This is a genomic window from Streptomyces sp. NPDC037421 (assembly GCF_055602105.1).
The window spans coordinates 13,296-70,318 of sequence record NZ_JBVJWV010000020.1 but is presented as its reverse complement, the minus strand read 5'-3'; the positions used below and the strand labels follow the sequence as shown (position 1 = coordinate 70,318).

General features: G+C 72.8%; 44 protein-coding genes (1 of these 44 only partly in view). 21 read left to right on the top strand and 23 right to left on the bottom strand.

Features of this window, described 5'->3' with window-relative positions:
- Nucleotides 1-696, bottom strand: the 5' portion of a protein-coding gene (gene panB / locus ACZ7IF_RS25650) for a 3-methyl-2-oxobutanoate hydroxymethyltransferase (protein ID WP_470975530.1). It extends 165 nt beyond the left edge of the window; 696 of the gene's 861 nt are visible here — the first part of the coding sequence; the start codon lies at nt 694-696; its stop codon lies beyond the left edge, outside the window.
- 306 nt (nt 697-1,002) lie between these two features.
- On the opposite strand from panB, the gene ACZ7IF_RS25645 reads away from it, so the two are divergent.
- Nucleotides 1,003-2,031 carry an endonuclease/exonuclease/phosphatase family protein gene (locus ACZ7IF_RS25645; RefSeq protein WP_470975527.1) on the top strand — a complete coding sequence of 343 codons (1,029 nt, stop codon included), beginning with the start codon at nt 1,003-1,005 and terminating at the stop codon, nt 2,029-2,031.
- 48 nt (nt 2,032-2,079) lie between these two features.
- On the opposite strand, the gene ACZ7IF_RS25640 is transcribed toward ACZ7IF_RS25645, so the two are convergent.
- Nucleotides 2,080-3,834, bottom strand: a complete 1,755-nt coding sequence (locus ACZ7IF_RS25640) for an NAD+ synthase (RefSeq protein WP_470975524.1) — start codon at nt 3,832-3,834, stop codon at nt 2,080-2,082.
- Between the two features lie 70 nt (nt 3,835-3,904).
- Nucleotides 3,905-5,203, bottom strand: a complete 1,299-nt coding sequence (locus ACZ7IF_RS25635; RefSeq protein ID WP_470975521.1) for a DUF4352 domain-containing protein — start codon at nt 5,201-5,203, stop codon at nt 3,905-3,907.
- A 320-nt stretch (nt 5,204-5,523) separates the two neighbouring features.
- Here ACZ7IF_RS25635 and ACZ7IF_RS25630 point away from each other — a divergent pair, with 320 nt between their 5' ends.
- Nucleotides 5,524-6,252 (top strand): DUF998 domain-containing protein, encoded by a 729-nt coding sequence (locus ACZ7IF_RS25630; RefSeq protein WP_470975518.1) that lies wholly within the window; start codon nt 5,524-5,526, stop codon nt 6,250-6,252.
- Entirely contained in the window at nt 6,252-7,151 is a 900-nt protein-coding gene (locus tag ACZ7IF_RS25625) for an alpha/beta fold hydrolase (protein ID WP_470975692.1), read from the top strand. Before ACZ7IF_RS25630 ends, ACZ7IF_RS25625 begins: the two co-directional genes overlap by 1 nt.
- Before the next feature lie 6 nt (nt 7,152-7,157).
- Here ACZ7IF_RS25625 and ACZ7IF_RS25620 read toward each other — a convergent pair whose 3' ends face one another.
- From ACZ7IF_RS25620 to ACZ7IF_RS25610, 3 genes are all read right to left on the bottom strand, one after another.
- Entirely contained in the window at nt 7,158-7,820 is a 663-nt protein-coding gene (locus tag ACZ7IF_RS25620; protein ID WP_470975516.1) for a DUF305 domain-containing protein, read from the bottom strand.
- Nucleotides 7,817-8,467, bottom strand: coding sequence for a DUF3105 domain-containing protein (locus tag ACZ7IF_RS25615; RefSeq protein WP_470975513.1), 651 nt, complete (start codon nt 8,465-8,467; stop codon nt 7,817-7,819). The genes ACZ7IF_RS25620 and ACZ7IF_RS25615 overlap by 4 nt, the downstream gene beginning before the upstream one ends.
- Nucleotides 8,468-8,538: 71 nt before the next feature.
- The gene (locus ACZ7IF_RS25610) at nt 8,539-8,913 is read right to left on the bottom strand and encodes a hypothetical protein (RefSeq protein ID WP_470975510.1); all 375 of its coding nucleotides are present in this window, start codon (nt 8,911-8,913) and stop codon (nt 8,539-8,541) included.
- Between the two features lie 175 nt (nt 8,914-9,088).
- Here ACZ7IF_RS25610 and ACZ7IF_RS25605 point away from each other — a divergent pair, with 175 nt between their 5' ends.
- Nucleotides 9,089-10,450 carry a glutamine synthetase family protein gene (locus ACZ7IF_RS25605; protein ID WP_344153501.1) on the top strand — a complete coding sequence of 454 codons (1,362 nt, stop codon included), beginning with the start codon at nt 9,089-9,091 and terminating at the stop codon, nt 10,448-10,450.
- A 58-nt stretch (nt 10,451-10,508) separates the two neighbouring features.
- Here ACZ7IF_RS25605 and ACZ7IF_RS25600 read toward each other — a convergent pair whose 3' ends face one another.
- From ACZ7IF_RS25600 to ACZ7IF_RS25590, 3 genes are all read right to left on the bottom strand, one after another.
- Entirely contained in the window at nt 10,509-11,195 is a 687-nt protein-coding gene (locus ACZ7IF_RS25600; protein ID WP_470975507.1) for a hypothetical protein, read from the bottom strand.
- Nucleotides 11,196-11,299: 104 nt separating this feature from the next.
- Nucleotides 11,300-13,378: a PIG-L family deacetylase gene (locus tag ACZ7IF_RS25595; RefSeq protein ID WP_470975504.1), complete on the bottom strand. Its 2,079-nt coding sequence runs from the start codon at nt 13,376-13,378 to the stop codon at nt 11,300-11,302.
- Between the two features lie 188 nt (nt 13,379-13,566).
- Nucleotides 13,567-16,116, bottom strand: a complete 2,550-nt coding sequence (locus ACZ7IF_RS25590) for a PIG-L family deacetylase (protein ID WP_470975501.1) — start codon at nt 16,114-16,116, stop codon at nt 13,567-13,569.
- Between the two features lie 359 nt (nt 16,117-16,475).
- Here ACZ7IF_RS25590 and ACZ7IF_RS25585 point away from each other — a divergent pair, with 359 nt between their 5' ends.
- Nucleotides 16,476-19,463 (top strand): bifunctional [glutamine synthetase] adenylyltransferase/[glutamine synthetase]-adenylyl-L-tyrosine phosphorylase, encoded by a 2,988-nt coding sequence (locus ACZ7IF_RS25585; RefSeq protein ID WP_470975499.1) that lies wholly within the window; start codon nt 16,476-16,478, stop codon nt 19,461-19,463.
- 37 nt (nt 19,464-19,500) lie between these two features.
- Here the strand turns inward: ACZ7IF_RS25585 and ACZ7IF_RS25580 are convergent, their stop codons facing one another.
- Nucleotides 19,501-20,097 (bottom strand): dihydrofolate reductase family protein, encoded by a 597-nt coding sequence (locus ACZ7IF_RS25580; protein ID WP_470975496.1) that lies wholly within the window; start codon nt 20,095-20,097, stop codon nt 19,501-19,503.
- A 260-nt stretch (nt 20,098-20,357) separates the two neighbouring features.
- Between ACZ7IF_RS25580 and ACZ7IF_RS25575 the strand changes: the two genes are divergently transcribed.
- A complete protein-coding gene (locus tag ACZ7IF_RS25575; protein ID WP_470975493.1) occupies nt 20,358-21,938 on the top strand; it encodes an amidohydrolase in 1,581 nt (526 codons plus the stop codon).
- Between the two features lie 2 nt (nt 21,939-21,940).
- On the opposite strand, the gene ACZ7IF_RS25570 is transcribed toward ACZ7IF_RS25575, so the two are convergent.
- From ACZ7IF_RS25570 to ACZ7IF_RS25560, 3 genes are all read right to left on the bottom strand, one after another.
- Nucleotides 21,941-22,837 (bottom strand): phosphatase PAP2 family protein, encoded by an 897-nt coding sequence (locus ACZ7IF_RS25570; RefSeq protein ID WP_470975490.1) that lies wholly within the window; start codon nt 22,835-22,837, stop codon nt 21,941-21,943.
- Nucleotides 22,838-22,932: 95 nt separating this feature from the next.
- Nucleotides 22,933-23,964, bottom strand: a complete 1,032-nt coding sequence (locus ACZ7IF_RS25565; protein ID WP_401243305.1) for a LacI family DNA-binding transcriptional regulator — start codon at nt 23,962-23,964, stop codon at nt 22,933-22,935.
- Nucleotides 23,965-23,990: 26 nt separating this feature from the next.
- Nucleotides 23,991-25,793 carry a glycoside hydrolase family 13 protein gene (locus ACZ7IF_RS25560; RefSeq protein WP_470975487.1) on the bottom strand — a complete coding sequence of 601 codons (1,803 nt, stop codon included), beginning with the start codon at nt 25,791-25,793 and terminating at the stop codon, nt 23,991-23,993.
- Nucleotides 25,794-26,015: 222 nt separating this feature from the next.
- On the opposite strand from ACZ7IF_RS25560, the gene ACZ7IF_RS25555 reads away from it, so the two are divergent.
- Genes ACZ7IF_RS25555 through ACZ7IF_RS25535 form a run of 5 tightly spaced genes read left to right on the top strand, consistent with a single transcriptional unit; the run spans nt 26,016 to nt 31,890 of the window.
- The gene (locus ACZ7IF_RS25555) at nt 26,016-27,290 is read left to right on the top strand and encodes an extracellular solute-binding protein (protein ID WP_470975484.1); all 1,275 of its coding nucleotides are present in this window, start codon (nt 26,016-26,018) and stop codon (nt 27,288-27,290) included.
- An 8-nt stretch (nt 27,291-27,298) separates the two neighbouring features.
- Nucleotides 27,299-28,357, top strand: a complete 1,059-nt coding sequence (locus tag ACZ7IF_RS25550) for a carbohydrate ABC transporter permease (RefSeq protein ID WP_470975481.1) — start codon at nt 27,299-27,301, stop codon at nt 28,355-28,357.
- Nucleotides 28,354-29,232, top strand: a complete 879-nt coding sequence (locus tag ACZ7IF_RS25545; protein ID WP_470975478.1) for a sugar ABC transporter permease — start codon at nt 28,354-28,356, stop codon at nt 29,230-29,232. The genes ACZ7IF_RS25550 and ACZ7IF_RS25545 overlap by 4 nt, the downstream gene beginning before the upstream one ends.
- A gap of 55 nt (nt 29,233-29,287) precedes the next feature.
- Nucleotides 29,288-30,889, top strand: a complete 1,602-nt coding sequence (locus ACZ7IF_RS25540) for a glycoside hydrolase family 13 protein (protein WP_470975475.1) — start codon at nt 29,288-29,290, stop codon at nt 30,887-30,889.
- A complete protein-coding gene (locus ACZ7IF_RS25535) occupies nt 30,877-31,890 on the top strand; it encodes a LacI family DNA-binding transcriptional regulator (protein ID WP_470975473.1) in 1,014 nt (337 codons plus the stop codon). The genes ACZ7IF_RS25540 and ACZ7IF_RS25535 overlap by 13 nt, the downstream gene beginning before the upstream one ends.
- 506 nt (nt 31,891-32,396) lie before the next feature.
- Here ACZ7IF_RS25535 and ACZ7IF_RS25530 read toward each other — a convergent pair.
- Together ACZ7IF_RS25530 and ACZ7IF_RS25525 are read right to left on the bottom strand one after the other, a co-directional pair.
- Complete coding sequence (locus ACZ7IF_RS25530; RefSeq protein WP_470975470.1) at nt 32,397-33,263, bottom strand: glycosyltransferase family 2 protein; 867 nt, start codon at nt 33,261-33,263, stop codon at nt 32,397-32,399.
- Nucleotides 33,260-34,621 (bottom strand): tetratricopeptide repeat protein, encoded by a 1,362-nt coding sequence (locus ACZ7IF_RS25525; protein ID WP_470975689.1) that lies wholly within the window; start codon nt 34,619-34,621, stop codon nt 33,260-33,262. Before ACZ7IF_RS25525 ends, ACZ7IF_RS25530 begins: the two co-directional genes overlap by 4 nt.
- A 145-nt stretch (nt 34,622-34,766) precedes the next feature.
- Between ACZ7IF_RS25525 and ACZ7IF_RS25520 the strand changes: the two genes are divergently transcribed.
- The 3 genes from ACZ7IF_RS25520 to ACZ7IF_RS25510 are packed head-to-tail and all read left to right on the top strand — an operon-like array spanning nt 34,767 to nt 35,422.
- A complete protein-coding gene (locus ACZ7IF_RS25520) occupies nt 34,767-34,925 on the top strand; it encodes a hypothetical protein (RefSeq protein WP_470975467.1) in 159 nt (52 codons plus the stop codon).
- A complete protein-coding gene (locus ACZ7IF_RS25515; RefSeq protein WP_470975464.1) occupies nt 34,918-35,124 on the top strand; it encodes a hypothetical protein in 207 nt (68 codons plus the stop codon). Before ACZ7IF_RS25520 ends, ACZ7IF_RS25515 begins: the two co-directional genes overlap by 8 nt.
- A 46-nt stretch (nt 35,125-35,170) precedes the next feature.
- Nucleotides 35,171-35,422: a hypothetical protein gene (locus ACZ7IF_RS25510; RefSeq protein WP_470975461.1), complete on the top strand. Its 252-nt coding sequence runs from the start codon at nt 35,171-35,173 to the stop codon at nt 35,420-35,422.
- A 63-nt stretch (nt 35,423-35,485) separates the two neighbouring features.
- Here the strand turns inward: ACZ7IF_RS25510 and ACZ7IF_RS25505 are convergent, their stop codons facing one another.
- Nucleotides 35,486-35,740, bottom strand: a complete 255-nt coding sequence (locus tag ACZ7IF_RS25505; protein ID WP_469113360.1) for a hypothetical protein — start codon at nt 35,738-35,740, stop codon at nt 35,486-35,488.
- A 167-nt stretch (nt 35,741-35,907) separates the two neighbouring features.
- Between ACZ7IF_RS25505 and ACZ7IF_RS25500 the strand changes: the two genes are divergently transcribed.
- From ACZ7IF_RS25500 to pulA, 3 genes are all read left to right on the top strand, one after another.
- Complete coding sequence (locus ACZ7IF_RS25500; protein ID WP_470975458.1) at nt 35,908-36,693, top strand: alpha/beta fold hydrolase; 786 nt, start codon at nt 35,908-35,910, stop codon at nt 36,691-36,693.
- Between the two features lie 557 nt (nt 36,694-37,250).
- Entirely contained in the window at nt 37,251-38,966 is a 1,716-nt protein-coding gene (locus ACZ7IF_RS25495) for a carbohydrate-binding module family 20 domain-containing protein (RefSeq protein ID WP_470975455.1), read from the top strand.
- A 40-nt stretch (nt 38,967-39,006) separates the two neighbouring features.
- Nucleotides 39,007-44,406 (top strand): pullulanase-type alpha-1,6-glucosidase, encoded by a 5,400-nt coding sequence (pulA, locus tag ACZ7IF_RS25490; protein WP_470975452.1) that lies wholly within the window; start codon nt 39,007-39,009, stop codon nt 44,404-44,406.
- Between the two features lie 63 nt (nt 44,407-44,469).
- Here the strand turns inward: pulA and ACZ7IF_RS25485 are convergent, their stop codons facing one another.
- The 4 genes from ACZ7IF_RS25485 to ACZ7IF_RS25470 are packed head-to-tail and all read right to left on the bottom strand — an operon-like array spanning nt 44,470 to nt 47,721.
- Nucleotides 44,470-44,994 carry a GNAT family N-acetyltransferase gene (locus ACZ7IF_RS25485; protein WP_470975449.1) on the bottom strand — a complete coding sequence of 175 codons (525 nt, stop codon included), beginning with the start codon at nt 44,992-44,994 and terminating at the stop codon, nt 44,470-44,472.
- 29 nt (nt 44,995-45,023) lie between these two features.
- Nucleotides 45,024-45,731: a TetR/AcrR family transcriptional regulator gene (locus tag ACZ7IF_RS25480; protein ID WP_470975446.1), complete on the bottom strand. Its 708-nt coding sequence runs from the start codon at nt 45,729-45,731 to the stop codon at nt 45,024-45,026.
- A gap of 53 nt (nt 45,732-45,784) precedes the next feature.
- Nucleotides 45,785-46,828 carry a PDR/VanB family oxidoreductase gene (locus tag ACZ7IF_RS25475; protein ID WP_470975444.1) on the bottom strand — a complete coding sequence of 348 codons (1,044 nt, stop codon included), beginning with the start codon at nt 46,826-46,828 and terminating at the stop codon, nt 45,785-45,787.
- On the bottom strand, nt 46,825-47,721 hold the full coding sequence (locus tag ACZ7IF_RS25470) for a metal-dependent hydrolase (protein ID WP_470975441.1): 897 nt from the start codon (nt 47,719-47,721) through the stop codon (nt 46,825-46,827). The genes ACZ7IF_RS25475 and ACZ7IF_RS25470 overlap by 4 nt, the downstream gene beginning before the upstream one ends.
- 332 nt (nt 47,722-48,053) lie before the next feature.
- Between ACZ7IF_RS25470 and ACZ7IF_RS25465 the strand changes: the two genes are divergently transcribed.
- On the top strand, nt 48,054-49,592 hold the full coding sequence (locus tag ACZ7IF_RS25465) for a hypothetical protein (protein ID WP_470975438.1): 1,539 nt from the start codon (nt 48,054-48,056) through the stop codon (nt 49,590-49,592).
- Between the two features lie 34 nt (nt 49,593-49,626).
- Nucleotides 49,627-50,757 carry a hypothetical protein gene (locus ACZ7IF_RS25460; protein ID WP_470975435.1) on the top strand — a complete coding sequence of 377 codons (1,131 nt, stop codon included), beginning with the start codon at nt 49,627-49,629 and terminating at the stop codon, nt 50,755-50,757.
- Nucleotides 50,758-50,806: 49 nt separating this feature from the next.
- On the opposite strand, the gene ACZ7IF_RS25455 is transcribed toward ACZ7IF_RS25460, so the two are convergent.
- From ACZ7IF_RS25455 to ACZ7IF_RS25445, 3 genes are all read right to left on the bottom strand, one after another.
- Complete coding sequence (locus tag ACZ7IF_RS25455; RefSeq protein WP_470975432.1) at nt 50,807-52,729, bottom strand: hypothetical protein; 1,923 nt, start codon at nt 52,727-52,729, stop codon at nt 50,807-50,809.
- A gap of 130 nt (nt 52,730-52,859) precedes the next feature.
- Nucleotides 52,860-53,654, bottom strand: coding sequence for a tyrosine-protein phosphatase (locus tag ACZ7IF_RS25450; RefSeq protein WP_470975429.1), 795 nt, complete (start codon nt 53,652-53,654; stop codon nt 52,860-52,862).
- A 96-nt stretch (nt 53,655-53,750) separates the two neighbouring features.
- Nucleotides 53,751-54,335, bottom strand: coding sequence for a rhomboid-like protein (locus ACZ7IF_RS25445; RefSeq protein WP_470975426.1), 585 nt, complete (start codon nt 54,333-54,335; stop codon nt 53,751-53,753).
- Between the two features lie 197 nt (nt 54,336-54,532).
- Here ACZ7IF_RS25445 and ACZ7IF_RS25440 point away from each other — a divergent pair, with 197 nt between their 5' ends.
- Complete coding sequence (locus tag ACZ7IF_RS25440; protein WP_470975423.1) at nt 54,533-55,336, top strand: hypothetical protein; 804 nt, start codon at nt 54,533-54,535, stop codon at nt 55,334-55,336.
- Between the two features lie 76 nt (nt 55,337-55,412).
- Complete coding sequence (locus tag ACZ7IF_RS25435; RefSeq protein WP_470975420.1) at nt 55,413-56,879, top strand: PepSY-associated TM helix domain-containing protein; 1,467 nt, start codon at nt 55,413-55,415, stop codon at nt 56,877-56,879.
- Nucleotides 56,880-57,023: the final 144 nt, after the last annotated feature.

The following is a 57,023-nucleotide window of genomic DNA, read 5'->3' as shown; positions in this document are numbered from 1 at the left end:
GGCGTCGCACTCCGAACCGGCACCGATACCGACGGTCGGGATGTGCAGGGACCGGGTGACCTCGGCGGCCAGCTCGGCCGGGACCAGCTCCAGGACCACCGCGAAGGCACCCGCGTCCTGCGCCGCCTTCGCGTCGCGCAGCAGCTGGTGCGCGGCCTCGTCGGTGCGGCCCTGCACCCGGTAGCCCATGGCGTTCACGGACTGCGGGGTCAGGCCCAGGTGGGACATGACCGGGATGCCGGACTGCACGATCAGCTCGGTCTGGTGCAGCGAGCGCTCGCCGCCCTCCAGCTTGACCGCCCCGACGCCGGCCTCCTTCACCAGCCGGGTCGCGCTGCGCAGCGCCTGCACGGCGCCTTCCTGGTAGGAGCCGAACGGCAGGTCGCCGACGACCAGGGCACGGCTGGTGCCCCGTACGACGGCCGCCGACAGCAGGGTCATCTCGTCCATCGTCACGGGGACGGTGGTGTCGTAGCCGAGGTGACAGTTGCCCATCGAGTCACCGACGAGGATCACCGGAATGCCGGCCTCGTCGAACACGGACGCCGTCATGGCGTCGTAGGCGGTGAGCATGGGCCACTTCTCGCCGCGCTCCTTGGCGAGCATGAGGTCGCGGACGGTGATCCGCCGGGTGCCAGTGCCTCCGTACAGGGTGGGGGAGGCGGCTTCGCGGGCAGGCGAAACGGCATGCGTCATTGCAACTGCTCCTTGTGTCATCTCGAGGCGCCCTCACGGCGTCCCCGGACTCACCCACCATGGTGGCACTCGTCCGGCCGTCGGCGGAAGTGGCCGGGCCGCGACGCGCTGACCCGTCCGTCACACTCCTGGCCCGCCTCCGGGCGCGCCGGAGCCAATGTGCGCGTTTCGTGACAACCGGAACCCTTGCCGCACGGCCGTTCGTCCTCCCGGTTGTACGGCCGCGAGGTCGGCACGGAAGGCTCCCGACATCGCCTAGGGTCAAGGGGCGGGGACGGAGCGCGAGCACGGCAGCGAGGATGTGGCATGGCACAGGCGTACATGACGGAGACGGGGAACGGCGGCTCCGAGCCCGGACCCTCCGGATCCGGACTGAAGCGCCGACTGGCCGAACTGCGCCGCGACCGGGGCATCTGGAAGCGGGGGATCGTCACCGCCGGCATCGCCGCGCTGATCTCGCTGGTCATGATCTTCCACGCCGAGCTGTCCAACGACGTCGGCAACCTCGGCAGCCTCACCGAGACCTTCCTGCCCTGGCTGGGCCTGGGCGTCCCGGTGCTGCTGGCCATCGCCGTGGTCCGCAAGTCCGCGACGGCCCTGATCGCGATACTGCTGACGGCCGCGGTCTGGGTGAACCTCTTCGGCGGCCTGGTCACCGACAAGTCGGGCTCCGGAGGCAACCTGATGGTCGCCACCCACAACGTGGACGCCGACAACCCGGACCCGCGCGGCACCGCCGAGGCGGTCGCCAAGTCGAAGGCCGACGTACTGGCCCTGACCGAGCTCAAGGCGAGCGCCGTCCCCGTCTACGAGAAGGCCCTCGAAGGCGTCTACAAGTACCACGCGGTCGAGGGCACGGTCGGCGTGTGGAGCAAGTACCCGCTGACCTCCAGCAAGCCCGTGGACATCCGGCTCGGCTGGACCCGCGCCATGCGCACCACCGTCGCGAGCCCCTTCGGCGAGATCGGCGTCTACGTCGCCCACCTGCCCTCGGTCCGCGTCAAGCTCAACGCCGGCTTCACCGCCAACCAGCGCGACAACAGCGCCGACGCGCTCGGCGCGGCCCTCGCCGCCGAACCGCTGAAGAACGTCATCCTGCTCGGCGACCTCAACGGGACCATGAACGACCGCGCCCTGTCCGAGGTCACCTCGCAGATGCGCTCCACGCAGGGCGCGGCCGGCGACGGCTTCGGCTTCAGCTGGCCCGCGCAGTTCCCGATGGCCCGGATCGACCAGATCATGGTCCGCGGGGCCAAGCCGGAGGCCTCCTGGACCCTGCCGCGCACGGGCAGCGACCACCTTCCGGTCGCCGCCCGGCTGACCGTGCGGAAGTAGCGGAAGCAGCGGGCGGTGCCGGCCGCCCGAGGGGCGGCCGGCCACGGCCTACGGCTGCTCGCGCCAGCCGTTGGTGATGGGCAGCCGGCGGTCCTTGCCGAAGCCCTTCGCGGAGATCTTGGTGCCCGGCGGGTACTGGCGGCGCTTGTACTCCGCCGTGTCCACCATCCGCAGGGTCTTCACGACGAGCTCCCGGTCGAAGCCGGCCGCGACGATCTCCTCCAGGCCCTGGTCCCGGTCCACGTACCGGTCGAGGATCGCGTCGAGCACCGGGTAGTCCGGCAGCGAGTCGGTGTCCACCTGCCCCGGGCGCAGCTCGGCGCTCGGCGGCTTCACGATCGAGTTCTCCGGGATGGGCGGGGTCTCGCCCCGCTCGACGGCGGCCCGGTTGCGGTAGCGGGCGAGCCGGAAGACGTCGCTCTTGTACACGTCCTTGATCGGCCCGTAGGCGCCGACGGAATCCCCGTAGAGGGTGGAGTAGCCGACGGCCAGCTCGGACTTGTTGCCCGGTGCCAGCACGATGTGGCCCTCCTGGTTGGAGACCGCCATCAGCATGGTGCCGCGCAGCCGGGACTGGAGGTTCTCCTCGGCCAGGCCGGTCAGGCCCAGCGAGCCCATGTAGGCGTCGAACATCGGCTCGATAGGGACGGTGCGGAAGTTCAGCCCGGTGCGCGCCGCCAGGTCGGCGGCGTCGCCCATGGAGTGCTCCGAGGAGTACTTCGAGGGCATGGCGATGCCGTACACGTTCTGCGCGCCGATCGCGTCGCAGGCGATGGCCGCGACGAGCGCCGAGTCGATGCCCCCGGAGAGCCCGATCAGGACGGAGCGGAAGCCGTTCTTGCGCACGTACGCGCGCAGGCCCACCACCAGCGCGTCGTAGACCTCCTCGTCGTCGTCCAGCCGTTCGGCGTAGCCGCCCGTCACGACCGGCTCGTAGGCCTCCACCGGTTCCTCGGAGAGGATCACGCGGTCGATGCGCAGGCCGTCGTCGACGATGCCCGTGGGGGCGTCGGCCCGTGCGGCGGGGAGGTCCAGGTCGACCAGGACGCAGCCCTCGGAGAACTGCGGGGCGCGGACGACGACCTCGCCGGAGGCGTCCACGACGATCGAGTCGCCGTCGAAGACCAGCTCGTCCTGGCCGCCGATCATCGCCAGGTAGGCGAGGGTGCAGCCGGCCTCCTGGGCGCGCTTGCGGACCAGTTCGAGGCGTACGTCGTCCTTGTTGCGCTCGTACGGGGACGCGTTGACCGAGATCAGCAGCCCGGCCCCGGCGGAGCGGGTGGCCGGGACGCGGCCGCCCTCCTGCCACAGGTCCTCGCAGATGGCGAGGGCCACGTCGACGCCGTGGACCCGGACGACGGGCTGGGTGTCGCCGGGCACGAAGTACCGGAACTCGTCGAACACCCCGTAGTTGGGCAGGTGGTGCTTGGCGAACCGCAGCACGACCTCGCCGCCGTACAGGACGGCGGCGGCGTTCTCCGGGGAGCCGGCGGGGCGGCCGAGCCGGGGGGCGGCCCGGTCGCTGCGGTCGAGGTAGCCGACGACGACGGGGAGCCCGCCGAGCCCCTCGTCCGCCAGCCGCCGGGCCAGCGCGGTCAGGGCGGCGCGGGACGCGTCGACGAAGGACGACCGCAGGGCCAGGTCCTCGACGGGGTATCCCGTCAGCGTCATCTCCGGGAACGCCACCAGGTGGGCGCCCTGCTCGGCGGAGTGCCGCGTCCAGTGCACGACCGAGTCGGCGTTGGCGGCGATGTTGCCGACCTGCGAGTCGATCTGATTCAGAGCGAGGCGAAGTTGAGGCACGGGGCCCAGTCTAATCGTCTTTCTGACGCGATGTCCTGGGTCCCGGCCTCACGGGCGGTTCGGCGGGGGTTCAGCGGACGGGGCCGGTGAACTTCGCCGGGGGCAGCAGGACGCCGGGGGAGAGCTCCGCGCTGATGCTCCTGGTCCCCTCGGGCACCTCGAAGGCGGCACTGCCGGAGGCCGTCTGGCCGGGGTCGAGGACGGTGTCGACGCGCTTGGGCATCCGGCCGTCGAAGACGAGCCTGCCGGCCAGGCCCTTGTCGTCGCGGACCTCGGGGATCGCGTGGACGACGCGCTGGGGCTCGGCGGAGGTGTTGGTGATGGTGAAGCGCACCTCGACCGCGTTGCCCACCTCGATCCACTTGCTGCTGGTCGTGTACTTCCGGGGCGCTTCGACGGTCACCTTGACGCCGTTGGGGTACGTGTACGTACGGCCGAAGTCGAGCGGGGTGGTCATGCCGGGGCCCGGCGGCGGCGTGGGGGCCGGGGCGTCCTCCCAGTCCTCGTCCCAGTCCTCCTCCCAGTCCTCGTCCGGGTCGACCGCGACGTGGCGGGAGGCGCGGTCGACGGCCCTGTCGACGAAGGCGACGGTGAAGAACCAGCCGCCGACGCACGCGCCGAGGCCGAGGACGCCGAGGGCCACGCCGACGAGGGACATCACCTTGCGCGGGGCGCCGGCCCGGGCGCGCACGAAGGCGGCGATGCCGAGGCCGAGGGCGGTCAGGCCGAGGAGTGCGCCGACCCAGAACACGAACGGCACGAGGGCGACCGGGACGGCCGCCAGACCCAGCACCAGCGCGGCGACGGCCATCCCGTTGGAGGGCGCGGCGGGCACGGGCTGGAAGGCGGGGTAGGCGGAGTAGGCGGGGTAGCCGGAGTACGCGGCGTAGGGCGCCGCGGGCGGCTGGCCGGGCTGGCCCCAGGCCCCGGTGGGCGGCACGGACGGCGGCGGGGCGGCTCCGGGGGCGGGCGTCGCCCAGGGGTTGTACTCCCCGGCCGGCGGGGCCTGCGCGGGCGGCTCCTGCGCGGGCGGCGGGGTCTGTGCCCGGGACGCCTCCGGCTGCGGGGTCCCGGCCCGCGGGGCCCCGTCCGGCGCGGGGGTCTTGGTCAGCGACGGGCCCGCCTGCTCCGGGGCGGGGGTCTCCGCCGGCGCGGCACCGGCCTGCGGGGTCTTCGTCAGCGACGGCTTCGCCGTCTCCGGGGCCGGGGCCTCGGACGCGGGGGCCTCGGGCGCCGGGGCCTGCGTCGGCGGGGCGTCCGTCGGCGGTGTCTTCTCCAGTGACGGCTTCGCCGTCCCGGGTATGGGCGGGACCGCGGGCTCGGACGGCGGACCGGACGGGGTCCCGGGCGGGTTCGGGGGCGTGCTCATACCTGTCGGCGTCCTTGGAGTGTGCGGCGTACGGGGCGGGAAACGCGGTGTACGGACGATGCGGGCAGACTGCCATGCCCCCCGGCCCCCTCCAAGCCGTTTCGGCCCCTCCCCCGCGCGGGGGAGCGGAATCGGCCGATGTGCCGGAATCAGGACTTCCGCCGAGGGGAGGGCGAGGGAACGCGGCGGCCGGCGCGCACGTTCTCCCCGTGTGGGACTCGGCCGGACGGCCCAGGGCGCGCATCCGGGCGATCCCCGGCGGCGGCGCCGCCCGGGGGTGCCGCACGCCGACGCCGGATCTGCTGAGGATCATTCACACCATGCGCACAGAACGCCCGAACCGTCCGCACCGCCCCGAAGGAGACCCACCCCCCACGACGTGGCCCGTCGCCCTCCTCGTCGGTCTGGGCGCGGCCGCCTACACCGCCTGGGTGCTCGAAGTCGTCCTCTCCACCGGCCTCAACCCCATCGAGACCTACGTCAGCGAGCTCGCCGCCCAGGACCAGCCCCTCGGCGGCCTCTTCCGGGCCACCGACTTCACCGCCGGCCTGCTCGTGTTCCTCGGCGGGCTGCTCGCCCTGGCCCGCCTGGTCCGCCACCCCGAGTCCCGGGGCCCCTGGGCCGTCGCGGGCTGGGCCGGGGTCACCCTCTTCGGCGCGGCCACCGCAGCCGACGCCTGGCTGCCGCTCAGCTGCCAGCCGACCGCCGACCCGGAGTGCGCCGCCCGCGAGACCGCCGGCCTCGTCCCGGCCACCCACCAGGCCCACGCCGTCAGCAGCAGCCTCGCCATGACCGGCGCCCTCATCGGGATAGTGGCCCTCACCGTCGCCGCCCGCCGGTACGGACGGCTCGCACCCCTCGCCCGCTACGGCCCCGCCCTCGTCGTCCTGGAGCTGCTCGCCACCGCCTGGACGCTGACCGCCATCACCCTGTTCACCGCCGGGCACGGGACCTGGGCGCTCGGGGCGGGGCAGCGGCTCCAGGTGCTGCTGGTCGCGCTCTGGCTGGGGCTGCTGGCCCACTCCGTCCACAAGGAGCGCCGCACGTGATTCCCCCGGCCCCGAACCCCCGCTTCGTCCGCGTGGACGGGGTCCCGCTGCACGTGGTCGTCGAGGGCGCCGGGCCCGCGGTGGTGCTGAGCGCCGGGCTCGCCATGGCCTGGTTCGACTGGGACCCGGTCGCGGCCCTGCTCGCGGCCCGGGGCCGCACCGTGATCCGCTTCGACCGCCCGGGGCACGGGCTGAGCGCCCCGGCCACCGAGCCGCCCGGCGCCGCCGCCGAGGCCCGCCGGATCGCCGGGCTGCTGGACGCGCTGGGACTGGACGCGCCGGGGCTGGGCGCGCCGGGGCTGGGCGCCGCCCCCGTCACCGTCGTCGGGCACTCCATCGCCGGGTTCCACGCCGAGGCCTTCGCCCGCCTGTACCCGGAGCGCACCGCCGCCCTGGTGCTGGTCGACTCCAGCGTCGAGGAGGCCCCCCGCACGCTGCTCCCCGCCGCGCTGCGCACCGGCGCCGCCCGCGCCCTCGGCCGGGCCGTCACCGCCGCCGGGCTCCCCGCCGCGCTGGGGCCCGCGCTGCGGGGAGCGGCCGTACGGGCCTCCCGGGCCGGCCGGGCCGCGGACCCGGCCGCGCGGGACCTCGTACGCCGCTGCTACCGCACGGGCCGGGTCTGGCGCGGGGCCCTCCTGGAGAACTCCCGCTACCCGGACACCGCCGCCGAGCTGCTCGCCCTGCGCGCGGAGCACCCGCTGAAGGCCCCCGCCACCGTGCTGGCCGGCCACGACGGCCCGCCCGGCGACGCCGCCCCGCGCTGGCTCGGCCGCCAGGCGGCACTGGCCGACCGGCTCGGCGCCCGCTTCGAGGTCGCGGAGCCGGCCGGGCACCTGGTCATGCTGGACCGCCCGCACCAGGTGGCACGGGCGGTCCTGGACGCCGCCGCTCCCGCGTAGCCGGCCTCAGCGCGGAGCCGCCCCGCGCTGGCGGAGCATGTCCGCCATCAGCTTCAGCTCCGACTGCTGCGCCTCGGCCATGCCCTGCGCCAGCGCCCGCTCCGCCGGGGTGCCGCACTGGCGGGCACAGCCCTCGGCCATGGACACGCCGCCCTTGTGGTGGTCGGTCATCAGCTGGAGGTACAGCACCTCGGCGTCCCGGCCGTTCGCCGCGCCGAGCCGCTCCAGCTCCTCCTTGGTGGCCATGCCGGGCATCAGCGCCCCGGGCTTGGCGCCCGCGTGTCCCGCGTGGCCGCCGTGCCCCTCACCGGACTGCATCCAGGACATCGGCGGCTCGTCGGCCACCACCTTCGGCAGCCCCCACAGGTCCAGCCAGCCCAGCAGCATGCCGCGCTGGTTGGCCTGCGTGTTCGCGATGTCGTACGCGAGCCCGCGCACGGGCTCGTCCTGGGTGCGGTCGCGGACGATGAAGGACATCTCCACCGCCTGCTGGTGGTGCACCGCCATGTCCCGGGCGAAGCCCGCGTCCGGCGAGTACAGGGCCGGCGCGGCGGACGCGGGGCGGTCGCCGCCGCCGTCCGGGCCGTTCGCGGTGGCGACCGTGGCCCCCACCGCGAACAGCACGGCCAGCACGACCGCCGCGCCCGCCGCCCAGTACGTACGGGTCACTTCTCGCCCAGCCCGTTGGTGCAGGCCGCGCCCGGCTCGGGGGTCTGCGGGCCCTGCACGTACTTGGTGAAGAACTGCGCCACGCGGGGGTCGTCCGACTTGTCGACCGTCAGCTGCTTGCCCCAGGCGCTGAGCATGATCGCGCCGGCCTGCTCCTTGACGGGGCTCAGCAGCGTGTAGGGGGTCTTGCCGACCTTCTCCGCGAGCTTGTCGACCTCGGCCTTGTCGGCCTTGTCGTTGTACGTCACCCAGACCGCGCCGTGCTCCAGCGAGTGGACGGCGTTCACCTCGGGGACCGGGTTCTTGTAGACGTCGCCGTTGCAGTTCATCCAGCGGGGGTGGTGGTCGCCGCCGACGGGCGGGTTCATCTCGTACTTGACCTGGGTCTCGACGTGGTTGCGGCCGAGCTTCTTCGCGTCCCAGGTCTGCTCGCCCGAGACCGGGGCCTTGCGGGCCGCCGCCGCGTCCTTCTCCTTCTGCTTCTGGTCGATCAGCACCCAGGACCCGAACCCGACGAGTCCGGCGACGATCGCCGTGGAGATGCCGATCGCGAGGAACTTGTTGCGCCGCTCGCGCGACTGCTCGGCGCGGCGCATCTCGGCTATGCGCTGCTGGCGGGAGTTCTGCTGTGACGTCCTGCTGGCCATGTGCCCTGGATTCCTTCTGCTGAGGGGGTGTGGGGGTGGTGCCGTCAATGCCGTCCGGTGCGCCGGGGAGCTCAGGTCCGCAGCACTTGCAGGACGTGCAGGCCGGGGGCGCGCGCGAGGGTGCCGGGCGGCCGCACCGGCCCCGCGGCCGCGCCCGGGCGGGCGGCGGGCGCAGGTCCGCTCCGGGGCAGGGCCGCTACGGGCGGCGGGGCGGGCAGCACGGCCGGGGTCACATGGGAGAGGGGGGAGCAGCCCGGAAGGTCGTACGGGGACACGCAGGTGGCGTGCGTTCCGTGCCCGGCGTGCACCCGTCCGGGTTCCGCCGCGGGCCGCACGCACAGGAAGGCCATGCCGGCCGCCACCCCGGCCGCGACCAGCAGCACGAGGACGGCACGCCGGAGGGGACGCCCGTGGCGCCCGCTCCGCGTGTGCTCCCAGCCCCCCATGGGCGCTGATGGTAATGCTCATGACGGGCCCTGGGTCAGAGCGGGGGTGCCATCGGCCTTGGGGGGTGCGTAATGTGGCGGAAACCACCGCTGGCGATACTGGACGGGCCCGACTGCGCCCCCCGTCCTTTTGGGGTGGTGGTGCACAGATCGTCTGAACTGCGAGGATGAAGGCATGGACAAGCAGCAGGAATTCGTCCTCCGGACGCTCGAGGAGCGCGACATCCGCTTCGTGCGCCTGTGGTTCACCGATGTGCTGGGCTTCCTGAAGTCCGTCGCGGTCGCCCCCGCCGAGCTGGAGCAGGCCTTCGACGAGGGCATCGGCTTCGACGGCTCCGCGATCGAGGGCTTCGCCCGGGTCTACGAGTCCGACATGATCGCCAAGCCGGACCCGGGGACCTTCCAGATACTGCCGTGGCGCGCCGAGGCCCCGGGGACGGCCCGGATGTTCTGCGACATCTTGATGCCGGACGGCTCCCCGTCCTTCGCGGACCCGCGCTACGTCCTCAAGCGCATCCTGGCCAAGACCTCCGACCTGGGCTTCACCTTCTACACCCACCCGGAGATCGAGTTCTTCCTGCTGAAGGACAAGCCGCTCGACGGCACCCGCCCGGTGCCGGCCGACAACTCCGGCTACTTCGACCACACTCCGCAGAACGTGGGCATGGACTTCCGCCGCCAGGCGATCACCATGCTCGAATCCATGGGCATCTCCGTGGAGTTCAGCCACCACGAGGGCGCCCCGGGCCAGCAGGAGATCGACCTCCGCTACGCCGACGCCCTCTCGACGGCCGACAACATCATGACGTTCCGCCTGGTCATGAAGCAGGTCGCGCTGGAGCAGGGTGTCCAGGCGACCTTCATGCCGAAGCCCTTCTCCGAGTACCCGGGCTCCGGCATGCACACCCACCTGTCCCTCTTCGAGGGCGACCGCAACGCCTTCTACGAGTCGGGCGCCGAGTACCAGCTCTCGAAGGTCGGCCGCTCCTTCATCGCGGGCCTGCTGAAGCACGCCGCGGAGACGGCCGCGGTCACCAACCAGTGGGTCAACTCCTACAAGCGCATCTGGGGCGGCTCCTCCCGCACCGCCGGCTCCGGCGGCGAGGCCCCCTCGTACATCTGCTGGGGCCACAACAACCGCTCGGCCCTGATCCGGGTCCCGATGTACAAGCCGGGCAAGACCGGTTCCTCCCGGGTGGAGGTCCGCTCGATCGACTCGGGCGCCAACCCGTACCTCACCTACGCCGTCCTCCTGGCGGCGGGCCTCAAGGGCATCGAGGAGGGCTACGAACTCCCGGCGGGCGCCGACGACGACGTGTGGGCCCTCTCCGACGCCGAACGCCGCGCGATGGGCATCGAACCCCTCCCGCAGAACCTCGGCGAGGCCATCTCCCTGATGGAGCGCAGCGAACTGGTCGCCGAAACCCTCGGCGAGCACGTCTTCGACTTCTTCCTGCGCAACAAGAAGCAGGAGTGGGAGGAATACCGCTCGGAGGTCACCGCCTTCGAACTCCGCAAGAACCTGCCGGTGCTTTAGACGTCTGGTGCGCCACTCCTCCGGGCCCGCGGTCGGTGACCGGGGGCCCGGAGCCGTTTCAGGGCTTGGCGCAGGTGAGGGTCACCTGGTCGCTGCGGGCGCTCAGGTTCGCGGACGGGACGTGGAGGGTCATGAACACGCTCGGGGAGATGCCGTTGACGGTCGCCGGGAGTTCGACCACCTTGAGGAGCGAGACGCTCTGTATGCCGGGGTCGAAGTGGGCCTTGCCCTTGGCGAAGGGTTCGGAGCTGGAGGCGTAGGTCCAGTAGTAGTCGACGTCACCCTTGCCCGTGCCGGTGATCCGGCCGTCGAACTCGGCCCTGTTCGGCTTGGAGCAGTCGACCACGGTGCCCGGTTTGGTGAGGGTGACGATCTCGACCTTGGTGACCTGGACCTTCCCCTGCTTGCCGCCGTCCTGCTGGCCCCGGGGCGGCGTGGTGCAGCTGATGCGGTCGCCCTTGGAGCTGACGCTGTACTTGCCGTAGCGGACGTCGTGCTTGTCGAGTGCGCCATGGTCGTCCACCCGGGCGCGCTGGTTCGTGCGCGGGCCGTTGATCGTGACCGACTGGCCCGGCTCGAATCCCTCCAGGACGAGGTCGTACGAGGTGTCCGTGCCCTCGCTGCTCGCGACCAGCTCGCAGGAGGCGGCCGGCAGGGCCGCCGGTGCGGCGAGAGCCGGGGTGAGGGCGGCCGCGGAGAAGAGGAGCGGGGCCGCGAGGAGCGTGAGGTGGCGGTGCCGGTTCATCGTGCTGCCCTCCGTGACGGGAAAGCCCCCGATGCCGCTCCCAGGATATCGGCGCGGTGGGGGCGGGGCAGGCCGGGCGGCCCGGCCCCGCCCCGCCCCGCGGGTCAGGCGGGGGGCGGGAAGACGGCCGGGTGCCAGGTGGGGGTGGGGGCGGTGGGGCGGCTGGTGGTGGTGTGGAGCAGGCCGTCCAGGCCCAGGACCGCCGTGGTCGTGGTGCCGGACGGGTCGAGGACGGCCGAGGGCGCGCCCGCGTAGAGCATCCGGGACTCCGTCCAGGCGGGCGGCCCGCCCAGGGTGGTCGCGGCGACGGTGCCGGTGTCCGCGCGGCCCGTCACCGTGCGGCCCGCGACGCCGACCGCGCCGTAGCCCGCCCGGCCGCCGGACTCGGAGACGCTGGAGACCTGCGGGGCGCCCGGGCCCGCGGTGACGAGCGCGCTGCGCACCACCCCGGAGTCGGGGCGGCGGAAGTAGAGCCGGATGCCCGCGCCGTCCCGGGCCGCCGAGAGGGGGACCGTGGTGGCGGGGAGCCCGGTCGGGTACGGGCCCGCGACCGGGGCGCCGGGGCCGGGCTGCGTCCAGGCCAGGACGGATTTCGTGGTGGTGGCGTAGACGTGGCGCCGGCCGGCGGAGTCGACGACGGCTACCGGGTCGCTCTGGAGGTCCTCGCCGCCCAGCTGCTGCCAGTCGGTGAAGGACCCCGACGGCTGCTGCACGCGGGCGCGCAGGGTGCGGCGGGTGTCGCGGAGGTGGACGGTGAGGCGGCCCTCGGCGTCGACGGCGGCGGAGGGGGTGCTGATGGCCGAGGTGCCGGGCTCGTCGTCCGGCTCGGGGGTGCCGAGCGACTGCCACGCCCCGAACGGGCCGTCGGGCGCGGTCTGGGCGGCGTACACCACCTCGCGCCGGTAGTCGGCCGGCCGGGGCCCGAGGGTGGTGCGGGTGGCGAGGACCGCGACGCGGCCGTCGGGGAGGCGGGCGGTGGTGGCGCCCGGGTCGATGCCGGTGCCGGGGAGCAGGGCGGGCCCGTGCCAGGTCCCGGCCGGGTCTCGGTTCCAGACGGCCATCCGGCCGTCCAGCGCGGCGAAGGCCCAGAGCCGGCCGGGGGTGCCCTCGGTGAGCCAGGAGGAGGTGTCGGCGCGGGCGTAGCGCAGCGACTGGGCCCAGTGCCGGCCGGTGGGGCTGCCCGCCACCTTGCGGTCGCCGCAGCCGGAGGGGGAGCCGCCGCAGTAGTCGGCCCGGTCCTGCCAGGCGTACGTCTTCAGGAAGCCGATCTTCGTCTCGGCGGTCTGCGGGTCGAGCGCGTGGGGGAGGGTGCCGTTGTGGTACCCGAGGTAGTTCTGGACCGAGAACCGCGGCCGTTCGGTGACCCGCTCGGCGTACAGGGCGGTGGCGGCCTGCACGAAGCGGGCGCCGTACATGTGGTCCTGGTGGTCGGTGTACTTGCCGGTGTCCGCGTACCGGTTGGGCGTCGGGTCCTGCATCCGTATCGTCGTCGGCCGGTACCGCTCCAGGATCCCGGCTATCGACCGGACCACCTGGTCCTTGGTGTACGAGAACTGCTGCTTGACCGGGGTGCCCGTGGTGAGCTGCGCATCCAGCGCCGGTATCCGCCCGTTCCACAGGCCGCGCAGGCTGTCCGGGTTGTCCGCGGCCGGGTTGCGGGCCTCGCGCAGCTGGAACCAGACCAGGTTGACCTGCGGGCGGGCGACGAGGACGTCGAGCTCGGCCTGTCCGCCGCCGGCCGTGGGTATGACCGTGCGCTTCCACGCGCTCGTGCGGTCCCCGGTGGCCATCTGGGCGTAGGCGGAGCGTATGCCGTTCTGCCGGGCCTCCGCGTACCGGGCGCGGTCGGCGGGCTGTTCCGGGTCCTTGGCCTCGCCGCCGCGCGCCTCGTTGCGGCCGTCGGCCTCGCCGGAGGTGAGGTAGGCGGTGGTGACGGGGATCCCGGCCAGCAGGGAGCGGCTGAGGTCGGGGTTCATGAAGAAGAGGTCGTCGTCGGGGTGCGCGACGATCTGGACGACCGTGCCGGAGGTGGTGCTGGCGGGCAGGGCGGCGGCCGGGTTCTTCCCCTCGCCGGTCTCGGCCGAGGTCTGCTGGCCGGAGGCGATGGAGAGGACACCGGAGGCGCCCACGGTCAGCATGGGCAGCACGGCCGCGAGGAGGAAGCGGCGGCGGGAAAGGGGCATGGTCACGGCCTCTTGAGGTCGCTTCGGGCAGGAAGAACCGCTGTGCAGTCAGTGAGAGGCCAAATCGGGGGAGTTGGTTCACCGATTTCGCCGATGACGCACGCTTTTCCGAAAACGACCGGATGTGATTGTGCCCTGCCGGTGCCGTGCGGGGGCCGAACCGCCCGGATCGTGGACGCGGTTGCGGCTCAGGGGGCGGTGTTGCGCGGTCCCACCGGCTGCCAGGGCGCGAGGTGCGCGTCGGAGCCGTCCGTCGAGGAGGTGACGTACAGCCTCGCGTCCAGGCCGACCACGGCCAGGCTGACCAGGTTCTTCCCGGTCATCGTGCTGGACGGGGCCCCGACGAACATCAGCGGCGAGCGCTGCCACGCGCCGCCCGGGCCGACGTCCGAGCCCAGCTGCCCGCCCGCCGAACGGCCCGCCAGTACGTGCCCGCTCGCCGTCACCGGGCCGTATCCCTGGAGCCCGCCCAGGTCGGTGAGGCCGTCCGCCTTGAGCCCGCCGTCGGCCGTCACCAGCGCGGAGCGCACATTGCCCGATCCCGGCTTGCGGAACAGCAGCCGCACCCCGCCCTCGCGCCCCTGCGCCGTCAGCGGGAGCGTGGTGTCCGGCAGCCCGGTGGGGGTGGCCGGACCCAGCGGGGCGCCGGGTTCCGGCTGCGCCCAGGCCGTCACCGTCTTCGTGGTGGCGGCGAAGACCATCCGCCGCCCGGCCCCGTCGGTCGCGGTGGCCGGGGTGCCGTGCAGGTCGGAGCCGCCGAGGGACTCCCACGGGCCCCACTCCCCGTCGGGGCGCTGGACGCGGCCGCGCAGGGTGGAGGCGCCGTCGCGCACGTACACGGCGAGCGCCCCGGTGCCGTCGACCGACACGGCGGGCGCGCTGATGTCGGAGGTCCAGGCGTCGTCGGCGCCTTCCGGGGTGCCGAGCGACTGCCAGGGGCCGAACTCCCCGGAGCCGGGGGCCTGCTGGACCGCGTAGACGACCTCGCGGAGGTAATCGGCCGGCTTGTCGCCGAAGGAGGTGCGGGTGCCGAAGGCGGCGATCCGGCCGTCCTTGAGGGTGACGGTGGATATGCCCTGGTCCATCCCGGTTCCGGGGAGCAGGCGGGGTCCGGTCCAGCTGCCGATCAGGCCGCTGCGGTGCCAGACGGCGACCTGGCCGTCGAGGACCTTGAAGGCCCACAGGCCGTGCTCGGCGTCGGAGGCCAGCCAGGAGGTGCTGGTGCCGCGCGCGTAGTTGATGGACTGCGTCCAGCGGTTGCCGGAGGGGCGGTCGGCGACCTTGAGGTCGCCGCAGCCCGCCTCGCTGCCGCAGTGGTTCTCCTTATCGAGCCAGGCGTAGGTGTCCAGGATGTCCAGCTTCTCCTTGGCCTCGCCGGGGTCGAGGGCGCTGGGGAGCGAGCCGTTGAAGTAGCCGATGTAGTTCTGCACCGCGAAGTGCGGGCGGTCCTTGACCTCCTGCGCGTAGGCGGCGGTGGCCATCTGCGTGAACCGGGCGCCGTAGAAGTGGTCCTGGTGGTCGGTGTACCGCTTGGTGTCCTGGAACCGGCCGGGGGTCGGGTCCTGGGCGCGGATGGTGGTGGGCCGGTAGCGCTCCAGGATGCCCTCGATGGTCCGGACGACCTGGTCCTTGGTGTACGTGAACCCCTGCCTGACCGGGGAGCCGGAGGCGAGCACCGACTCCAGGTGCGGGACCCGGCCGTCCCACAGTCCGTGGAGGCTGTCGGGGACGTCCCCGTAGACGTTGCCGGCCTCGCGCAGCTGGAGCCAGACGAGGTTGATCCCGGGCTTCGCGACGAGGACGTCCACCTCGGCCTGCCCGCCGCCCTTGGTCGGGATCACGGTGCGCTTCCAGGCGCTGCTGCGGTCGCCGGTGGCCATCTTGGCGTAGGCGGCGCGGATGCCGTTCTGGCGGGCCTCGGCGTAGGCGGGCTTGTCGGCCCGGGTGGAGGCCTGCTTGGCGGCGCCCGCGTTGATGCCGTCGGCTTCGCCGGAGGTGAGGTAGACGGAGGTGACGGGGTGACCCGCGGCTATGGAGTACCGCAGGTCCGGGTTCATGAAGTACAGGTCGTCGTCGGGGTGGGCGACGATCTGGAGCACCCGGCCGGGGTCGGGGGCGTCCGCGGCGGTGGCGGTGGTGGCCCTGGAATCGGCGGCGGTGGGCGCGCCGAGGGCGGCGAAGGCCTCGTTGCCCCGGAGCACGAGCATGCTGCCGGCGGCGGTGGCGGCGACGAGGCCGACGGCCTTGACGATCTTCCGGGCGACCGGATGCCGGGCGGCTGCGCCGGGGCCCTGCCCGGGGGCGGGCGTGCGGTCGGCGGCTCCGGCCGTGGGGTCCGCCGCCCGGGGAGCCGGTACGCGGGGCCCGGCGCCGGGCTCCGGACGGGACTCGCCCGGGGTTCCCGCGCCCCCGGCCGTCCCGGAGTCCGGGCCGGTCGCGCGCGCGGCGGCTGCGGGGCTTTCCGCCGGGGCTGGAACGGACGCGCCCGCAGGAGCGTCCGGGGTGGTGACGGCGTCCTCGCGGGGCCCGGCGTCGCGGGCGGCGCCGGCCGGGGCTCCGCCCGTGCGCGGCCCGGCGGGACCGTCGGCGGGGGTGCGGTCCGCCGGGGCCTGGGCCGGGGCCGGGGGGAGGGCGGAGGCGTCGCGCTGTTGGGGGACGCGTGCAGCGGGGGTCGAGGCCGGCTCGGGCTCGCGTGCGGAGGACGGGGTCGCGGCGGAGCCGGCGGGTCCGTCGGACATGGGGGCTCCTCGCGGCCGGTCGGGCGGGGACCGGGCCCCCTCAGGCATAGATCTAACAAGTAAGCAGATAATCTGATAATCCGCCTCATGATATCGGCCACGATGCCCGGTGAGTCGAACGCCTGCTCCGGCTAGGCTCGCTCCCGGGCCGTCTCTTCCGGATCCCGCCTGACCCGCCCGCCCCGCCCGGCACCGCACCTCGCTGCGTTGTCGAGGCACCCGAGGACGTCCAGTGATCGGGAGCCTCTCCGCCTTGCGAGGCACGGCGCCGGACGACGCGGGCTCGACCGGCGAGATCCGGAAGAGACGACCCAGGCCGGCCGGACCCAACGGCAGCGACACACTCGGGAGGCGGCGGGATGACAGTCCCGGGACGCAGGAGCAGCACCTTCATCAGGCTGCTGCGCAGCGGGTTCACCGACCCCACGCACGCCGCCCGGCTCCTGGACGCCGACGCGCTGGCGTCCGTACGCGCCGACCCGGTCCTCCTCGACGCCCTCGGCGCCACCGCCGACCCCGACCTCGCCCTGCACGGTCTGGTGCGCCTCGCCGAGGCCCAGACCCCCGAGGAACTGCCCCTGCTCCTCGACACCCTCGTCAGCGCCAAACCCCTGCGCGACCGCCTCCTCGGCGTACTCGGCGCCTCCGAAGCCCTCGCCGACCACCTCGCCCGGCACCCCCGCGACTGGCAGGCCCTCGTCACCTACGAGGCCGCCGACCTGCACCCCGGCCTCGCCGAGTTCGAGCAGGGCCTCGCCGACGCCCACGACCCCGTCGCCCTGCGCGTCGCCTACCGCCGCTGCCTGCTCTCCATCGCCGCCCGCGACGTCTGCGGCACCACCGAAGTCGCCCAGACCGCCGCCGAACTCGCCGACCTCGCCACCGCCACCCTCCGCGCGGCCCTGCGCATGGCGACCGCCGCCGCGCCCGAGGACGCCGTCCAGTGCCGCCTCGCCGTCATCGCCATGGGCAAGTGCGGGGGCAACGAACTCAACTACGTCTCCGACGTCGACGTGATCTTCGTAGGGGAGGCCGCCGGCGGGGCCGAGGAGCACAAGGCGCTCCAGGCCGCCACCCGCCTCGCCTCCCACCTGATGCGGATCTGCTCCGAGACCACCGTCGAGGGCACCATCTGGCCCGTCGACGCCAACCTCCGCCCCGAGGGCCGCAACGGCCCCCTCGTGCGCACCCTCTCCTCCCACCTCGCCTACTACCAGCGCTGGGCCAAGACCTGGGAGTTCCAGGCCCTGCTCAAGGCCCGCGCCGTCGCCGGCGACCCCGACCTCGGGGCCCAGTACGTCGCCGCCATAACCCCCCTCGTCTGGCAGGCCGCCGAACGCGAGAACTTCGTCGCCGACGTCCAGAAGATGCGCCGCCGCGTCGTCGACAACATCCCCGCCGCCCAGGTGGACCGGGAACTCAAACTCGGCCCCGGCGGCCTGCGCGACGTCGAGTTCGCCGTCCAGCTGCTCCAGCTCGTCCACGGCCGCAGCGACGCCACCCTGCACTCCGGCACCACCCTCGACGCCCTGCACGCCCTCGCCGCCGGCGGCTACGTCGGCCGCGCCGACGCCGCCCAGCTGCACGACGCGTACCGCTTCCTGCGCGCCATGGAGCACCGCATCCAGCTCTACCGGCTGCGCCGCACGCACCTGGTCCCCGAGGACGAGGCCGACCTGCGCCGCCTCGGCCGCTCGCTGGGCCTGCGCACCGAACCCGTCGCCGAGCTCAACAAGGCCTGGCGCAGGCACGCCTCCGTCGTGCGCCGGCTCCACGAGAAGCTGTTCTACCGGCCGCTGCTCGACGCCGTCGCCCAGCTCGCCCCCGGCGAGACGCGGCTCTCCCCGCGCGCCGCCGGGCAGCGGCTCGAAGCCCTCGGCTACGCCGACCCGGCCTCCGCCCTGCGCCACCTGGAGGCCCTCGCCTCCGGCGTCAGCCGCAAGGCCGCCATCCAGCGGACCCTGCTGCCGGTCCTCCTCGGCTGGTTCGCCGACTCCGCCGACCCGGACGCCGGGCTGCTCGGCTTCCGCAAGGTCTCCGACGCCCTCGGCAAGACCCCCTGGTACCTGCGCCTGCTGCGCGACGAGGGCGCCGCCGCCGAGAACCTCGCCCGCGTGCTCTCCGCCGGACGCCTCGCCCCCGACCTGCTGATGCGCGCCCCCGAGGCCGTCGCCCTGCTCGGCGACCCCGAAGGCCTCCAGCCCCGTACGCACGAGGCCCTCGAACAGGAGGTGCTCTCCGCCGTCGGCCGCGCCGACAGCGGGGAAGCGGCCGTCGCCGCCGCCCGCGGGGTCCGCCGCCGCGAACTGTTCCGCACCGCCGCCGCCGACATCATCGCCTCCTACGGCACCGAGGACAGCCCCGCCGAGAAGGACTGCGGCGCCCTCGTGGACCGGGTCGGCGACGCCGTCTCCGACCTCACCGCCGCCACCATCGCCGGTGCCCTGCGCGCCGCCGTGCGCGACCACTGGGGCGAGACCCTCCCGACCCGCTTCGCCGTCATCGGCGTCGGCCGCTTCGGCGGGCACGAGCTGGGCTACGGCTCCGACGCCGACGTCCTCTTCGTCCACGAACCCCGCGAGGGCGTCGACGAACAGGAGGCCGCCAAGGCCGCCCAGACCGTGATCGCCGAGATGCGCAGGCTGCTCCAGCTGCCCACCGCCGACCCGCCGCTCCTCATCGACGCCGACCTGCGCCCCGAAGGCCGCTCCGGGCCCCTCGTACGCACCCTGTCCTCCTACGCCGCCTACTACCGGCGCTGGTCCCTGACCTGGGAGAGCCAGGCACTGCTGCGCGCCGAGCCGGTCGCCGGCGACGTCGACCTCGGCACCCGCTTCATCGAGCTGATCGACCCGCTGCGCTACCCCGCCGAAGGCCTCGGCGAGGACGCGGTCCGCGAGATCCGGCGCCTCAAGGCCCGCATGGAGTCCGAACGCCTGCCGCGCGGCGCCGACCCCACCCTGCACACCAAACTCGGCCGCGGCGGGCTCAGCGACGTCGAGTGGACCGTCCAGCTGCTCCAGATGCGGCACGCCTGGGCCGAGCCGGGCCTGCGCACCACCCGCACCCGCCAGGCCCTGGCCGCCGCCCACGCCGCCGGGCTGCTCCCCACGGAGGAGGCGCAGATCCTCGACGAGGCCTGGGTCCTCGCCACCCGCGTCCGCAACGCCGTCATGCTGGTCCGCGGCCGCGCCGGGGACACCTTCCCCTCGGACGCCCGCGAACTGGCCGCCGTCGGCCGCTACCTGGGCTACCCGGAGGGCAGGGTCGGCGAGGTGCTGGACGACTACCGCCGCACCACCCGCCGCGCCCGCGCGGTGGTGGACGAGCTGTTCTACGGGGCGTAGGCCGGCCACCCCTGGCGGGTGGCCGGCCGCGGCCGGGTTACGCCCCCGCCGCCCGGCGGTAGGTGGAGACGTGGACGCCGGTGCCGGTGGTGACCGTGGAGGCCAGCTCGAACGTGCGCAGGACGCCGTCGTCCGGGAAGAGCCTCTTGCCGCCGCCGAGGACCACCGGCATGATCATCAGCCGGAGTTCGTCGACCAGGTCATTGGCCAGCAGGGTCCGGGCGAGCGAGGCGCTGCCCATGACCACCAGGTCGCGGCCCTCGGCCTCGCGGAGCTTGCGGATCTGCGCGAGGGCCTCGCCGGCCGGGATGAGCGTGGTGTTGTTCCACGTCAGGTCGGAGTCGCCGAGCGTGCCCGACACGACGTACTTGGCGACGCCGTTCATGTGGTCGGCGAAGGGGTCGCCCGCCCGCTCCGGCCACGCCGCGGCCATGCCCTGCCAGGTGCGGCGCCCGAACAGCAGGGCCTCGGTGCCCTCCATCCACTCGGACAGGGCGCCGCCCATCACCTCCGGGTCGAAGAACGGGTGCGTCCAGCCGCCGTGGGCGAAGCCGCCGTCGGTGTCCTCGTCGGGGTGCCCCGGCGCCTGGATGACGCCGTCCAGGCTGATGAATTCCCCCAGCACGATGCGCATGGGAATGCCTCGCTTCCTGATCCGTCCGGTTCGTTCACGACAGGGGAAAGCTATGCAGCGTTCACTGATCAGGCAATCAAATGATTGGGCTGGAGCTTGGTTTTGGCAGGTCACATGCGAGAAATCGTTGCAATGCATCTGATCTGAATGCAAGGCCGGGCCTCAAAGTCATTGCAATGAATGGATGTGAACGCACGCCTGCCACCGCCGGCGCCGGCGCGACATGATGGCCTCCCGAGCCCAGAAGGAGAACCGCCGCCGTGCCCGCTGCTGACACCGTCCTCACCGGAGCCCGCGTCCGCACCCTCGACCCCGCCCGCCCCGAAGCCGGCGCGGTCGCCCTACGCGGCGGCGAGATCGCGGCCGTCGGCGACGCTGCCGACGTGCGCGACTGGCTCGGCCCCGCCACCCAGGTCCTCGACCTCGGCGGAGCCACCCTCACCCCCGGCCTCACCGACGCCCACAGCCACCCCGTCTGGGGCGTCGAGACGGCCACCGGAACCGACCTCTCGCACGTCCGGGACCTCGACCAGCTGCGCGCCGCCCTGCGGACCGCCGACCGCACCGGCGGCTGGGTCCTCGGCTTCGGCCTCGACCACAACGCCTTCGGCGGCCGCCCCGTCGACCGGGACCTCGTCGAGGACGTCCTCGACGGCACCCTCGCCTTCCTGCGCCTCTACGACGGCCACTCCGCCCTCGCCACCGGCCCGGCCCTGGCGGCCGCCGGCATCACCGGCCCCCGAGCCTTCGACCAGCGCTCCGAGATCGTCTGCGACGGCGACGGCCGCCCCACCGGGCACCTCGTCGAGCACGCCGCGATGTCCCTGGCCGGCGCCCTCGCCCCCAAGCCCGCCCCCGCCGAGCGCCGCGCCCGCCTGCTCGCCCTGCTCGACGCCATGGCCGCCACCGGGCTCACCGGCGCCCACGTCATGGACCTCGGCGACGGGGACGTACCCGCCCTCCTCGCCACCGTGGAGTACGAGACGGACCTGCCGCTGCGGCTGCGCCTCGCCCCCTGGTGCATGCCCGGGGCCGACGAGGAGGCACTGGCCGGGCTGGTCGGGCTCCAGGGCGTGCACGGACGCCACTGGCAGGTCGGCGGCGTCAAGTTCTTCATGGACGGCACCGTCGAGGGCGGCACCGCCTGGCTGGACCACGCCGACTGCCACGGCCAGGGCACCGAGGCCTTCTGGCCCGACCCGCACGCCTACGCGCGGGCCGTACGCTTCCTCGACGCGGCCGGAGTCCGCACCGCCACCCACGCCATCGGCGACGCGGCCGTCCGGCACGTCCTGGACACGGTCGCGGCACTCGGCGAGAGCGCCCGCATGCGGCACCGGATCGAGCACATCGAGACCGTCCCCGACGACCAGCTGAAGCGGTTCGCCGAGCTCGGGGTGATCGCCTCCATGCAGCCCCCGCACACCGCGTACACCCGCGCCGACCACACCGACGAGTGGTCCAGGCGGCTCGGCGGGGAACGGGCCGGCCGCGCCTGGCGCTGCCGGGACCTGCGCGACGCCGGCGCGGTCCTCGCCCTCGGCTCCGACTGGCCCATCGCCCACCACGACGCCCGCCAGGTCCTCGCCACCGCCCTGCGACCCCGTGGCGCCGCATCCGGAGGCCGGGCCCTGACCGGGCTGATGGCACTGGAGGGCATGACCTCCCACGCGGCGCTCGCGGCGGGCGAACAGGCCGTCGCGGGCCGCATCGCCCCGGGCTACCGCGCCGACCTGACGGCCCTCGCCCTCGACCCGGTCACCGCCGCCCCCGACGAGCTCGCGCAGGCCCCCGTACGCCTGACCGTGTCAGGCGGCCGGATCACCCACAACGGGCTCTAGGCCTAGGCCCGGCGGAAGCGGTTCAGCAGTTCCGACGCCGGGTGCGGACCGGTGTGCACCGGCCGGCGCGGCAGCCGGTGCGGCAGCGATCCGTACCAGGCGCGGGACACGGTGTACCCGAAGGCCAGGCAGAGCACGCCGCCGACGGCGTCGAGCCAGAAGTGGTTGGCGGTGGCCACGATCACGACCAGGGTCGCCGCCGGGTACAGCAGCCCCAGGATCCGCGCCCACGGCGCGGAGGCCACCGCGAAGATCGTCAGCCCGCACCAGAGCGACCACCCTATGTGCATGGAGGGCATCGCCGCGTACTGGTTCGACATGTGCTTGAGGTTCCCCGAGGCCATGGAACCCCAGGTGTGGTGCACCAGCACGGTGTCGATGAAGCTCTGCCCGTTCATCAGCCGGGGCGGCGCGAGCGGGTAGAGGTAGTAGCCGACCAGGGCGACGCCCGTGGTGGCGAAGAGGACGAGGCGGGTGGCGGCGTAACGCCCGGGATGGAAACGGTAGATCCACACCAGCACGCCGATCGTCACGATGAAGTGCAGCGTCGCGTAGTAGTAGTTCATGCCGACGACCAGCCACGTCACCGAGTTCACGGCGTGGTTGACGGACTGCTCCACGGCGATGCCGAGTCCGCGCTCCACGGACCAGATCCAGTCGGCGTTCGCGAGCGCGGCCGCCTTCTGCTCGGGCACGGCGTTGCGGATCAGGGAGTACGTCCAGTAGCTGACGGCGATCAGCAGGATCTCGAACCAGATCCGCGGCCGCCGCGGGACCCGCAGCCGGGTCAGGAGCGCGCCGTCCGGCTCCGTCACGGTGGATGACGAGAGGTCCGTCCTGGGGGCGCCCCCAGCGGTGGCTGGGGGAGTTTCCAGTGTCTTCACGCTCGCTTCACCCATGGGCAGAGAGTCTGCCAGATGCGCTCCCGCCTCCGATCATCCCTCGGGACGGTCTTCGACCCCCCGCCTCAGCCCAGGGGACTAGCCCCTGACCCCTAGGGGGTACGCCGCTGCGCCGGCCCGGAAGCGGTCGAGCCGCGGACCACCAGCTCGGGCAGGAAGACGAACTCGCTGTGGGGGGCCGGCGTACCGCCGATCTCCTCCAGCAGGGTCCGCACCGCCGCCTGCCCCATGGCCTGCACCGGCTGCCGGATGGTGGTCAGCGGCGGATCGGTGAACGCTATGAGCGGGGAGTCGTCGAAGCCGACCACCGACACGTCCTGCGGCACCCGCAGCCCCTGCTGCCGGGCGGCCCGGATCGCGCCGAGCGCCATCATGTCGCTCGCGCACACCACCGCCGTGCAGCCCCGCCCGACGAGCGCGGCCGCGGCGGCCTGACCGCCCTCCAGGGTGTACAGGGAGTGCTGGATCAGCTCCTCCACCTCGGCCTCGCCGAGCCCGAGCCGCTCCCGCATCGCGACCCGGAAGCCCTCGATCTTGCGGAGCACCGGCACGAACCGCTTCGGGCCGACCGCGAGGCCGATCCGGGTGTGCCCCAGCGCCGTCAGGTGGGTCACGGCGAGCTGCATCGCGGCCCGGTCGTCGGGGGAGACGAAGGGGGCCCGCACCTTGTCGGAGAAACCGTTGATCAGGACGTACGGGACGCCCTGGGCGCGGAGTTGGTCGTAGCGGCCCATGTCGGCGGTGGTGTCGGCGTGCAGCCCCGAGACGAAGATGATCCCGGAGACCCCCCGGTCCACCAGCATCTCGGTCAGCTCGTCCTCGGTGGACCCGCCGGGCGTCTGCGTCGCCAGCACCGGCGTGTACCCCTGCCGGGTCAGCGCCTGCCCGATGACCTGCGCGAGCGCCGGGAAGATGGGGTTGTCCAGCTCGGGGGTTATCAGTCCGACGAGCCCCGCGCTGCGCTGCCGCAGCCGTACGGGCCGCTCGTAGCCGAGCACGTCGAGCGCGGCCAGCACGGACTCACGGGTGCCCGCGGCCACGCCGGGCTTGCCGTTGAGCACGCGGCTGACTGTGGCTTCGCTGACCCCCGCCTGGGCTGCGATGTCGGCTAGCCGTGCGGTCACGGGATTGGACTGTACCGGTAGCCGGCTCACAAAGCCCACCACGTGCACGAATCGGGGGGAAGCCGGACCGTGCGGCCGTCGGTCTCCACCGGGGCGCTGGAGAGCACCGGCCGGCCCGGGGAGGGGAGCTCCACGGCGGTGGGCCGGGTGTTGAGGGTGCAGGCGAAGCCGGGACGGGTGAAGAGGAGGACCCCGTCGGGCGCGGGCCGCCAGCGCATCCCCCGCGCGAACACCGCGGGTCCCGCCCCCGCCCCGGGCCACTCCTCGCGGCATCCGCCCTGCCCGGACTCGGGCGCGCCCAGGCCCGGCATGGCCCGGCGCAGCTCCAGGGCGGCGCGGTACAGCTCCAGCGTGGAGTGCGGGTCGCCGGTCTGCGCGGCGACGCTCAGCCCCGCCCAGCCGGCGGGCTGCGGCAGCCAGCTGCCGCCGGGGCCGAAGCCGTACGGGGCTTCCTCGCCGGACCAGGGGAGCGGTACGCGGCACCCGTCGCGCAACCCGTCCTGCCCCTCGGCCTCCGCCCCGGCCTCCCTCGCCTCCCCGGTCTCCCCGGCCCCGGCAACCGCCCCGGTCTCCCCGGGAGCGGCCCCCGCCCCGGCGCCCCGCAGCCCGCGGCGGAACGCCGGGTCCTGGCGGGCCCCGTCCGGGAGGTCGGTGACCTCCGGCAGGCCGAGCTCCTCGCCCTGGTAGACGTACGCGGACCCGGGCAGCGCCAGCATCAGCAGCGCCGCCGCCCGCGCCCGGGCCAGGCCCCGCGCCCCGCCCCCGTACCGCGTGACGTGCCGTACGACGTCGTGGTTGGACAGCACCCAGGTGGTCGGGGCGCCCACGGAGGCGGTGGCGGCCAGGGACTCGTCGATCACGGTCCGCATCGCCGCCGGGTCCCAGGGGCAGTTCAGGAACCGGAAGTTGAAGGCCTGGTGCAGCTCGTCGGGCCTTACGTACAGCGCGAGCCGCTCCGAGGTCGGCGCCCAGGCCTCCGCGACCCCGATCCGCCCGTCCCCGTACGAGTCGAGCAGCCGCCGCCAGGAGCGGTGGATGGCGTGCACCCCGTCCTGGTCGAAGAAGGGGAGCGGCTCGGTGCCGATCAGGGTGGCCTGCGCGCCCCGCCCGATGTCGGGCAGGCCCGGGGCCTTGACCATGCCGTGGGCCACGTCCACCCGGAAGCCGTCGACGCCCAGGTCGAGCCAGAAGCGCAGCACCGACGCGAACTCCTCCGCGACCTCGGGGTGCTCCCAGTCCAGGTCGGGCTGCTCGGGGGCGAAGAGGTGCAGGTACCAGTCGCCGTCCGGTACCCGGGTCCAGGCCGGGCCGCCGAACACGGACTCCCAGTCGTTCGGCGGCAGCTCCCCGGCCGCGCCGCGCCCCGGGCGGAAGAGGTACCGCTCACGGGCGCCGGGTACGTCCGCGAGGGCGTCCCGGAACCAGGGGTGGGCCTCGGAGGTGTGGTTCGGCACCACGTCCACGATCACCCGCAGGCCGAGCGCGTGCGCGGCCCGGACCAGGTCGTCGGCGTCGGCGAGGTCGCCGAAGAGCGGGTCGACGGCCCGGTAGTCGGCGACGTCGTAGCCGCCGTCCGCCTGCGGGGACACGTAGAAGGGGGTCAGCCACACGGCGTCCACCCCGAGCCGGGCCAGGTGCGGCAGCCGCTCGCGCACCCCGCGCAGGTCCCCGACGCCGTCGCCGTCGCTGTCCGCGAAGGAGCGGACGTACACCTGGTAGATGACGGCATCTCGCCACCAGCCGCCGCTCGCGGCCGGGTCGCCGGAAGCGTCGTTGAAAGCGTTGCTGGAAGCTCTTGCAAGCGGGACGGCCGTCAACTCGTGGTTCATACCGCAGTCAACGCGCGTACACGCCCCGTGGTTGCGGGCCTGCGCAATCGAAGCGGACTCGAACTAACAGCAAGCTGCGGCAACCGTAGGGACACACGGATGTAACGATCGCCTCCGCTTGCAGAAAATTGCCGCAAGGTCTTTCCGTCGGCTTTCAGGCTTGTTACGTTCCTCGCAACTCGGGACCGCGAGGGCGCGGCCGGGATCATCGAAGGAGTTCATATGCGGCGTGGCATAGCGGCCACCGCGCTGGTCGCGACCCTGGCGCTCGCGGCGACGGCTTGCGGCGGTGACACCAAGGACGACGGTGGCGAGACGAAGGCCGGCGGCGAGCTGTCCGGCACCGTCACCTGGTGGGACACCTCGAACGACGCCGAGAAGGCGAGCTTCCAGAAGATCGCCGAGGCGTTCACCGCGAAGCACCCGAAGGTGACCGTCAAGTACGTCAACGTGCCCTACGGCGACGCCCAGAACAAGGTCAAGAACGCCTTCAGCAGCGGCGCCGACGCGCCCGACGTGATCCGCGCCGACGTCGGCTGGGTCGCCGACTTCGCCTCGCTCGGCTACCTCGACGAGGTCCCGGCCGACACCGCGAAGAAGATCGACGCCGAGTTCCTGCCGCAGGCCGCGGCCAGCGGCAAGTTCGAGGGCAAGACCTTCGCGGTCCCGCAGGTCATCGACACCCTCGGCCTCTTCTACAACAAGAAGATGCTCGCCGACGCCGGCGTCCAGCCGCCCAAGACGCTGGAGGAGCTGAAGACCGCCGCCGCCGCCATCAAGGCCAAGAGCGGCAAGGCCGGCCTCTACCTGCGCGGCGACGACTCGTACTGGTTCCTGCCCTTCATCTACGGCGAGGGCGGCGACCTCGTCGACGCCAAGACCAAGACGGTCACCGTCGACAACGCGGCCGGCGTCAAGGGCTTCAAGGCCGCCCGCGACCTGGTCGCCTCCGGCGCGGCGGTCACCAACGCCACCGACGGCTGGACCAACATGCAGACCGCCTTCAAGTCCGGGGAGGTCGCGATGATGATCAACGGCCCCTGGGCCGTCGCCGACAGCTACGCGGGCGACCAGTTCAAGGACAAGTCCAACCTCGGCGTCGCCCCCGTACCGGCCGGCTCCGCCAAGGCCGGCGCCCCGCAGGGCGGCCACGACCTCGCCGTCTACGCCGGCTCCAAGAACACCGCCGCCGCGCACGCCTTCGTCGAGTACATGACCTCCCAGGAGGTCCAGGTCCAGTCCGCCAAGGACCTGAGCCTGCTGCCCACGCGCACCGCCGCCTACGAGCAGCCGGACGTCAAGAGCAGCGAGATGGTCCAGTTCTTCAAGCCGGCCGTCGACAAGGCCGTCGAGCGCGCCTGGATCCCGGAGAACGGCTCCCTCTTCGAGCCGCTGAAGGTCGAGTACACCAAGGCCGTCACCGGCGCCTCGACCCCCGAGGACGCGGCCAAGGCGGCCGGCGCCGAGTTCCGCAAGATCCTCAAGGGCTGGAAGTAGTACGGACGATGGCTGCTGACACCAGCCGGTCGGTGGCGAAGGCCGCGGACGGCGAGAAGACCCTCGCCGCCCGCGGCCCCAGCCGCACGACTGCCACCGGAAGCGACCGCGCCGGGAGCACCGGCGGCGGCACAAGCCCGCGCGGCGGCATCCGCCGCGCCCTCGCCACGCACTGGTACGCCTGGGCCATGATCGCCCCGGTCGTGCTCGTCCTCGGCGTGATCGTGGGCTGGCCGCTCGTACGCGGCGTCTACCTGTCGTTGACGAACGCCAACGAGCGCAACGTCGCCCGCACCATCGGCGTGCGCCACATCGACGCCACGTACGAGTTCGTCGGGCTCGACAACTACGCGGCGGTCCTCGGCGATCCCGTCTTCTGGCAGCGGCTGGTGTGGACGGTGGTGTGGACCGTCGCGTGCGTCTCCGTCACCTTCGTCCTCGGGCTCACCCTGGCCACCATGCTCAACCGGCAGTTCCGGGGCCGCGCCGCCTACCGCATGGCGCTCATCCTGCCCTGGGCCGTGCCCGGATTCGTCTCCGTCTTCGCCTGGCGGTTCCTCTTCAACCGCGACAACGGCATCCTCAACAAGGTCCTCGACGGCGGCGGCATCTCCGCGATCCCGTGGCTCGACGACCCCACCTGGGCCAAGTTCTCCGTCATCGCCGTCAACGTCTGGCTCGGCATCCCCTTCATGATGGTCGCCCTCCTCGGCGGCCTCCAGTCCATCCCGGCCGAGCTCTACGAGGCCGCCGAGATGGACGGCGCCGGCCCCTGGCAGCGCTTCCGGCACATCACCCTGCCGGGACTGCGCGCCGTGAGCATGACGGTGATCCTGCTCTCCACCATCTGGACCTTCAACATGTTCCCGGTGATCTTCCTGCTGACGCGGGGCGGCCCCGGCGACTCCACCGAGATCCTGGTGACCCAGGCCTTCCGCGAGGCCTTCATCGCGAGCCCGCGCGACTTCGCCGGCTCGGCGACCTGGGGCGTGCTGATCCTCGGCCTGCTCATGATCTTCGCGCTGGTCTACCGGCGCTCGCTGCGCAAGCAGGGAGAGGTGTGGTGACCGTGACCACGACCGAGACCACGACCGCTGCCGGGAAGGGCGTCCGCCCGCGCGGCAGCCGCTCCCCGCTCGCCTCCTTCGGGCTGCACGCCACGCTCGTCGTCGCGTCCGTCATCGCCGTCTTCCCCGTGCTGTGGATCCTGCTGACCTCGCTCAAGCCGGCCAAGTACGCGATCAGCTCGGACTTCGTGAAGGAACCGACGCTCGCGAACTACTCCTACCTGCTGGAGGACAGCCACTTCCTCAGCTGGTTCTGGAACTCGGTGCTCGTCGCCGGCGTCACCACCGTGCTCGGCGTGTTCATCGCCGCCACCACCGGATACGCGGTCAGCCGCTTCAAGTTCCCGGGCATGAAGCCGCTGATGTGGACCCTGCTCATCACGCAGATGTTCCCGATGGCCATCCTGATCGTCCCGCTCTACAACCTGATGGGAGAGCTCGGGCTGCTCAACCAGCCGCTCGGCCTGATCATCACGTACCTCACCATCGCCGTGCCGTTCTGCGCCTGGATGATGAAGGGCTTCTTCGACACGATCCCGGTCGAGATCGACGAATCCGGCCGCGTCGACGGGCTCAACCCCTTCGGCACCTTCTGGCGCCTGATCCTGCCGCTCGCCAAGCCCGGCCTCGCCGTGACCGGCTTCTACGCCTTCATCACCGCCTGGGGCGAGGTCGCGTACGCCTCCGCCTTCATGGTCGGCGAGGAGAACCTCACCCTCGCGGGCGGCCTGCAGACCTTCGTCACGCAGTACACCTCCAACTGGGGCGCCATGAGCGCGGCATCCGTCCTCATCGCGATCCCGGCGGCGGTCTTCTTCCTCTTCGCCCAGCGTCACCTCGTCGCCGGCATGACGGCGGGCGCCACCAAGGGCTGACCACCCGGCGTTCGTCTTCCGTTCTTCGGTACCGGCCCGATCTCTCAAGGACACCATGACCCAGCACCTCGCCGACGCACTCCCCACCCCGACCGGGACCCAGCCCGGCTGGTGGAGAGACGCGGTGATCTACCAGGTCTATCCGCGCAGCTTCGCCGACTCCAACGGGGACGGCATGGGGGACCTCGAAGGCATCCGCAGCCGGCTGCCCTACCTGCGCGACCTGGGTGTCGACGCCGTGTGGCTCAGCCCCTTCTACGCCTCCCCGCAGGCCGACGCCGGCTACGACGTCGCCGACTACCGTGCCATCGACCCCATGTTCGGCACCCTGCACGACGCCGACGCCGTGATCCGCGAAGCGCACGCGCTGGGCATGCGGATCATCGTGGACCTCGTCCCCAACCACTGCTCCGACCAGCACGAATGGTTCAAGCAGGCGCTCCGGGAAGGCCCCGGCAGCACCCTGCGCGAACGCTTCCACTTCCGGCCCGGCAAGGGGGAGACGGGCGAGGAGCCGCCGAACGACTGGGAGTCGATCTTCGGCGGTCCGGCATGGACCCGGGTGGAGGACGGGGAGTGGTACCTGCACCTGTTCGCCCCCGAGCAGCCCGACTTCAACTGGGAACACCCCGCGGTCCAGGACGAGTTCCGCTCCGTGCTCAGGTTCTGGCTGGACCTGGGCGTGGACGGCTTCCGCATCGACGTCGCTCACGGGCTGGTCAAGGCCGCCGGGCTGCCGGACCTGGGGCGCGACGAACAGCTCAAGCTGCTCGGCAACCAGGTGCTGCCCTTCTTCGACCAGGACGGCGTCCACGAGATCTACCGGTCCTGGCGGACCGTGCTCGACGAGTACGCGGGCGACCGGATCGGCGTCGCCGAGGCCTGGGCCCCCAACGTCGACCGCACCGCCCTCTACGTACGCCACGACGAGCTGCACCAGGCGTTCAACTTCCACTACCTGACGACCGGCTGGGACGCGGCCGCGCTGCGCGCCACCATCGACGAGTCGCTGGACGCCATGCGGCCGGTGGGCGCCCCGACGACATGGGTGCTGTCCAACCACGACGTGGTCCGCCACCGGACCCGCTTCGGCAGCCTGGAGCGGGCGCGCGCGGCCGCGCTGCTGATGCTGGCCCTGCCCGGGTCGGCGTACGTCTACCAGGGCGAGGAGCTGGGGCTGCCGGAGGTGACCGACCTCCCGGACGAGGTGCGCCAGGACCCCTCGTTCTTCAAGGAGAACGGGCAGGAGGGGCTGCGGGACGGATGCCGCGTCCCGATCCCGTGGTCCGGCGGGGCGGCCCCGTACGGCTTCGGGACGGGCGGCAGCTGGCTGCCGCAGCCGGCGGAGTGGGCGGGGCTGAGCGTCGCCGCGCAGACCGGCGACCCCGCGTCCACGCTGGAGCTGTACCGCACCGCCCTGCGGATCCGGCGCGAGCACCCGGACCTGGGCGCGGGCGACGCCGTGGAGTGGCTGGAGGCCCCGGAGGGCGTCCTGATGTTCCGCCGGGGCGGCTTCGTGTGCGCGGCCAACACGACGGGGGAGCCGGTACGGATACCCGGGATGGGTGCCGGATCCGGTGCCGTGCTGCTGGCGAGCGGCGAGCTGGCGGACGCGGACGTCCTGCCCGGTGACACGGCGGTGTGGTGGCAGGGGTGAGTTCCCCGTTGCGGCTGACGGACATCGCCTCGCAGGCCCAGGTCAGCGAGGCGACCGTCAGCCGCGTACTCAACGGCAAGGCCGGCGTGGCGGCCGGCACCCGGCACCGGGTGCTGGCCGCCATGGACCTGCTCGGCTACGAACGGCCGGTGAGGCTCAAGCGGCGCAGCAACGGGCTGGTGGGGCTGCTGATCCCCGAACTGACCAATCCCATTTTTCCGGCGTTCGCGCAGGTCATAGAGCAGGCGCTGGCCGGGCAGGGGTACACGCCGGTGCTGTGCACCCAGACCCCGGGCGGGGCGACGGAAGACGAGCTGGTCGAGCAGCTGGAGGAGCGGGGGGTCACCGGGATCGTCTTCCTGTCCGGCCTGCACGCGGACGCGTCGGCCGACCCCGCGCGCTACCAGCGGCTGTCCGCGCGCGGGCTGCCGTTCGTGCTGATCAACGGCTTCAACGAGGCCATCAGCGCCCCCTTCGTCTCCCCGGACGACCGCGCTGCCGCCGACATGGCCGTACGGCACCTGGAGGAACTGGGACACCGGCGCATCGGGCTCGCCATCGGGCCGACGCGGTACGTCCCCTCGGCGCGCAAGGAGCAGGGGTTCCTGGCCGCGCGGCCGGGGGCGGCGGAAGAAGGGCTGGTCCAGCGCACCCTGTTCACCGTCGAGGGCGGCCACGCGGCGGGCGGCGCCCTGCTGGACCGGGGCTGCACGGGCGTGGTCTGCGCCAGCGACATGATGGCGCTCGGCGTCATCCGTGCCGCCCGCGAGCGGGGCCTGCGCGTCCCGGAGGACGTCTCGGTGGTCGGCTTCGACGACTCCCCGCTCATCGCCTTCACGGACCCCCCGCTGACGACGGTCCGCCAGCCGGTCCGTGCGATGGCCACGGCGGCGGTGGGGGCCCTGCTGGAGGCGGTGGCCGGCACCCCGGTGCAGCGCACGGAGTACGTCTTCCAGCCGGAGCTGGTGGTGCGGGGGTCGACGGGGATGGCGCGGGGGTAGGCCCACCCGCCTCCCCGGGTGCGGGCCGGGGGGCGGGGAGCCGGATTCCCCTGGGGCGGTCTCACGGTTGGTTTGGGGGTTTCCCGGCAGTCCTTTGTCCTTCCGTGTCGGGCCGGTCCCTCAAGGGCGCTCCCTTCGGTCGCGTCGCTACGCGATCGCCTTCGGCGACCCTTGACCGACCGTCCCGCCCCGGAAAGACAAAGGACTGCCGGGAAGCCCCCAAAAGAACGGCACGGTCGATGGTGGGAGGGACGGGTCTCTCAGCGATGAGGCGAGGGGCCGGGCTTGGCCCGCCGGGCATCCGGGCGGCCTTGATCCCTGCTCCAGCACTGGGGGCCCGGCTACCTGCACCACATGCCGATCAGAGCGACCTGCGGAGCATCCAGGCGCAGCAGATCGCTACGCGCTCCTCAGGTCTCGGCGTCGAGCGGCCGTCTTGGGCTGATACCCGCACCGGTGCGAGGAGGGCAGCCGGGAAGCGCGCTGGCGCGGCAGCGCGTGGCCGGTCAGATCACAGGCGGGCGCCCGAGCCGGGTCATCTGCCACACCGTTCGCCATCGGATGGGCCGTCGCGGTGGGCAGGGACGGCGGACGCCCTCGAAGAAGCCGGCCCACCACGCGGCGAGTCCGGCGCGTGGGGGTCTCTGTGCCAGGGTGTATGCCGCCCAGGTCGCGAGGTAGACGGGAACCAGGACGGCGGGCAGGTGGCGTTTGGCCAGCCATACGCGGTTGCGGCCCGTGTTGCGGTAGTAGACGGCGTGGCGGGACGCGTCAGTGCGGGGGTGTTGCAGTACGAGGTCCGCTCGGTAGTGGATCTCCCAACCGGCGTCCAGTGCCCGCCAGGCGAAGTCTGTTTCCTCGTGTGCGTAGAAGAAGGGCGCCGGAAAGTCGCCGACCTGGTCGAACACCCTTGTGCGGATGGCGTGGCCGCCGCCCAGGTACGTCGTGACCGGGCCGGACTTCAACGGGTCCGCTCCACCCAAGCGGGGGACGTGCCTGCGCTGGCTCACTCCTGCTTCGTCGGCGATCCGGAAGCTCACGATGCCGAGACGGGGGTTCTCCGCGAAGGCTTCCCGGACCAGCCGCAGGGTGTCCGTGCGGGGGAGGAGACCGTCGTCGTCCAGGACGACGACGATGTCTGCTGCGTCTGCTTCACGCAGCGCGCGTACCCCGACGTTGCGGCCACCCGGGATGCCGAGGTTCTCCGGCAGCTCGACCGCGTTCACCCCTGCCGGAAGCGTGGGCAGCTTGACGCCTTGGCCGAGCACCACGACGGCCGGGGGATCGCCTTCCTGGGCAGCCAGGGAATCCAGGAGCGCTCGCAGCTCATCGGGGCGGTCGCCCATGGTCAATACGACAACGCCGATCGTCATGACCGGCTCCGTAGGAGCTCGGCCGCCCGCCGCTCAAGTCTTCCGGCCCCGGTCACACCTCGTTTTCGGTACCGGGCCGCGGTCGATCGGATCACGTTGATTTCCTGCCTGCTCCGGTGGGACACCACGCCGTCCATGAAGTCCAGAGAGCGGTTCCACAAACCGATGGCTTCCTCGTGGCGCCGTTGGGCAGCCACGGACTTGCCGAGGTTGATCATGGTCAGGCCGTGCCCGCGCTGGTACGTGCCCGGTGTCCGGCGGGCGAGGGCCTGACGGTAGTGCCGCTCGGCCGCCTTGTGGTCCTTCATCGCAGTCAGTGTCTTGCCCGCGTGCGAGGCCACAGTGGCGGCCACTGGGCCGGAGGCTGCCGAGTACGGTGGCACCGGATCGCGTACGTCCTGGACAGCCTCTTCGGCTGCCAGCAGCGCGGCTGCGGCTCTGGTGCCCATTCCGCTCGCACCGTAAGCCCTGGCGCAGGTGACCAGCAGCAAAGCCTCGGTCTGCCGGTCGACCTTGCCCGACGCACGCCCCAGCGCCTCCTCGGCGAGCTCCACGCAGGAGTCCGTTTGGCCGAGGTCGAGGCCCTGGTGCGTCATGGCACGCATCATCCAGGCAGCCTGCCCCTCCGGGTCGGACTCGCAGGCCAGTTGGTAGCCGAGTAGGTAGTACTGCTGGGCCGCGCCTTCACGGCCCAGGTCGTGGTGTTTCCATCCGACCAGGCAGGCCAGCTGCGCGGCTGCCCCGAACGCGTCCCTGCGCACCGTGGTCGACGGAAAACGAGCCTTCAGCATCGGGGCCACCGTGTCGGTCAGGTACGCGGTGGCCGTGGTCAATCCGTGGCCACCGCCGAGCTTGTCGTCCGCGGTCCTGAACATCTCCGTGAGCTGCCGGACCGTCGCAACTTCTGCCGCCCCGACTCTGCCGCCGCCCCGGGCTGCTTTGAGGGTGACCGCCACCGCTTCGTGGTCGTAGGCCAAGGGGAGGCGGACTGCCGCTGCGGCAAAGGCGGAGTTCAAGAATTCTCTGCGACGGAGCATCACGTATCTCCCGAGGTCGGCAGCCACAGCCAACGGATCGGCGCTCAGGGCCTCCCCGGTGTCTGCGCAGCCTAGACCGATCTCGGCAACCGTTACCCTCCGTTTCATCCTTCTGGTGAGAGCCTCGGCGATATGGAACCGGGTCCGACCGGACGGTGTACCGCCGGCTACCCAGTAGGCGACGGCGGACGGCGAGGTTCTGAGCGCTTCCCCTGCCTCGGACGCGACAGTGCGGATTTCTCGGGCCAGTGCGAAGTAAGTGACTCCGGCCTCGGCGATGACGGCGGCCAACTGGCTGTTCGGAGTGCGGCTATCCGCCAATTCCTGCCCCCAGTAAGCGATCTTGAACGGCTTGAACGGCTTCCCGACGCTCTCACCGTACTCACGTTCCGTGCCTGAGAGTTCACTGTTCATCACAAGGAGGTGCGGCGGGGGACGGCCCGCTGCTGTTCGGAATGGAGCCCCCATGCCTGAGACAGATCGCTGCCCGCTCGACGGCGGCAGTGTGGACACTGCCTTGGCGAAACCGACCCTGGTGGTTGAGCCGGGCACGGACCTGCTCGAACGGGCCCGTGCCGGATGGGAGCGCTTCCTCAGCACCTTCAGGGGAGCATTTGATGAGTGAGCAGTACGAGTACGTGCCGCACATGCTCTTGCGCCGCCGGGTGCGCGATATCGCGTCCGGCGTGGAGGGGGAGCTGATGGCCGTGATCAACGAGAACGTTTCGGAGAGCGGCGTCGAGCGCTGGAAGGAGCTGGCCTACGTCCGAAACGCCTCGGGCCGCGAATTCACCACCGCCGTAGAGAATGTGGAGCCGGCCTGAAGGGCTCTCGGCCAGTGCCTGATTCCGTTGTGGGAGCCTGCGCAGCATGGGCATCGCGAAGAAGGGCACGCGGACGACCGTCGTGGACGGCGAGAGGTACCGGTGGGTGGTCGCGCCCGATGACGAGCCCGGGCTGGGCATCGTCGTCGTGCACGGGGAGGCGGACGGGCAGCGGATGGTGACGTGGGTCGAGCACGGAACGGTGATCGCGCCGGGGCTCGTCGCGGCGGTGGTTCGCCGGGCGTTGGACCACGGCTGGACGCCTGGGGAGCGGGGGAAGCAGCTCACGTTGCGGTGAGGCGGAAACGCCGCGGGGGCGGCCGACGTCGCCGTCGGGCCGCCCCCCCGGGCCGCTCCGGGGTCAGGCGCCCAGGTGGGAGCCCTCCGCCCACTCCTTCTCGCCTTCCTTGACACAGCTGGAGTGGTAGACCGGGCCGGCGAAGGCCGGGAGGTTGTGGGGCACCGCGGCGAAGGAGGTGCAGTTCGACGAGTAGCCCTTGCGGCCACCGTCGAAGTAGTCGATCTCGACCCCGTCGTTGGCCAGGGCGGCACCGGCCCCGCCGAGCAGGATGCCGGCAGCCAGGACGGACGCGGTGACAGCGGAACGAATACGCATGACTCCCCTAAGGATCAATGGAGGGACGCGCCGGTCGGTCCGCGCGTCGGCCGGTCCAACCGTCCGCGAGCGGGGCTGGGAACGGCCGTTCACTCCAATGCCCGCAGCTGTATCGTTTCGCCCTCCTGCGGTTCCGCTGGTCGGGTGGTGCGTGCAAGCATCTGCGGATGATCACACTTGCCGATGATCTCGGCCACCTTTCGTACGTCGTCGCAGGTGACGGGCCGCCCGTCGTACTCGTTCACGCCGGTGTCGCCGACCACCGGATGTGGGACGCCGTCGTGCCCGGCCTGGCGCAGCGGTACACCGTCATCCGCCACGACCTGCGCGGCTTCGGCGAATCCGCCCCGCCGGCCGGCCCGTACGGCGACGCCGACGACCTCCGCCGCCTCCTGGAACACCTGGGCCACGACCGCGTCCGGCTCGTCGGTGCCTCGTGGGGCGGCCGCGTGGCCGTGGACTTCACCCTCGCCCACCCCGACCGGGTGCACTCCCTGGCGCTGTTCGCCGCGCCCTGGCCCGGCTACGACTGGTCCGCGGAGATGCACGCGTACGACGGGGCGGAGACGGCGGCCCTGGCCGCGGGCGACGTGGACGCCGCCACGCAGATCAACCTGGACATGTGGCTGCGAGGACCGGCGCGAGCGTGGGCGGATGTGCCCGTCGGCCTGGCCGACCGCGTTCGTGAGCCGATGCGTACGTCGCTGGTGAACATGGCAGTCCGTGACGAGCACGCACGGGGCGCGGGGACGGGTGACCTCGCCGCCATCTCCGTTCCCACGCTCGTCGGGGTCGGCAAGCTCGACGTCGCCGACTTCCAGGACATCGCCCGGCGCTACGCCTCCGAGATCCCCGGCGCGACCCTGGTCGAATTCCCCACCGCCGCCCACCTCATCGCACTGGACGCGCCCGCCGAACTCGCCGCGCAGCTCGCCCCGTTCCTCGCCCGATAGGGCGAGAGCCCGCGATCGGTGACCCGCAGACGCCGAAGTGAGGGCAGCGCGTGGCGATCCGCCGCGCCTGCCGCGTCCGGGAGGCCCTCTGGCCGTCCTTCGGTGCGGGTATCAGCCCAAGACGACCGCCGGACGCCAAGCCGGGAGGAGCGCGTAGCGATCTGCTGCGCCTGGGTGCTCCGCAGGTCGCTCTGATCGGCAGGTGGTGCAGGTAGCCGGGCCTCCAGTGCTGGAGCAGGGGTCAAGGCCGCCCGGATGCCCGGCCTGCCAAGGCCCGGCCCCTCGCCTCGTCGCTGACACGGCCGTCCCCTCCCCTTGGGCCGTGACGCGACCGAAGGGAGCGCCCTTGAGGGGCCGGCCCGGACCGGAAGGTCGGTGGGACTGACGGGAAACCCCCAAACCCTCCCTGATCCGGTCCGGTAGGACTCCGCGCCCCAGATCGCGGTGCTACCCGCCGGAAACAATTCTGCAATCTCTTGCGCAAACTCTTGCAACACTCCTGGGCGCCCCCTACGGTCGCGTGCAACCCCACACCTTCCCGCCAGGAGGCCCCCCACATGGCTCGATCCGTATCCGCGCGCGCCGGCAGAGCCGCGCTGGCGACGGCGGCGCTCGCCGCCGCCTCGCTCACCGCCCAGGCGCCGCAGGCTTCGGCGGCTCCGCCCGGGGAGAAGGACGTCACCGCCGTGCTGTTCGAGTGGCGGTTCGCCGATGTCGCCAGGGCGTGCACCGACAGCCTCGGGCCCGCCGGGTACGGGTACGTGCAGGTGTCGCCGCCGCAGGAGCACGTCCAGGGGTCCCAGTGGTGGACCTCGTACCAGCCCGTCAGTTACAAGATCGCCGGGAGGCTCGGGGACCGGGCCGCCTTCAAGGGCATGGTCGACACCTGCCACGCCGCAGGCGTGAAGGTCGTCGCCGACTCCGTCATCAACCACATGGCCGGCCCCGCCGACCCCGGTGCCGTCCTCACCGGGACCGGCGGGTCCGCGTACGGCAAGTACTCCTACCCCGGGCTCTACTCCGGTGCCGACATGGACGACTGCCGGGCCGAGATCTCCAACTACCAGGACAAGGCCAACGTCCAGAACTGCGAACTCGTCAAGCTCGCCGACCTCGACACCGGCGAGGAGTACGTGCGCGGGCGGATCGCCGGGTACCTGGGCGACCTGCTCTCCCTCGGCGTCGACGGGTTCCGGATCGACGCCGCCAAGCACATGCCCGCCGCCGACCTCGCCAACATCAAGTCCCGGCTGAACAACCCCTCCGTGTACTGGAAGCAGGAGGCGATATACGGGGCCGGGGAGGCGGTCGGCCCGGCCGAGTACCTCGGTTCCGGTGACGTGCAGGAGTTCCGGTACGCCCGGGACCTGAAGCGGGTCTTCCAGAGCGAGAACCTCGCCCACCTGAAGAACTTCGGGGAGGCCTGGGGGTACATGGCCTCCGGCAAGTCCGGGGTGTTCGTCGACAACCACGACACCGAGCGCAACGGCGAGACCCTCAACTACAAGAACGGCTCCGACTACACCCTCGCCAGCGTGTTCATGCTGGCCTGGCCCTACGGCTCACCCGACGTGCACTCCGGGTACGAGTGGACCGACAAGGACGCCGGCCCGCCCGGCGGCGGCACCGTGAACGCCTGCTACTCCGACGGGTGGAAGTGCCAGCACGCCTGGCCGGAGATCTCCTCCATGGTCGGCTTCCGCAATGCCGCCCGCGGGCAGGGCGTCACCGACTGGTGGGACAACGGCGGTGACCAGATCGCCTTCGGGCGCGGGGCCAAGGCGTACGTCGCCGTCAACCACGAGGCGGGCGCGCTGACCCGGACCTTCCAGACCTCCCTCCCCGCCGGCACCTACTGCGACGTGCAGAGCGGCGGCCGCCCCGTGAGCGTGGACTCCGGCGGCCGGTTCACCGCCACCCTCCAGCCGCAGACCGCCCTCGCCCTGCACGTCGGCGCCCGCAGCTGTGCGCCGTCGTCCTCCGCCGGGGCCTCGTTCGCCGTCAGCGCCACCACCGTCCCCGGCCAGGACGTCTACGTCACCGGCGACCGCCCCGAGCTCGGCGGCTGGAACACCACTGCCGCCCTCAAGCTCGACCCGGCCGCCTACCCCGTGTGGAAGCTCGACGTCAGCCTCCCGGCCGGGACCTCCTTCGCCTACAAGTACGTCCGCAAGGACGCCTCCGGGAACGTCACCTGGGAGAGCGGGGCCAACCGCAACGCCACCGTCCCCGCCAACGGCAAGGTCACGCTGACCGACACCTGGCGCAACTGACGCACTCCGGCACCTCCGCCCGACTCCGAGGAGAGACCCCTTGATACGCCCCGCCGCGGGAGCGGTCGCCGCCGCCCTGGCCGTGACGCTCCTGCCCGCCCTCCCCGCGGCCGCCGCCGTGCGGGCCCCGGCACCGCCGCCGGACGCGAAACTGGCCGCCGAGCCCGCCCGGCACGACCTGACCCGCGAGCAGTTCTACTTCGTGCTCCCGGACCGGTTCGCCAACGGCGACCCGCGCAACGACCGGGGCGGGCTGACCGGCGGCCGCCTGGAGACCGGCCTCGACCCGACGGACAAGGGCTTCTACCAGGGCGGGGACCTCAAGGGGCTCACCGACCGGCTCGACTACGTCAAGGGGCTCGGCACCACCGCCATCTGGCTGGCGCCGATCTTCAAGAACCAGCCCGTGCAGGGCAAGGGCGCGGAAGCCTCCGCCGGCTACCACGGCTACTGGATCACCGACTTCACCCAGGTCGACCCGCACTTCGGCACCAACGCCGACCTGGAGCGGCTCATCGACAAGGCGCACCGGAAGGGGATGAAGGTCTTCTTCGACGTCATCACCAACCACACCGCCGACGTCGTCGACTACCGCGAGGGCTCGCACGAGTACCTGTCGAAGGGGGCGTTCCCCTACCTGACGAAGGACGGGGTCCCCTTCGACGACTCCGAATACGGCGACGGCCGCGGCGACGGGAAGGGGAAGTTCCCCACGACGGGGTCCGGCTCCTTCCCCCGCACCCCCTTCGTGCCCGAGGGCAAGAAGGACCTCAAGGTCCCCGCCTGGCTCAACGACCCGGCGATGTACCACAACCGGGGCGACTCCACCTTCGCCGGGGAGTCCTCCGGGCAGGGCGACTTCTCCGGCCTCGACGACCTGTGGACCGAGCGTCCCGAGGTCGTCAGCGGGATGGAGAAGATCTACGAGAAGTGGGTCAAGGACTACGAGATCGACGGCTTCCGCATCGACACGGTCAAGCACGTCAACACCGGCTTCTGGACCCAGTGGGCCACCGCCCTCGACAAGTACGCCGCCCAGCGCGGCCGCCCCGACTTCTTCATGTTCGGCGAGGTGTACTCCGCCGACACCGCCGTCACCTCCCCCTACGTCACCCGCGGCCGCCTCGACGCCACCCTCGACTTCCCGCTCCAGGACGCCATCCGCGCGTACGCCTCCCAGGGCGCGCCCGCCGGCCGGCTGGGCTCCGTACTCGCCGACGACTACAAGTACAGCTCCGACAAGGCCAACGCCTACGAGCAGGTGACCTTCCTCGGCAACCACGACATGGGCCGCTTCGCCTCCTTTCTGAAGCAGGACCGGCCCGGAGCGGGGGAGCGCGAGCTCCTCGACCGCTACCGGCTGGCCAACGAGCTGATGTTCCTCTCCCGGGGCAACCCGGTGGTCTACTCCGGCGACGAGCAGGGCTTCACCGGCTCCGGCGGTGACAAGGACGCCCGTGCGCCCCTGTTCGCCACCCGGGTCGCCGACTACCTGGACGACGACCAGCTCGGAACGGCGCGCACGCACGAGAGCGATGCCTACGATCCGGAGCACCCGCTCTACATGCAGATCAGTGCTCTCTCGAAGCTGACCAAGGCCCACCCCGCCCTGCGCGACGGCATCCAGAGCGAGCGCCTCGCCGATGGTTCCGCGTACGCCTTCGCCCGCACCGACCCCAAGTCCCGTACCGAGTACCTGGTCGCCGCCAACAACAGCGGCACCGCGCGTACCGTCGAGGTCGACGCTCCGCCCGGCGCCCGTTACCTCCCCCTGTACGGAGCCACCGGCCCCGCCGGCACCCCCTACGCGGCCCCCGCCCCCGTCACCGCCTCCCCGGCGGGCAAGCTCACCCTGAACCTGCCCGCCCTCGGCACGACCGTCCTCCAGGCCGCCGCCCCCCTGCCCGCCCCCGCGGCCAAGCCCGCGCTCACCCTCAAGGCCCCCGCCCCCGGCGCCACCGGCACCGTCGAGCTGTCCGCCGAGGTCACGGGCGGCGGCCCCGGCGCCCTCACCCGGGTCGTCTTCGCCGCGCAGACCGGCACCGGCAAGTGGCAGGTCCTCGGCTCCGCCGACCACGCCCCCTACAAGGTCACCCAGACCATCGAAGCGGCCACCCCCGCCGGTACGCCCCTGCGCTACAAGGCCGTCGCCGTCGACTCCGCCGGCCGCACCGCGTCCGCCCTCGCCGAGTCCGCCACCGGCCGGACCCCGCCGCCCACGCCCCCCACCGCCATCCAGCGCGACTACGCCGTCGTCCACTACAACCGCCCCGACGGCGACTACGCGAACTGGCGCCTGTACGCCTGGGGCGACCTCGCCGAAGGCGAAACCACCCCCTGGCCCGAGGGACACCCCTTCACCGGCCGCGACGCCTACGGCGCCTTCGCGTACGTCCGCCTCAAGCCCGGCGCCTCCTCCCTCGGCTACCTCGTCATCGACAAGGACGGCAACAAGGACGTCGCCGCCGACCGCACCCTCGACCTGACGAAGACCGGCGAGATCTGGCTCGAACAGGGCAAGGAACCCGCCCGCACGGACCGCCCCGCCCACCCGCCCCAGGACCAGGCCAAGGCCGTCCTGCACTACCAGCGCCCCGACGGCGCCCACGACGGCTGGGGCCTGCACGTCTGGACCGGCGCCGCCACCCCCACCGACTGGTCCAAGCCCCTCGCGCCCACCCGCACCGACTCCTACGGCGCCGTCTACGAGGTCCCCCTCGCCCCCGGCGCGACCAGCCTCAGCTACATCCTCCACAAGGGCGACGAGAAGGACCTCCCCGCCGACCAGTCCCTCGACCTGAAGGCCACCGGCCACGAGGTGTGGATGCTCGGCGGCCGTGAGAAGTACCTCCTCCCGCAGCCCGCCGGCTCCTCCGCCGCCCTCGACCTCACCAAGGCCGAGGCCGTCTGGATCGACCGCGACACCCTCGCCTGGAACGCCCCGCAGACCGCCGCCTCCCTCCAGCTCCTCGCCTCCCGCGAGGGCCGCATCACCACCGCGAACGGCGTCCTGCACGAAGCCGGCGCCCAGTGGCTGCGCCTGAACCGCTCCGCCCTCACCCCCGCCCAGAAGCAGAAGTTCCCGCACCTGGCGGCGTACACCGCCCACACCGTCGACCCCCGCGACCGCGACCGCGTACGCGAGGCCCTGCGCGGCCAGCTCGTCGCGAGCGCCCGCGCCGCCAACGGAGCCGTCCTCGCCGCCACCGGCGTCCAGCTCGCAGGCGTCCTCGACGACCTGTACGCGAACGACAGCCCGCTCGGCCCCGTCTTCAAGGACGGCCGCCCCACCCTCTCCGTCTGGGCCCCCACCGCCCAGCAGGTCGCCCTCGAAATCGACGGCCGCACCCACCCCATGCGCCGCGACGACACCACCGGCGTGTGGTCGGCGCGCGGCGAACGCTCCTGGACCGGCAAGCCCTACCGCTACGCCGTCACCGTCTGGGCACCCAGCACCCGCCAGATCGTCCGCAACCTGGTCACCGACCCCTACTCCACCGCCCTGACCACCGACTCCACCCACAGCCTCGCCGTCGACCTGGCCGACCCGAAGCTCGCCCCGCCCGGCTGGAAGGAACTGCGCAAGCCCGCGCCCGTCCCCTTCGCGAGCGCCCAGATCCAGGAGCTGCACATACGCGACTTCTCCATCGCGGACGCCACCGGCAAGCACCCCGGCCAGTACCTGGCCTTCACCGACACCGGCTCCGCCGGCATGCGGCACCTGAGCGGGCTGGCCGCCGCCGGCACCTCGTACGTCCACCTCCTGCCGGCCTTCGACTTCGGGACCGTCCCGGAGGACCCGAAGGCCCGCACCGAACCCGCCTGCGACCTGAAGGCCCACGCCCCCGACTCCGAGGAGCAGCAGGCCTGCACGGCCGCGGCCGCCGCGAAGGACGGGTTCAACTGGGGCTACGACCCGCTGCACTACACCGTCCCCGAGGGCTCGTACGCGAGCGACCCGAACGGCACCGCCCGCACCGTCGAGTTCCGCAGGATGGTCCAGTCGCTGAACGGCGCCGGCCTGCGCACCGTCATGGACGTGGTCTACAACCACACCGTCGCCGCCGGGCAGTCGGACAAGTCGGTCCTCGACCGGATCGTCCCCGGCTACTACCAGCGCCTCCTCGCCGACGGCTCCGTCGCCACCTCCACCTGCTGCTCCAACACCGCTCCCGAGAACGCCATGATGGGCCGCCTCGTCGTGGACTCCGTCGTCACCTGGGCCAGGCAGTACAAGGTCGACGGCTTCCGCTTCGACCTGATGGGCCACCACCCGAAGGCCAACGTCCTCGCCGTCCGCAAGGCCCTCGACGAGCTGACCGTCGCCAAGGACGGGGTCGACGGGAAGAAGATCGTCCTCTACGGGGAGGGCTGGAACTTCGGCGAGGTCGCCGACGACGCCCGCTTCGTCCAGGCCACGCAGAAGAACATGGCCGGCACCGGCATCGCCACCTTCTCCGACCGCGCCCGCGACGCCGTGCGCGGCGGCGGCCCCTTCGACGAGGACCCCCGCGTCCAGGGCTTCGCCTCCGGCCTGTTCACCGACCCGAACGGCTCCCCGGCCAACGGAACCCCGGCCGAGCAGCGCGCCCGCCTGCTGCACGCCCAGGACCTCCTGAAGGTCGGCCTCTCCGGCAACCTCGCCGGGTACGCCTTCACGGACTCCGCCGGCCGCCGCACCACGGGCGCCGGGGTGGACTACAACGGCGCCCCGGCCGGCTACGCGGCCGCCCCCGGCGACGCCCTCGCCTACGCCGACGCCCACGACAACGAGTCCCTGTACGACGCCCTGGCCTACAAGCTGCCCGCCGGCACGCCCACCGCCGACCGGGCCCGCATGCAGGTCCTCGCCATGGCCACCGCCGCCCTCTCCCAGGGCCCGGCCCTCTCCCAGGCGGGCACCGACCTGCTCCGCTCGAAGTCGCTGGACCGCAACTCCTTCGACAGCGGCGACTGGTTCAACGCCCTGCACTGGGACTGCCGCGAAGGCAACGGCTTCGGCCGGGGCCTGCCGCCCGCCGCCGACAACCGCGCCAAGTGGCCCTACGCGAAGCCCCTGCTGACCGGCCCGGCCCCCGGCTGCGCGGAGATCACCTCGGCCTCCGCCGCCTACCGCGACCTGCTGCGGATCCGTACGACGGAGCCCGCCTTCGCCCTCACCACCGCCGAGGCCGTGCAGCAGCGGCTGTCCTTCCCGCTGTCCGGGCCCGAGGAGACCCCGGGCGTCCTCACCATGGCCCTCGGCGACCTGGTGGTGGTCTTCAACGCCACCCCCGCCGACCAGCGCCAGCGCGTCCCCGCCCTCGCCGGCACCGGCCACGCCCTGCACCCCGTGCAGGCGGCGGGCGCGGACCCGGCGGTGAAGCGCTCGGCGTACGACCCGGCGACGGGGGAGTTCACCGCCCCGGCGCGCACGGTCGCGGTGTTCAAGCGCGGCTGACGACCGCACGACCAGGACACGGCGGTGCCGGAGGGAACTCCGGCACCGCCGTTCCGCGTCACATCAGACGTCGAGCCGCCGCTCCAGCAGGATCACCCCGTACACCCGGCCGTCCTTGCCCTCCTTCGAGGGGAACTCGCCGACCACCCGGTAGCCCGCGCTCCGGTAGTACGCCAGCAGCTTCGGGTTGGTGGACACGCAGTCCAGCCGCGCCCGCTCCCGCCCCGTCCGGGCGATCCGGTACTCGGCGTGCTCCAGGATCCGCATGCCGGCCCCGGGCGGCGCGGCCTTCCGCTCCACCATCAGCCGGTGCACGTACCCCGCCACCGGCGGCTGCACGCCCCAGGCCTCCTCGTCGGACCACCAGAGCTCGTACGCCCCCACGACCCGCCCGTCGGCGTCCTCGGCGAGCCAGACCTCACCGTCGCGCATCCGCGCGCGGAAGTGCTCGGCGTCCTTGTCGCCCGGCTTCCACTGGTCGATCCCCTGGCCGAGCATCCACCGGGCGGCCTGGTCGTGCAGCTTCACCAGCGTGGCGGCGTCCTTCTCCCCGGCCGCCCGGAACAACATCCCGTCGTCAATGATCACGCGGGCATTATCGCCAGCCGAGCGGGCGCTCAGTCTCCCCGCCCGGTCCCCGGCACGAGTGCCGCCAGCCGCCCGACCAGTTCCCCGAAGGGCCCGTCGGCCGGCTCGTCCGCCAGGATCCGTACGAGGATCCCCGCCATCTCCGCGTCGTACGCCGCGCTCACCGCCGCCAGCGCCGCGAAGTCGTGCACCAGCTGGAGTTCCAGCTCGGCCCGCGGGATCCGCCGCCCGTCCAGCCACAGCAGCGCCGTGGACTCGGCCAGCGACACCCAGGACCGTACGACCAGTTCCAGCCGGGCCGGCGGGTCCTGCACGCCGATGTGCACGAGGATCTGCTCGTACGCGGCCTGCCGGACCTCGTCGATCATCGCGTTGGCCCGGCTGCTGCCCGCCGCCGGACCGCCGCGCAGCAACGCCGAGAAGCCAGGCCCGTGTTCGTCGACGAAGGCGAAGTACCGGCCCATCACCCGCAGCAGCCGGGGCCCCAGCGGGCCCTCCTGCGGCTCGACGAACCGCGCCGCCAGCTCGTCGGCGGCCCGCCGCAGCGCGGCCTCGTACAGGCTGAGCTTGCCCGGGAAGTAGTGGTAGACGAGCGGGCGGGATATCCCGGCGGCCGCCGCGATCTCGTCGATCGACACGTCGTCGGGGGAGCGGTGGCTGAACAGCTCCAGGGCCACCCCGATCAGCTGCTGCCGCCGCTCCTCGACACCCATCCTGCGCCGCACCCCGGTTGTCATGCCGACACCCTACTTCCCGTGCGGGGGTGGGCCGTACGGGTGAAGGCCCGCCGCTAGAGGTCCAGTACGAGCCGGTCCGATTCCGCGCGGGAGACGCACAGCAGCATCGATTCCGCGCGCTCCCCGTCCGTGAGGAGCTCGTCGCGGTGGTCGACCCGGCCCGCGAGCACCCGGTGCCGGCAGGTCCCGCAGAAGCCCTGCCCGCAGGAGTACGGGGTGTCGGGCAGCACCCGGCGCACCGCCGTCAGCGCGGACTCGTCCGCCGCGACCTCCACGGTGCCTCCCGTGCGGGCGAGTTCCACCGTGAAGGGCTTGGCCTCGGCGGGGGCGGCCGCCGCGAAGCGCTCCAGCCGGACCGCGTCCGGGTCCGGTACGGCCTCGGTGACCGCCCGCATCAGGGGCTCGGGGCCGCAGCAGTAGACCAGGGTGCCCGGCCGGATCCCGGACAGCGGGGCCAGGTCGGGCAGGCCCGCCTCGTCCTCGGCGGCGACCGTCACCCGGTCCCCGTAGGCGGCGAGTTCGGGCAGGAACGGCATCGAGGCGCGCGAGCGGCCCCCGTACAGCAGGGTCCAGTCGGCGCCGGCCGCGGTCGCCGCACGGAGCATCGGCAGGATCGGGGTGATGCCGATGCCGCCCGCGACGAAGGCGTACGAGGCCGCGGGCTCCAGCTCGAACCGGTTGCGCGGCGGGCGCAGTCGCACCTCCATGCCCTCCACCAGCCGTTCGTGCGCCTCGCGGGAGCCGCCGCGGCCGTCGGCGACGAGCCGGACCGCGATCGTCCAGCGGCCCGCCTCGGCCGGGTCCCCGCACAGCGAGTACTGGCGCACCGTGCCCGACGGCAGCGTCAGGTCCACGTGCGCGCCCGGGGTCCAGGCCGGCAGCTCGTCGGACTCCAGCACCAGGCGCAGCACCCCCTCGGCCGGCTCCGTGCGCGAGACGAGCACGGCGTGCAGCGCCCGGCGCGGCGAGTACCCGGAGACCGGGTTCTCCAGCGCGGGCAGCGGCCACAGGGGGGAGCGGCCGATCCGCTTGAGCAGCGCGCGCCGGGTCAGGACGGCGGCCCCCGCCACCGCAGTGACGGCCAGGGCCCGCCTCACGGCCGCACCCCGCCGTGGGCGCCGGGCGAGGAGGCCAGGTAGGCCTGCGCCTGGGCGGTCGAGCCCTCCTGCGAGGGGTGGTAGGTGCGGGAGAGGTAGGTCGGGATGGACCGCGCCATCGCCTTGGCCGAGGGCAGTACGCCCTTGCGGCCTGCCCGCAGGAACTGCCCGTAGGAGGCCTTGGCGCCGGGCCGCTGGGGGTCGTTCTCCACGAAGAAGCGGGCGCCGCGCTGCCAGAGGAAGAGCAGGGCGGCGAAGGCGCTGGCCCAGGTCCGCACCCGGCGGCGGTAGTTTCCGTCCAGGTGCATGAAGAGGTCGAAGGCGACCGACCGGTGTTCGACCTCCTCCGCGCCGTGCCAGCGCAGCAGGTCCAGCATCATCGGGTCGGCGCCGCGCCGGTCCAGCTCCTTCGCGTTGAGCACCCAGTCGCCGAGGAAGGCGGTGTAGTGCTCGATCGCGGCGATCATCGCGACCCGCTCCATGAGCCACCACCTGCGGGCCCGTCCCGGGGGGAGGGTCCGGTCGCCGAGGAGCTTCTCGAACATCCAGTCGACCTGGGCGGTGTAGGGGGTCGGGTCCAGCCCGAGGCGCTTGAGGTGGGGGAGCACGTCGTCGTGCGCGGCGGCGTGCATCGCCTCCTGCCCGATGAAGCCGATGACGTCCGCCCGCAGCCGCTCGTCCGTGATGTGCGGGAGGGCCTGCTTGTACACGTGTACGAACCAGCGCTCACCGGCGGGCAGCAGCAGGTGCAGCACGTTGATGGTGTGCCCGGCGAAGGGCTCGCCGGGCAGCCAGTGCAGCGGGGTGTCCTCCCAGGAGAAGGACACGTTGCGGGGTTCGAGGTCTATGTGTTCCGACGCCACGGGGGCGGGGGCGGGCGGCCTATTAGACATGGCGTCAATGTACTGACGGGTACCCGCCAGGAAAACCCCTCCGCCGTCGACAATTATCAGGGTCACCTCGGCCCCGCCGCGGCCCCGGGCCGCCCCCCCCTCTGGCCCACACGGCGGCAGGAGCCGGGCCATCGGGGTGACGGGCGTGCGGTCGCCGTGACGGGGGCTCCGTGACGGGGGATGGGAAAGCGCGAACAGCTCGCCGTCGGAAGGGGACTGCCATGCAGGAGGAACCTCCTCACCAGGCTCGCAGAGCCACTGCGTGGAGGCGGCCGACAGCGGACGGGAAGCCGCGCGGCGGTACTGGGGAGGCCGGCCTGGACGCTGCTGCGATGGAGGAGGGCTGCGATGCCGGCGGCATCGCCTTGGAGCCGGGCCGGCTGTACGCCAGAGTCGCGGGAAGGGACCGCCAGGCGCGCATCCTGAGTGCAGAGGAACTGGCCGGGTTCGGGGACCCGATGGCTGATCTCTTCCGCGCCGGTGTCTTCCCTCTCACGGTCCAGGAGCTGCTCTCGAAATTTCCCGAAAGGGATCCCCCGGCACGCCAGGTGTACCTGGTGAGCGAGGCGGGTCAAATCGCACCCGCCTCCGCGCCGGGTCTGCACCGCGACATGCGCTTCGTCATCACCGACAGAGTGCGCGAAAGGGAAGTGGACCTGCTGGTCGCCACGCAGGCGACGGGTGATCCCGGACAGGCGTTCTTGCAGGTCGTTTCCTGGGACAGTCGGAAAGAAGTCTTCAATTACTACATGCGGATCGGGCCCACCTGGTTGTGGGCGGGCAACTCCTGGGACGCACTGGAGCCGGACTCCCGCGGAAAGAGCTGCTTCGACAGTCACGTGAACGGCAGCGTCGTGATGAAGGAGCTGAAGGAACCCTGGATGAACTGGCAGTCTCAGCGGGCGACCATCCAGGTGGACCCCGCCGATCCGCTGAGGGGCGACCCGCTCTACGGCCGCGTGGACGGTGCGGAGAAACTGGAGAAGACCGTCAAGGCGCTGGTGCGGCGGTGGACCAGGGCACGCCTGGCCAAGGTCACCGCCACCGGCGTCGTCATGTCGCCGCACCACCTGCTGCGACAGCTGCTGACGACCACCACCGTCAACCTCGCGTCCACCGACAGCCAGAGCGGGGCCGTCACCCCGACCGACCCGCCCTTGGTCCTCCCGATGGGATTCTGGTTGAACGCCGAGGCCCTCCTCGACAACCTGTCCCTGCGCGTGACTGCCGCACCGCCCCGCATGCCGGCTGACAAATACGTCGACAGCCTGGACCGATTCGGCCTGCATCTCAGAGAAGGCGACTTCCGGCAACCGGGCGACGCCTTCTTCGCCTTCGTGGTACCCGAGGCCTCATTCGAGGACAACGAAGTTGTCAATCAGATGGTGAGCACTGGACTGCTTTCGGCCAAGTTCGCCGCATGTATGCTCATGGTCGATTTCCCGAACCCCGTCTTCAGTCCCTCCCGGGAACAGCTCATGAAGTACGTTCCCGGCAGTCCCACTGATGGGTCCGGTCTCGGTCAGCGGATCGCGGAATCGATCACGGAGGCCGTCAAGGGGAAGAATCTTCCCGCCGAGAGCCCGGAAGGCGAATTCGCCGCCCACTGGCGCCTTTCTGATGAGGAATGGCCGACCGCCTTCACCCGGCGCGTGGATGCCTACCTGAAAGTGGTTGCGGAGCGCATCCAGACGCAAGTCGGTTTCGACGACTACATACGGCTTGCTGAATCCCGGCGCAGGCAGTTCCGCAGCATGAAACTTCACGAATTCTGCCTGACGACGCCGCACACCAACATCCCCGGCAATGCTCCGCTCCTGGCGATGTGCGAAGACGGCACTGTCAAGGAACTCGCCCCGCCGAATCAGTGAGCACGGAAGCATGCGCCCCGACCGAGGAGTCACCATGGCCACACTCGACCTGTACAACCCCCCGGGAAACCTGACAGACCTCGATGAAGACGGCCGAAAGAAATGGCACGCAAAGATCAGCCAATTCGTCGACGAGGCCATCGAAGGTCCCGGCCCGGCCGACGGGGTGCTCCATGACGGTCCCCGGCCCCAGTTCTACAACGCGACCAAGACCGCCACATCCGACGACGCCCGGGACGTGCCGGTCAGGTGGACCGCCTTCCCCCGAGCCGTCGCGGATTCCTCCGTCTCCGACACGCAGGCCTGGGAACTCGCAGACTCCACCCGTGACGTCCAGGACGAGTACTGCGAGTGGAGCGTCAGCCGCAACGCCGAAGGGAAGATCACCCGCGTCACCTTCACCTGTGAAGGCCCGGAGTACTGGGTGTCGATCGCCGAGAACAACCGCGCCAAGCTCCTGGAGCTCTACCGGACGCATGTCAGTCCTGACGTCACGGAACGAGACCTGTTTCCCGACGGGGAGACATACGACCCCCGTAATGCGTGGAACAACTCGACCAGCCGCGGCGCGATGCACCTGATCCAGAAGAGCAACACCATCGAAGCCGAGATCCAACTGGCGGCGGCAGCCACCATCCGGCGGGTGATCGACGGCAGGGAGTACACCGCCGAGGACGAACTGATCAAGTGCAGCAAATACGGCGATGCGAGCCGAAACAGCGACCCGCTCATCGGCGCGGGCGTCAACTCCCTGGCACGGCAAGGGGCCGACATCACCCTGACCGACCCGGTGGGCCTCTATCTCGGCGACCTCGCCACCGACGGCTGGGAAACACCGGACGGATCCGACCCCAAGAGTTACTGGAAGTACGTACGGGGCGACGCCGGACATCCGGTCCGCGCCGTCTACGAGGTCCCGCTCGACAAGGGGTACACCGTCGGAGACATCACCATCGGCGGCCGGCGCATCGAGTACGGGGGCCAGATCGCCGAGTTCATCACCATCCAGCTGACGGCCACCGCCTGCCGCTTCGGGAAGAGCACCGCCGAGCCGCTGACCGCATGCAGGGCGGACGCCCCTGCCCCGGCTGCGGAGCCCGCCACCTCCGCGACCGCCGGACCGCGGCACGTCGCATCCACCCGCTCCCTCCGCACGTCCCGCTGAGGCTGACCGCACCTCGGTCCGGGGGCTTCGGCCGCCGGAGTACCCGGCCCTACCGGAGCGCCCCGGCCTTGCTGCCGTCCGTCAGCTTCCCCGACAGGTCCACCTGCGCCCCCTCCGGTGCCTTCAGCGCCAGCCGGTTGCCGTTCGCGCTCCCGCTCACCCCCGCACCCGACGCCGACAGCGAGGCGAACTGCGCACTGCCCGCCGCCAGTACGTACCACTGCCCCGCGCGGGACTTCCACAGCACCCCGGCCAGCACCCGCGGCTCCCGCGGCCCGCACGCCGGGGAGCCCTCCGCCTTGGCCGCCTGTGCCGCCAGCGGTGCGCCCGGGGCCAGGAACTGGGCCTGCACCCGGTCCGCGGTGCCCTGCCAGGTCTCGGCCCGGCTGCACAGCCAGGTGGCCGTCCCGTCGCCCTCCGGCAGCGGCTGCTTCGCGTACGTCCAGGCGTTGACGGAGCGCACCCCGTGCGAGCGCACCGACGGCAGCAGGCACGCCGTCTTCGACCACTCGCCGAGCTCCGCCGCCTCCGTCACGTCCCGCGCGGCCCCGGGCGCGCCCGAGGTCAGCCGGGCCGGGGTCAGCTCGCCCAGGTCGGTCACCAGCCGGGTGGCGCCGTCGCCGGTCAGGGACAGCGCGCTCCAGCTGGTGCAGTCGCCGTTCGGGGCGGGGCCCAGCACCGGCGGGGTGACCCCGTCCGGGGTGAGCTTCAGCGCGGCCGGATCCTCGCCGGGCCTGAGCAGGTCGCGCAGGGCGGCCCCGGTCACCCAGGGGGCCGTCAGGTAGCGGACGTTGCCGTCGACCCGGCTCAGCACGAGCGCCGTCGCCGTGTCGGCCGTCGCCCCGTCGGTCCGGGCGAAGTCGAGGGCGGCGCCCGCCGTCCCGTTGCGCGGCTCGGCGTACCGGACCACGCGCAGCCCGTCGTGCAGCAGGACCACCACGGCCTGGTCGACCGTGCCCGCGAAGAGCAGCTGCGGCGGGCCCATCGGCGGCCCCGACGGGGTGCCCGGCGTCGCCGAGACCGCCACCTCCTTGCCGGGCCGGGCCCACACCGCGAGCGCCCGGCGCAGCAGCTCCGCGTCCTGGGCTCGGTCGCCGCGCGCCGGCCAGGCGGAGTAGTCCGTACGGGAGGACGTACGCCACACCGTGGGCGCCACCCGCAGCAGCTGCCCCGGGTCCAGGGCCTGTTCGGCCGCCGCGTTGCGCGCGTACAGCGGAGCTGCGGGCCCGTCCGAGCCCCAGCCCCCGCCCGGCAGCGCCAGCAGCGCCCCGCACACCGCGAGCGCGGCGGCCGCGGCCAGCCCGGCCCGCGCCAGCCGGCGCCGCCGCAGCAGGTCGGTGGGCCGGGCCTGGAGCACGCACGGGTCGAACTCGGGGGAGGCGAACAGGCCGTCGTGCGCCGGATCCCCGGACTCCGCGACCGCCGCCGCCGGGTCGGCGACCCCGGCCTCCTCGAGCACCCGGAGCACCTCCGGCCCGTCCAGCCCCTCCAGCGCCCGCAGTACGCAGGCCGCGCGGCCCGGGCCGTTCAGGGTGGCCAGCCACTGGTCCAGCGCCAGCTCCTCGGCCCCGCCCGCGCGCGGGAACAGCCGCAGCCCCCAGACCTGCGGCAGCAGCGCGGGCAGCTGCCCGCGCAGCGGGAGCGCCTTGAAGGTCAGCGGGATCCCGGCCTCCAGGGCGGAGCGCAGCACGCGCAGCCGGACGTACGCGTACCCGGACTCGGGCCCGCCCAGCCCGCCGCGCTGCGCCGGGACCCCGCCCTGCACGGCCGCCGGGTCGGCGCCCCGCCGCCCGCGCGGCAGCGCCCGCTGGGTCAGCGAGTGGGCGGTGAGCACCCGCCGGTTGCGGCCGAGGGCGGGCGGCAGCACCAGGTAGGCCAGCCGCACCAGCCGCGGGTAGTGCTCGACGATGGCGGCCTCGGCCTGCTCGACGTCGGGGGGCAGGGGGCGGGTGGCGGTATCCGGCGCAGTCACGTTCAGCAGAACGAGCGAATCGTCGGATGGTCACCCGCCTTCGCGCACCCGTTCGGGCGAATTCCGGGTTTCGAGGTGTACGCGCCGGGTTGCCGGGGTTTCGCCGGGTGCGGCCCGTCGGCCGGACCGCTCAGGCGACGAGCTTCGCGCGCAGCGCCGCCACCGTCTCCTCGGAGACGCCGAGTCCCTCGTGCACGTACTTCTCCATCGAGCCGTAGCGGACGCGGACCTCGTCCAGGCCCGCCTCCAGGTAGGAGGGGAACACCCCGATCAGCGCCAGGGCGACGTCCGGGTCCCCGCCCGCGGCGATGAAGCCCTCGATCATCGGGGCGAAGGCCTGCTTGACCGCCGGGTTCACCGACAGGTACTCGGCCATCAGGGTGTCGTCGTCGGCGCCGAGCAGTGAGAGGACCAGCGTCGCGCCCCAGCCCGTGCGGTCCTTGCCGGCGGTGCAGTGGAAGAGCAGCGGGCCCGCGTCGGGGTCGGCGGCCTCGGTGAGCAGCGTGCGGTACGCGGCCTGCGCGGACCCGGTGCTGACGAAGGAGCGGTAGACGGAGCCGAACAGGGCCTGGGCCTTGCCGCCGCCCAGGTGCTCCTCGGCCACCGCCGGGTCGCCCAGCAGGTCCTTGAGCTGGGCGGCGGCCGGCATGCGGTGGTCGCTCATCTTGTCGGCCAGCACGTCGCGCACCAGCAGCCGCACCCCGTCGGGTATCCGGTCGGGGTGGTCGGCCCGCTCGGCGTCGCTGCGCAGGTCTATGACGGTCCGCAGTCCCAGTGCCGCCACCGCCGGGTCGGCGTCGAGGTCGAGCCGGTCGAGGGCGCCCGCGCGCAGGACGAGGCCGGGGCGGACGGTGCGGCCGCCGGCGAGCGGGGTGCCACCGAGGTCGCGGAGGTTGGCGACGGTGGTGGAAGGGGTGGCGGTCATCGTGGCGGCTCCAGCGGTGAGGCTCGGGGACTGCTTGCTCGTGTTGTTCGTGCTGCTGATTGCTCATGCTGCCCGTCCCGTTTCCGGGCCTTTGGGTCAGGTATGTGCGATTTTCCGATGGTTCGATCGGGAAAGACAATCGACGGCGACCGACAGCCCTATCCCCACACCCAGTGCCACGAGGTGGCCCGCGTCGGTGAAGGTCCGCCCGCGCCGCAGCACCGGCTGCGCGGCGAGGGCCAGCAGGCCCGCCCGGGCCGCGTTGCGCACCGTCCCGCGCGGCAGCGCCGAGGTCAGGGCGCCGAGGACGGCGTTGAACCCGTAGCTCGTGCCGACGTCCAGGGCCCGGCGGGTCTGCCGGTCGGCGGTGCGGCGCAGGGCCCCGTAGACGAGGAGGGTCGCCGCGGCGTGCCCGAAGAGGAAGACGGCGGCCGTCCACCACGCCCCGTACGCGTACTCCGCGTAGCCCAGGACCGCGACCAGCAGCAGGGCGTACGGCAGCGGCATGGGTTCCTCGACCACGAAGGCACTGCTCAGCAGCGTCTCCCAGTGGCCGGTGTCGAGGTTGTCGACGTTCGTCGAGCAGCCGCGCAGCACCCGCTCCCGTTCGGCCGGATCCAGCCGTTCGAGGGCGTGGGCGCCGAGCTGGACGCCGCCCGCGTAGGCCGCTCCCAGCGGCAATGACCATGACCATGGCGATGGATTCACCGGTCCATGATCGGATACGGCCCTCTTGCGGGCGGCGGCGGGCCCCGTGAGACCATGACCGGAACATGACTGAATCCCCACCCCCTGCGCCGATGCGCGGTACGCGGGCCGCGATGTTCGCGGCCGTGTGCGTGGCATTGGGTGCGGTGGGGCATTCGTACATGTCCGGGATGAATGTCCCTCTCGGTAGTCTTCTGGCCGCCTTCGCCGTGACCGGCTCCCTCGCCTGGACCGCCGCCGGACGGCGCTGCGGACCGGCCGGGATCACCGCCGCGCTGCTCGCCGTCCAAGGGGCTCTGCACCTCGCCTTCTCCGCCGGCCAGGCCTCGGGACACGGCCACGCCGCCCCCGCGCCGGCCTACGCGCCCGAACCGATGCCCGGACACCACCACGTGCCCGGCATGCGGATGGACGCCCCCACGGGCACCGCCGCGGCCGCGGACGGCGTGGCGGGCACGGGTGACGCGACGGGCCTGGGCGACATGGCCGGCGGCATGGGCGAGATGGCCGGCATGGCGGGACACGGCGGTCTCGGGATGATCGCCGCGCACGTCCTCGCCGGGGTCTTCTGCGCCGCCTGGCTCGCCTGGGGCGAGGCCGCCGTCTTCCGGCTCGCCGCGGCCCTCGGTGCCACCGCACTGCTCGCCGCCCGGCCGCTCGCCCGCGTACTCGCGCTGCTGCGGACCCGGCCGGCCCCCGAACCGGCCCCGCCCGCGCACCGCCCCGCGTACGAACGCCCGCGCCGGCTGCGCGGAGCCGTACACGCCCACACCGCGGTCCGCCGCGGCCCGCCCGGGTGGCGCGACACCCACAGCACGGCCCCGAGGCCGTGTCGCCAGAGCCCCGCCCGGCCGACGGCCCCCGCCGCGAACGCACACCGCGTCACCACGGGCCGCCGGTGCGCCCCTTCGCGCGCGCACGCACCGGCCGGAGCGGCACCGGCGACACCAGTTCCGCACCCCGCGCGCGCCTGACCGGCGCGCTCCTGGGCGTTGGGCGGAGCGGAACCCGGGGCCGATCCCCCCTGTTTCGCCGAACCCTAGGACCGACATGTCCCTTGACGAACTTCAGGACGGCCCCGCGCGGGACGCCGAAGCGGCCGAAGCCCCGGCCAAGCCCGCCCGCCGCACCGGCGGAGGCTGGGCCGCACTGCGCCCGCTGCTCCTGCGCATGCACTTCTACGCGGGACTGCTGATAGCCCCGTTCCTCTTCCTCGCCGCCGCCACCGGCCTGCTGTACGCCGGCTCCTGGCAGGCCGAGCGCATCCTCTACTCCCACGAGCTGACCGTCGACAGCGTCGGCGAACTGGCCGTGCCGCTCAGCACCCAGGTGAAGGCCGCCCGGGCCGCCGCCCCCGAGGGCAAGGTGCTCGCCGTGTGGCCCGCGCCCGAAGCGGACGCGACCACCCGGGTCATCATGGAGAAGCCGGGTCTCGCGGAGGGCGAGACCCTCACCGTCTTCGTCGACCCCTACACGACCGACGTGCGCGGCCAGCTGACCACCTCCGGTGACGCGCTGCCGCTGCGGGCCTGGCTGAGCGAGTTCCACGCGAGCCTCCAGCTCGGGGAGTTCGGCCGCAACTACAGCGAACTCGCCGCCAGCTGGCTCTGGGTGGTCGCCCTCGGCGGCCTCGCCCTGTGGATCGGCCGCCGCCGCGCCCGCAAGGCCGACCTCGTCCTGCCCGACCGCAAGGCCACCGGCCGCCGCAAGACGCTCTCCTGGCACGGCACCGTCGGCCTGTGGGCCACCGTAGGCCTCGTCGGCCTCTCCGCGACCGGCCTGACCTGGTCGAACTACGCCGGCGAGAACATCGGTCAGCTCCAGGACCGGCTCGGCGGAGCCACCCCCTCCATCGGCGCCAAGCTGAAGCCCGGCACGGGCGCGGCCGCCGACGGTGGCGACGAGCACGCCGGGCACGTCATGACCGACGGCATGGAGATGCCCCCGCCGGCCCCCGTCACCGACATCGGCATCGACAAGGCGGTGGACGCCGCGCGGGCCGCCGGAATCACCGAGAGCCTGCGCGTGACCCTGCCGGCCAAGGGCAAGGGATACGTCGTCAAGGAGAACGACAAGACGCTGCCGGTGCACCTGGACTCCGTCGCGGTCGACCCCGCCGACGGCCGGGTCATGGACACGCTGCGCTTCGCCGACTACCCGCTGCTCGCCCAGCTGACCCGCTTCGGCATCGACCTGCACATGGGCCTGACCTTCGGCATCGCCAACCAGATCGCGCTGGCGGCCCTCGCCGTCGCGGTGATGTTCCTCGTCGTGTGGGGCTACCGGATGTGGTGGATGCGCCGCCCCACCAAGGAGAACCGCCGCTCGGTCGGCCGTGCCCAGCCGCGCGGCGCCTGGCGCAAGCTGCCGGTGACCGTGCTGCTGCCGTTCGCCTGCGCGACGGCGGTCGTGGGCTGGTTCGTCCCGCTGCTGGGGATCAGCCTGGTGGCCTTCCTCGTGATCGACCTGGCCGCCGGCTTCGCCGCGCGCCGTCGCGGGGCGGACGCCGCCGCCTGACGGGGGCTTGAACGACGGTGGGGGCGGGGGGGGGGGGGGGGGGGGGGGGGCACCCCCCCCCCCGCCCCCCGGGATTCGGGGGCCGGGGGCCGGGGGTCGGGGGTGGGGGCGGGAAGGGGTGGGGTGGGGGAAGAAGGGTTTCCT

Excerpts from the sequence above, each read along its gene's own strand:
- ACZ7IF_RS25645 (WP_470975527.1), top strand. The coding sequence starts at position 1,003 with ATGGCACAGGCGTACATGACGGAGACGGGGAACGGCGGCTCCGAGCCC.
- ACZ7IF_RS25635 (WP_470975521.1), bottom strand. The coding sequence starts at position 5,203 with ATGAGCACGCCCCCGAACCCGCCCGGGACCCCGTCCGGTCCGCCGTCC.
- ACZ7IF_RS25630 (WP_470975518.1), top strand. The coding sequence starts at position 5,524 with ATGCGCACAGAACGCCCGAACCGTCCGCACCGCCCCGAAGGAGACCCA.
- ACZ7IF_RS25615 (WP_470975513.1), bottom strand. The coding sequence starts at position 8,467 with ATGGCCAGCAGGACGTCACAGCAGAACTCCCGCCAGCAGCGCATAGCC.
- ACZ7IF_RS25610 (WP_470975510.1), bottom strand. The coding sequence starts at position 8,913 with ATGGGGGGCTGGGAGCACACGCGGAGCGGGCGCCACGGGCGTCCCCTC.
- ACZ7IF_RS25605 (WP_344153501.1), top strand. The coding sequence starts at position 9,089 with ATGGACAAGCAGCAGGAATTCGTCCTCCGGACGCTCGAGGAGCGCGAC.
- ACZ7IF_RS25600 (WP_470975507.1), bottom strand. The coding sequence starts at position 11,195 with ATGAACCGGCACCGCCACCTCACGCTCCTCGCGGCCCCGCTCCTCTTC.
- ACZ7IF_RS25595 (WP_470975504.1), bottom strand. The coding sequence starts at position 13,378 with ATGCCCCTTTCCCGCCGCCGCTTCCTCCTCGCGGCCGTGCTGCCCATG.
- ACZ7IF_RS25590 (WP_470975501.1), bottom strand. The coding sequence starts at position 16,116 with ATGTCCGACGGACCCGCCGGCTCCGCCGCGACCCCGTCCTCCGCACGC.
- ACZ7IF_RS25585 (WP_470975499.1), top strand. The coding sequence starts at position 16,476 with ATGACAGTCCCGGGACGCAGGAGCAGCACCTTCATCAGGCTGCTGCGC.
- ACZ7IF_RS25580 (WP_470975496.1), bottom strand. The coding sequence starts at position 20,097 with ATGCGCATCGTGCTGGGGGAATTCATCAGCCTGGACGGCGTCATCCAG.
- ACZ7IF_RS25570 (WP_470975490.1), bottom strand. The coding sequence starts at position 22,837 with ATGGGTGAAGCGAGCGTGAAGACACTGGAAACTCCCCCAGCCACCGCT.
- ACZ7IF_RS25560 (WP_470975487.1), bottom strand. The coding sequence starts at position 25,793 with ATGAACCACGAGTTGACGGCCGTCCCGCTTGCAAGAGCTTCCAGCAAC.
- ACZ7IF_RS25555 (WP_470975484.1), top strand. The coding sequence starts at position 26,016 with ATGCGGCGTGGCATAGCGGCCACCGCGCTGGTCGCGACCCTGGCGCTC.
- ACZ7IF_RS25550 (WP_470975481.1), top strand. The coding sequence starts at position 27,299 with ATGGCTGCTGACACCAGCCGGTCGGTGGCGAAGGCCGCGGACGGCGAG.
- ACZ7IF_RS25540 (WP_470975475.1), top strand. The coding sequence starts at position 29,288 with ATGACCCAGCACCTCGCCGACGCACTCCCCACCCCGACCGGGACCCAG.
- ACZ7IF_RS25530 (WP_470975470.1), bottom strand. The coding sequence starts at position 33,263 with ATGACGATCGGCGTTGTCGTATTGACCATGGGCGACCGCCCCGATGAG.
- ACZ7IF_RS25520 (WP_470975467.1), top strand. The coding sequence starts at position 34,767 with ATGCCTGAGACAGATCGCTGCCCGCTCGACGGCGGCAGTGTGGACACT.
- ACZ7IF_RS25515 (WP_470975464.1), top strand. The coding sequence starts at position 34,918 with ATGAGTGAGCAGTACGAGTACGTGCCGCACATGCTCTTGCGCCGCCGG.
- ACZ7IF_RS25510 (WP_470975461.1), top strand. The coding sequence starts at position 35,171 with ATGGGCATCGCGAAGAAGGGCACGCGGACGACCGTCGTGGACGGCGAG.
- ACZ7IF_RS25505 (WP_469113360.1), bottom strand. The coding sequence starts at position 35,740 with ATGCGTATTCGTTCCGCTGTCACCGCGTCCGTCCTGGCTGCCGGCATC.
- ACZ7IF_RS25500 (WP_470975458.1), top strand. The coding sequence starts at position 35,908 with ATGATCACACTTGCCGATGATCTCGGCCACCTTTCGTACGTCGTCGCA.
- ACZ7IF_RS25495 (WP_470975455.1), top strand. The coding sequence starts at position 37,251 with ATGGCTCGATCCGTATCCGCGCGCGCCGGCAGAGCCGCGCTGGCGACG.
- ACZ7IF_RS25480 (WP_470975446.1), bottom strand. The coding sequence starts at position 45,731 with ATGACAACCGGGGTGCGGCGCAGGATGGGTGTCGAGGAGCGGCGGCAG.
- ACZ7IF_RS25470 (WP_470975441.1), bottom strand. The coding sequence starts at position 47,721 with ATGTCTAATAGGCCGCCCGCCCCCGCCCCCGTGGCGTCGGAACACATA.
- ACZ7IF_RS25465 (WP_470975438.1), top strand. The coding sequence starts at position 48,054 with ATGGAGGAGGGCTGCGATGCCGGCGGCATCGCCTTGGAGCCGGGCCGG.
- ACZ7IF_RS25460 (WP_470975435.1), top strand. The coding sequence starts at position 49,627 with ATGGCCACACTCGACCTGTACAACCCCCCGGGAAACCTGACAGACCTC.
- ACZ7IF_RS25450 (WP_470975429.1), bottom strand. The coding sequence starts at position 53,654 with ATGACCGCCACCCCTTCCACCACCGTCGCCAACCTCCGCGACCTCGGT.
- ACZ7IF_RS25440 (WP_470975423.1), top strand. The coding sequence starts at position 54,533 with ATGAATGTCCCTCTCGGTAGTCTTCTGGCCGCCTTCGCCGTGACCGGC.
- ACZ7IF_RS25435 (WP_470975420.1), top strand. The coding sequence starts at position 55,413 with ATGTCCCTTGACGAACTTCAGGACGGCCCCGCGCGGGACGCCGAAGCG.